The sequence below is a fragment of the Rothia aerolata genome, from assembly GCF_014635585.1.
In the GTDB taxonomy this organism is placed as follows: Bacteria; Actinomycetota; Actinomycetes; order Actinomycetales; family Micrococcaceae; genus Rothia; species Rothia aerolata.
Genome location: NZ_BMDC01000005.1, coordinates 1 through 57,671, shown reverse-complemented (window position 1 = coordinate 57,671; position 57,671 = coordinate 1). Strand labels below are relative to the sequence as shown.

Below are 57,671 nucleotides of genomic sequence, written 5' to 3'. Positions count from 1 at the left end.
GGGCAACTACGTAACCGCGGCCTACTGGAGCGCCCGAACCGGCACCCACACCATCCATCGCGGTGGAGCAATCTCCACCTACTGGATCAACAGGGGGCACATCAACACCTACGGTTTGCCAGTAACCGACGAGATTCGCCGGGCCGACGGTAGCTACTACGTGAAGTTCGAGAACGGAAAAACCATTAACTGGTCTGCTAGCCGAGGAATTTGGCTTTCCTAATTCTCTAACAAACCCGATATAAAAATAGCGGCGGAGCGCTTGATAGCGCCCCGCCACTATTTTTATTTAAGCCGGTTTATTTTATTTTCTTAGCGGCCTTTTCCCGGGATACTTTCTCCCAGAAATCGCGGGAGCAGACCTCATCGGTACCGTCCCAGGCAGCCAGGTTTTTAATCTCGGGCATATCGGTTGCCTTGAAGATGGGCTCCAGGCCAGCCTTGCACTGCACCTCGTAGTTTTTCAGCACTTTCATCACCTTGGGCATGAGCAGGCCCACAGCGCCCAGGTTCAGCACCACCATGGCAGCGTTGAGAATATCTGCCAGGTTCCACACCAGGGAGAGGGAGGTAATTGAACCGAAGATGATGAAAACCAGCACCAGCACGCGGTAGACAGTCAGCGCAACCTTGTTCTCGGTCATAAAGCGCATGTTGGACTCGCCGTAGTAGTAGTTACCAATCACCGAGGAGAAAGCGAAGAGAATAATCGCTACGGTGAGGAAGTGCACCGCCCAGTCACCCAGCTGAAGCGCCAGGGCATCCTGGGTCAGCGAGGCACCCTTGTCGCGGTCGCCGTAGGCGGGGTCAGAGAGCAGCACGATGAAAGCGGTAATCGAGCAGACCAGCCAGGTATCAAAGTAAACGCCCAGAGCCTGCACAAAACCCTGCTTGGCGGGGTGGGAGATGGTAGCGGTAGCACCGGCGTTGGGCGCGGTACCGATACCCGCCTCGTTGGAGAGCACACCGCGGCGCATACCCCAGGTAATAGCGCCCATAATGCCGCCCACGGCAAACTCGCGAATACCCAGAGCACCCTCAAAAATCATGGCGATCACATGGGGAACATCGCCCAGGTTCAGCACCACTACCAGCAGGCCCAGCACCAGGTAGAGCACCGCCATCACGGGCACCAGAATCTCGGTCACCGAGGAAATAGCGCGCACGCCACCAAAGATGATGGCGGCGGCAACGAGCATAATCACCAGGCCCAGAATCAGGCGGAAGCCCATACCCTCGCCGTCGGCGACGTCCACGCTGAAGGAGTTAGCGGCAGCCTCAACTACCGCGTTGGTCTGCACCGCCACGAAAACAAAGGCGTAGGTGACGATAATCAGCAGGGCGAAGAGCACGCCCATCCAGTGAGCCCTCAGACCGTGCTTCATGTAATAGGCGGGGCCACCAATGTAGGAATCCCTGCCCTTCTGCTTATAGAGCTGGCCCAGCAGAGACTCGGCGAAAGCCGATGCCGCGCCAATACCGGCAATCACCCACATCCAAAAGACGGCGCCGGGGCCACCCATGGTAATCGCGATAGCCACGCCGGCAATGTTGCCGGTACCCACGCGGGACGCCGCCGAAACGGTAAACGCGCGGAAAGAAGAAATGCCCTTGCGGCCGTCTGCCTCGGTGCCCGAGGGCTCGCCGACGGCGCGGAACATCTCTTTAATGGAGCGGAACTGTACACCGCGGGTCAAGAAAGTAATTGCGAGGCCTGCTGCCACCAGAAAGATGCAGAAAATATCCCAGATACTACCGGCAAGATTACCGACAGCCTCTGAGGCACCCGCAGTGGCGTCATTGATGCTGTTAATGACGCTGAGAAAAGCATCCATTCAATGCTCCTTTACCAAAAAAGAGCACAGAAATACCGCTCGAACCGTATCAACTGCGATTCATCGGTGATTTCTGTGCTGGGCCCCGCCGACAGGGGCGGGCAGATCAAGAGTGTGTGGGTTGCTTTTGTGCAACACAAATCAGAATAAGCCTAAACCCTGGCGAAGGTGCTTAAGGTAAATGACACGCGAAGGTGGGGAGCGAAAAAGGAGGACGGCGCTGGGCGGAGCGACGGGCGGGCCGGCGGCGCGCCGTCCTTTCCTTTACTTAGCCCGCACCGAGGCACCGCCGATTCCCGAGCCGTCGTCCGAGTAGACATCGGGAATGCCGTCCTGGTTTTCGTCCAGGTTTTCCTTGAGGTAGATGTTCTTGTAGTGCTTATTGCGGATAGAGAGCAAAACACCACCGATGACAGCCGCGGTCACGGAGCCCACCAGAATAGCGATCTTGGCGTCTTCGGTGTGGGGGGAGCCATCGGGGAAGGAGAGCTCGGCGACCAGTAGCGAGACGGTAAAACCAATACCGCCGGTCACGGCCATGCAGATAACATCAACCCACTTAATATCGGGGTCTAGATTGGCTTTGCGGAAGCGGGTGACCAACCAGGTGGTGAGGGTAATACCCACGGTCTTGCCGACTACCAGGCCCAGGATAATGCCGATAGCCACCGAGTCGGTGAGCGCGGTGCCCAGGCCCGAGAAGCCGCCCACGTTCACGCCGGCGGAGAAGAAGGCGAAGAGGGGTACGCAGACCAAAGAGGAAAGCGGGCGCAGGCGATGTTCCAGTACCTCGGCCAGGCCGGCATCTGCGCCGGCTGCCTTGGATTTCTTGTTGTAGATCACCGGCACGCAGAAGCCCAGTACCACGCCGGAGATTGTGGCGTGAATACCGGATTCGAGGAAGAGCGCCCAGGTGATAATGCCCAGGGGCAGAAGAATAACCCAGGCTCCCCACTTGTTGAGATGGAAGAACTTTTCACCCTTGTGGGCAATCACCGCGTAGAGAACAATCGGAATAATTGCCAGACCCAGGTAGAGGGGCTTGAAGTCGCTGGTGTAGAAGATCGCGATGATGAAGATTGCAATGAGATCATCAACCACCGCCAGGGTCAGCAAGAAGGTACGCAGGGCAGAGGGCAGGTAGCGGCCCACCGCGGTAATCACGGCCACCGCAAAGGCAATGTCGGTAGCGGTGGGAATCGCCCAGCCGCCCACGGCGGTCTCGTGACCGGCATTGATAGCAAAGAAGATAATGGCGGGCGCTGCCACACCGCCAAAGGCTGCGGCAATGGGTACAATGGCGCGGCCCGGATCCCGCAGGTCACCGATAACGAACTCTTTCTTCAGCTCCAAACCGGTGAGGAAGAAGAAGACCACCAGCAGGCCGTCAGCAGCCCAGTGATTGACCGCCATCACCAGGTGGTGGAAGCCGGGAATGTCAAAGCCCAGCTCGGTATCGCGCACACCAAAGTAGGTATCTGACAGTGGGGAGTTCGAGAGAATAATAGCCAGCGCAGTGGCAGCTAGCAGTATGAAGCCACCCAGAGATTCTTTGCGCAGAATCTCGGAAATGCGGGAGTACTCAGAATAGGTACCGCGGGAAAAGGCGGTGTTATTCTGGCTAGCCTTCTTCTGGGGGTCGGTGCCGTTAGGCACGGGCTTAGTCTCAGTCATACTCGCGCGCGTGACCTTTCAGGTTGGAATAGTGTACTGAACCCGCGGCGGTCACGTGGCTACGTCTCTAGGAGCTCTTGCGTTGTGAAGCAGGGGCGCTGTCGAACGCGGCCGTCGGAGGCTTTCTTTCCACTGTACTGAAAATCAGCGGTCTGAGCATGTAGGCTGATTATTCTTTTTTATATAGTGGACGGCGCTGGGCGGCTGGGCGACGATGTGTTAAGGCCCGCCCGTTGCGCCGTCCTTCCGCCTAGTTTGCCCGCACCGAGGCACCGCCGATTCCCGAGCCGTCGTCCGAGTAGACATCGGGAATGCCGTCCTGGTTTTCGTCCAGGCTTTCCTTCTCGCCGAGCTTCTTGTAGTAGCGGTTGCGGGAGCCCAGAATAATGGAGCCGAGCACCGCCGCCAGTACCGAGGCGGAGAGAATAGCAATCTTGGAGTAGTCGTTGTAGTCGGAGCCCACGCCGAAGGAGAGTTCGGCAATCAGCAGGGAGACAGTGAAGCCGATACCGGCCAGGGCAGACAGGCCCAGCACGTCAATCCACTTGATGTCGGAGTCAAGGTTGGCACCGCGGAAGCGGGTGACCAGCCATGTGGAGCCGAAGATACCGATCATCTTGCCACCCACCAGCGCAACGATAATGCCCAGGGCGATGGGCTGGGAGACCGCTTCGGTGAAGCCCGACCAGCCGCCAATTGCCACGCCTGCTGAGAAGAAGGCGAACACGGGCACGCAGAAGCCCGCGGAGAAGGGGCGAACCATGTGTTCCATGTGCTCGGCCAGGCCGTGGTGGGCACCCGCCTGCTCGGTGCGCTTGTTGTGCTTGACAGGAATCATGAAAGCCAGCACCACACCGGCGATGGTGGCGTGAATACCCGAGTTCAGGAAGAGCGCCCAGACGATGAAGCCGATGGGTAGCAGAATCAGCCAGGAGGCCAGGGGCTTCAGGTGGAAGGTGGTCTCGCCCTTACGCGCGATAAAGGCGTAAATCAGAATGGGGACGATGGAGATCAGCAGGTAGGAGATCTTCAGTTCGGTGGTGTAGAAGAGGGCGATGATAACAATCGCGATGAGGTCATCGACCACCGCCAGGGTCAGCAGGAAGATGCGCAGCGCTGAGGGCAGGTGGGTGCCGATCACCGCGAGGACGGCGACCGCGAAGGCAATGTCGGTTGCGGCGGGGATTGCCCAGCCGCCGAGTGCTTCGGCGCTACCGTTGAGGTTGATGAGGGTGTAGATGATGGCGGGAACCGCTACACCGCCGGCTGCTGCAACCACGGGCACCAGGGCCTTGGAGGGGTTACGCAGATCGCCCACTACGAATTCTTTTTTAAGCTCTAGGCCGGCCATGAAGAAGAAGACCGCCAGTAGGCCGTCTGCTGCCCAGTGGGCCAGGGAGAGATCCAGGTGGAAGTCTCCGATGTCTTTACCCAGGTGGGTATCACGCAGGTTGAAATAGAAGTCAGCTGCGGGGCTATTGGCCAGAATGAGAGCCAGAACAGTGGCACCCAGCAGTACAAAGCCGCCCACTGATTCCTTGCGCAGAATCTCGGAGATGCGCTGAGATTCCTTGTAGGTGCCCCGCGAGAGCGTGGCGTTGGTGTTCTCTGAAGACATGGTTCTCCCGGTCAGAACGTCGAGTACTTTCTTCTGCGGCGAGTTTTTCGCGGCAGGCCGACCAGACTTCCCGGCACACCAGAGACGTGCGTGCGGAACTTCCCGCGCTCGTCAAGAAAGCAACCCTACCATAAGCAAGGCTTAGTATCTAGGGGTGGTGTCGCGTAAGTGCGACGCAAGATTAACGCCGTATGTCACAGAGATTCTTACCTCATCGGCTAAAAAGTACATCCCAATCTCAGATAAGCCGTATTAGACTGGTATCAAGGCAGAAACTATTTACACGTCAAGTGAACCGGAGGTAAACCGTGGCAGAAGAAGGTCAGGAAAAGGCAGTATCTCACGATGAGGTTCCCTGGCTGAGCGAAGAGGAGAGAGAGGGCTGGCTCTTCCTCTCGTCGATTATGTTTAACCTGCCCGGTCAGCTGGAGAATCAGCTCCAGCGCGACTCTGATATGAGTTTTGTGGAGTACATGGTGCTGGCTATGCTCTCTGAGTCTGCCGAGCATGCGCTGACCATGACGGAGCTGGCGCGCCAGACCAACACCCTGTTGCCCCGACTCTCCCGGGTGGTTACTCGCCTTGAGAAAGACAACCTGGTCGAGCGTTCTATCTGGGAGAAGGATCGCCGCGTGTCGGTTTGTCATCTTCTGCCGGCCGGACTGGAAAAGGTGCGCGCCGCTGCTCCGGGGCATGTCTGCGAGGTGCGCCGTCAAATCTTCGACCGCCTGAATCTTCGCCACGTACGCCAGCTGGCCAAGATTGGTGAGGCAATTCTGGGTGCGAAGCCCTCAGACATTATCAACCTCTCCAACGTGACCGTGCTCGATAATGTAGAGCCGAAGACCGCCCAGGCCGAGAAGACAGCTGACTAGGGGTATGAATTCCCTTAGGGGAAGAAATAAGGTTTGGTGGGGGTGCGCCCGTTACCTGGGGCTAGGCATGATGCCTATGCTTTCAGGGCTCATGGGCTAGATGAGCTTCTGCATTCTTCGACGCTTGCTAATAAAGGTTATGTGGGCCTGGGGCTAGCTACCCCGTTACCTGGTTTGATGTTGACTGTGTACCGCTCTTAAAAGGTAACGGGTTGTACGCTGGTGGTGCAACGGTTCTTCCTGGTGCAGCTTGAGAATATTTGTGAAGATTTATCCTCTAGGTTGCCGCCCTTGGTGGGGCCGTTGTCTAGTTGGTGGGGTTGGGGTGTGTGCCTACTTTTGAACAATCCTCAGTACATACCAATGTAAAGTTCATAGGTTGCATTTTCCATTCACATTGCATTCCTGGATCCTCCGGTTATTTGGTGATAAGACGTAGAAAGCGATTACAGGAGTGGGCTAGTTTCGCCTAGTAAAATTGAAGTTAAAGGGCGTAACAATTTAGTTATTGCTTCACAAGACTGAGTTTTTACTGTGTTGAACCTGAGATTATTCTAAATAAGGGTAGTCTTAAGAAGCGTTGTATTCCACAACACTTCAATAAGAAAGAAACCACTATGCTCACACGCAGAGCTACCCTCGCCGCAGCACTGCTAGCGGCGCTAGGACTCACACTTTCCGCGCCCCCATCCACCGCGTTAACCACCTATAGCGATATCAAACCAGGAACCCTGTTCTACACAGAAATGACCTGGGCCATCAACAAAACACTGCTACCGGGATACCCTGATGGCACCTTCCGCCCGGATGCTATCATCGACAGACAAACTTTTGCCCAATACTTTGTTGATACCTCACCGACCACAGAGTTCTACAAAGAAATCTGTTGGTTACGCGATATGAAAATCGCTACAGGCTGGAACGATGGCACTTACAAGCCACTTGAACCCATTGAACGCTACGCCGTGTGCGCCTTCCTCTACCGATACCACCAGATTTTTGGATTTTAGATATGAACCACAAAACAACCACAGCAGTCACCGCGCTCCTGACCCTAGGGCTGATCTGTAGCCCACTGTCCACCTCACCGGCCTTGGCTACAGAGCTACCTGTCTCGACCCAAGCCAAAGAAAATAACCTCACCGGGCACCGCGCACCTCAGCAACCAACCTGAGCATCCCACTAGGCGCAGGAATCACCGGCTCCCTGGATGTAGGCACCGGTAACTTAAATACCAGCATGAATGTAGATGGCATTGCCTTCACCCACAACTCGCTCACCCCGCTAACCACCGGCACCGGTACTCGTAATAACTGGCGTATCGCAGCACTAGGCGCTGGTAACCTTTTCACTGAAAACGCTAATATCGTCTTCGTAAATTCCAGCGGTGAACGTGTCGTCTTCACACCGAATGCGACCACACCAGGTATGTACACCGCGCCAGCTGGTAAACGCTACAGCCTGAAGAAAGTAACCGACGGTTACCAGCTACTGACCTGGGACGCGGCATCAACTACCTACTTCAGCTTGGACGGTTACCCGCAGAAGGTAGTTGATCGTAACGGCAACGAAACCAGTCTCACCAATGCCGATGGCCTGCCATCGCAGCAAACTGGTTGGCAAGGTCCAGCTGCGGCACGCAATGCTTTCATGATTCCAGGAACTACCCCAGATAGTGTTGGTCTTATCACCGATACGATTGGCTCTGGTGCCACTAAAGATAAGTTACGACTTTCCTGGAAGCTGGATAGCGCTAACGGTAAGTATGTTTCTTTAACTAATCCACGTGGTTTGAAAACCACTATTGAATATGATGCTGCCGGTCGCATTTCTAAGGTTTCCACTGCAGGCGGCGGCTACACTAAAATCAGTTATGACTCCAAGAACCGCGTGGTGAAGATCGCAATCCCCGGTACTGCCGAGGCACCGACCACTGAGGCGATTACTCGTTTTGATTACACTGATGGCACCAAGACATTGGTGGCTGGTGCTAACACTAATGCTGGGGTAGCGGTAGCAACGGGTGCGCATATTACCTATAACCTCAACCCTAGTGATAAGAGGGTTTCCTCTATTGTGGATGCTGATGGCCGCACTCAGTCAGCAACTTACACTCCGCAGCTTAATATTGGCTCTTATACTTCTGGTATAGGCGCAACAGCTGGTACCGAGACCTACAGCTACGGGGCTAATAACAGTAATTCACTCACTTCTGCTATCGGTCCTAACGGTGAGAAGAGCAGTTTTGATTACGCGAATAAAACTGATAATACAAAGTACTCACCCTCATCATCTACCGATGCTCGCGGGAACAAAAGTACCTATACCTATGCAGCATCTGGTGCCTTAGCTAAATCAACGAACGCACTGGCCGCAACCGCTGAAGTAGGGTACAACCCCAATGGTACCCCAGCTTACGCGACAGCTCCTGGCAACGTGGGCAACTCTACCAAGTACGAGTACACCGCTGATGGGTTGCTGAGTAAGGTAATTCCAGCCAAGGGTGGCTCACTGACCGCTGAGTCCTATACTTATGATGACTTGGGGCGATTGACTTCTAAGACTACGGGCCGTGGTGGTGTTATCAAATACACCTATGAAGGCAATACTTCTTTGGTCACTAAGGTTGCCTCTTACCCTAAGGGCTCTACTGCGGCTGATGCTGTGCAGGATACGACGTATGATGCTTTGGGACGAGTGACTTCGGTGGCTAGCCGTTCTAAGGGCGTTTCTACTCAGAGAACTACTTTCACTTACAGCACTCGTGGTGAGGTAATCTCTCAATCTGTTTGGCAGGCTGCTGTTGGCAGTGAGGCTGCGCAGACGACTAAGATTGATTATAAGTATGACCGTGAGGGCAAGCTGATTGCTAAAACCTTGGACGGTTTGACGAATAATTACAACTACACCGCAGGTGGCACACTCGATAGCGTGGACTACACGGAATCAGGTGTGAAAAAGACGATTAAGTTCGCCACCGATGATCGTGGACGTCGCACGGATACCTGGTATGGGGCTGATGCTAATACTGGTGCGCAGAATTGGGAAGTGTGGAAGCATTCTGATTATGATCGCTCCGGTAATTTGATTGGCGAGAAAATCCAAAAAGCTAAAGAAGCACCTGTGACACCGCAGAATCCTGATGGCGCGGTAACCCTATCTGAGAAGAAGTATTGTTATGTGCCTGGTGTTGATCCTCGTTCATGCCCGATGGATGCAACGAATGCTGTGGACAAGATTCAAGCGATGTATACCGCTAACCCTACCGCCGGTAATGGGTTCGTCACATCCTATACTTATGATAAAGCGGGGCATTTGCTGACGGTGAATACTCCCGGTAGCCCGGAGGGTAAGTATGAGTACACCTATGATGTGCGTGGTAATAAAATCAAGACCGTACAAACCAAGGGCGATGGCCAGGTCATTACTGATGGTGATACTTTCAATGCGCAGAATCAGGTGACCAGTGATAACTGGAAATATGACGCTGATGGCAACCTGATTTCTTCTGATCAGACTAATCTGACCTATAACACGGTAAATCAAAATGTGGGCTCAGCTTTGAAAGATGGGTCGAATACTACGACGAATACTTTTGCTGGGATGAGCCAGAAGCAGTTGATTGCTCAGCAGTCCTCGAAAGAGGGAACCTTTGTATATACCCACGGTTTGAATGATCGTTATGGTAATCCGATGGTGGAGAAGATCCGCCATGAGGGTGCTACTGCTTTTGTAGAGCACGATCCGGTGACGGGCAATCCGTTGTTCTTACGTGATACGGATAAGAAGAGTGTGCATATGTATATTTCTGATCCGGTGGATTCTGATATTCGTTTGGTGAAAGATGACGGTACAACCTCGACATATAAAGAGTTTGATCCTTATGGCGCTCGTGATGAGAAGACAACGGTTGTTTCTCGTGATGTGTTTGATCCGTTCCGTTATCGTTTTGGCATGGTGGATCGTCGTGGTACGGGGCGTTATCTCTTTGGTGTTCGTTTCTATGATCCTAATCAGGGTGTATGGACGCAGCAGGATTCGTTGGATGCTCCGTTTGATCCGGTGAATGCTAATCGTTATGCATATGCCGGTGCCGATCCAGTGAATAATTTTGACCCGGTAGGTCGAGATGCATTTGAAGTATCTTTAGAAGGATGCTTTGGATTCTGTGTTTCATTTGGAACCACTTTTAATGAGGATCATGCTGATTTAAATATTGGAGCGGGAGCTGGCTTCGAAGCTGATGCCAATCTTAAATTTGGTATCACCGATGAATCCTTTGATGGTACTAGAGAGGACACTAAAATTGAGCAGGGCGTAGGGTGCTCAGCTGCCTATGGGCTCGGTGGATACGTTGAGGGAAGCATGGATGACGCAGGTGGTAGCTCAGCATCAATAGGTGGTGTAGCGGGAATAGGTGCCGGGTGCAGTATTGGTGCTGGACTTAGCATACCAATCATGGGTTAATTTTAGGAATGATAAAGAATTATGGGACAAGCTGTACTTATAATAGGACTATTATTTATAGTGATTGGTCTGTCGGTTACTATTTATAGAATAAAAAATTACAAAAACAGAATTGGTAATCCTAACATCTACACTTTACCGGGAGTGCCTCCAGGGACATTTTCCGATAAGCTATTCTACATAGGAACTGCAGTTCTATTTTCGTTAGTCGGGGTATTCTTCGTGGTTGAATCTTTCTTAGGATTTGGTGGCAAGTAGATGAATTCTAAAAATATTAAGTATCTGGTACCTTTATGGTTGGTGGCTATCGCGTCAATAGTTATAGGATTTTTATTCGGTGATAATAGGGCTATTTTAATATCTAGCGTAGTAGTTTTCGGGGTGGTCTTTTTATTGTCATTTCTGCTGATTATAAAGCTGAATAAAGATTTTTATGGGAAAAATAAGTAAATTTTTCTAGAGCGAGTGGGCCGTCCTTATATAGGGGGCTCCATTCCCTCTTGTAGTACGCATGTTGGGAGGACGGTTGTTTCTCGTGATGTGTTTGATTCCTTCCGTTTCATCCAGCGAATATTAATCGATGTGTGTATGCGTATACAGATGCTAATCGGTGAATAATTATGAATTTATTAGATATTTTTGTAGAGGATGCTAGGGTGTGCCGAATATTGGAATCACAGGTTTATTTAACGAAATGTAATGAGGATTATTCATAAGGGGGCACATCCCAACCTCACCAGCGGCAAAAATAAGAGGATTAAATCACTGCAAATAACCTCAAGCCATACTGGAAAGACCGTTGCCGCACCAGCGTACAACCGGGCTCACCCCATGCGATTCGCCACGCTACTGACAGTCTTGACCAACCACCTCACCTGGGTCAAACCAGCTGAGAAACCCCGCAGGCTTACCCTGGCTCAAGCCCTGAAAGTCACCCTGCTCAGCTACCGACAAAACATCACCTAAGAAACCCTAGCCCACCTTGCTGGGGTCTCTCAGCCCACCATTTCCCGGATCATTAGCACCACGAGCAAGGCCTTGAAAAGACCCTCAAGTCCCTGGAGCAGCCCTTGAAAAAGAGCCTGGAAGCACCCGGGCCCCTGGTCATTGACGGAACGCTTGTACCCACCTGGAGCTGGAGTTCACTAGGAAAGCAAATTTCTTAGGCAAGCACAGGCGTACTGGCCTTACCTACCAGGTCATCTGCACCCTTGATGGAAAGCTTTCGGCCATCACTGGACCGCTTCCTGGGGCTAGGCATGATGCTCATGTCTTCCGTGCTCACGGTCTTGACCGTTTGCTAGACTCTTCGACTCTGGCTGATAAAGGATATGCGGGCTTAGGGCTGGCTGCCCCGACCCTGCGTAAGCCTGGGCAACGACTGGGGTGTGAGCAGAAGAAGAATAATCGGGTGCTGAATCGGTTGAGGTCGGTGGTTGAGCGGGGCATTGCTCAGATCAAGACTTGGCGTATTCTGCTTACTGGGTTCAGGCGACTTTTGAGCTTGTATAAGAGAGTGTTTTCTGTGGGGCGGGGGCTGATTTTTTTTGGGTGGTTGGGGCACCTTATGAATAAACCTCAACGTGATTAAGCACGGTGGGCCAGGCCAGCCGGTGAATGTCTCTCTCCTCGTTGAGAGCACACTGTTTCGTATTACCTGCCAAAACGCAGTGGGGGAGACCCCGCATCGCAAAGAATACCTGAGCATGGGCTATGGGCTGGCGGGTCTTCGAGAGAGGTGTGAGCTCTTAGGCGGCACTTTCTCTTCTGGCCGGGTGGAGGATAAGTGGCAGGTGGACATTACTCTTCCCATTGGCGCATAACCCCTTTTCCACAGGATTTATCCACAGCGTGGAAAACTTACACGGCTGTGATTACAGCGGTGTGAGCCTTAAGAAAAAACCGGGCAGGTTGGGTATTTTCTACGGAATTTTGTCGGTTTGTAGTGTTTTCTTGCTGGACGGCGCTCGATTCCTGCGCCACGCAGGGTAGGTTTCTGTGGGTGTGGGTGGGTTTTTCCACACCTGTGGATAAGTCTGTGAACAATTTCCACTTAAAACTGTGGAATGGGCTCTCTTTTGCGGGAGACTGTGGATTCCACACCCGGTTTTCCCCTTAAAGCGGGGGTTTTAAGGCCTTTTTCCACAGGCTTTATCCACAGTGTGGATTACTTACACAGCTGTGATTTTCGAAGACTTTTCGAGGGTGTTCGAATGCTTTTCGGCTTATATTTACCGAGATTTCAGGTCTGTGAGCCAAGAGATGGGATCTATGTTCGAATATTCCACAGAGTTTTCCACTCCTGTGGAAAACTCTGTGCACTTAACCCACAGGTGGCTAGCCGTCGGCCACCGCCGAGGCGATTTCAGAGATGTCTGCCGGGGTGGTGCGGCAGCAGCCGCCCACCAGCACCGCCCCTTTCTCAATCCAGTCGGGCACCAAAGCCCCGAAGCTCTGAGACTGCGGTGCAGCAGACCAGGTTTTAGTATCTGCATGATAAATTTCGCCGGAGTTGGGGTAGACCAGCAGGGGTTTATCCACAAGGCCTCCCAAAACAGCTAGCGCCGGAGCCACGTTTTCCAAGGCAGTGCAGTTCAGCCCCACCGCCTTCACCTGCTGGCTGGCGTTGATTGCATCGGCCAGAGCCACTAAAGAAGTGCCGTCTCGTAGGTGTTCTGAATCTTCCAGAGACAGCGAAAGCCAGGCTTCAGACTCCGGGAATTCATCGGCAAGCAAGCCCAGCAGGGCCAGCACCTCGGGGCCAGAGGGCATGGTCTCTAGGGCTAGAAAGTCAGCGCCAGCCTCAAGCATCAGGGCTAGACGCTGGCGGTGGAAATCCCGAAACTCAGCATCGGTGAGTCGGTAGGCACCGGTGTACTCTGACCCGTCTGCCAGGTAGGCACCGTAGGGCCCCACCGATCCGGCAACCAGCCGCGGAGCGCCGTCCTGCACAGAAGCAGCAAAATTATTACGCACCTCAACAGCAATGTGAACCGCCCTCTTAATAAGGTCCGCACTTTGGGCGGCGGTAAGGCCCCGCGCTTCAAAAGCGGCTATATTTGCCTGGTACGTGTTGGTGGTTGCCACGTGGGCACCGGCCTCAAAATAGGAGCGGTGAACAGCAGCAATCGCCTCGGGCTGATTGAGCAATGCCGCCGCAGACCAGAGCTCTTGAGCCGTATCCACGCCAAGTTTCTCAAGTTCTGTGGCCATCGCGCCGTCAATAATCGGGTGCTCCACTGCCTCAAGTAGCCCGCTGAGCGACTGCACCATAACAACCTCTTTCTCGTACCAAATCGTTGAAATTACCATAGCCCACCGGTTGACCGGCGAAAAGAAAGAATCCAATGAAAGAGACAGGGCAGGGTATCGGGGCGGCGCCCGAGACCGGCGAAAAAACGCAGCACCTCGAACGCAAGATGAGCAGCCGCCACATGCTCATGCTCTCCCTGGGCGGGGTTATCGGCACCGGCCTGTTTCTAAGTTCTGGCTACACCATCAACCAGGCGGGCCCCTTCGGAACCGTGCTTGCCTACGCGGTGGGCGCACTCATCGTCTACCTGGTGATGATGTGCCTGGCAGAGCTCTCGGTGGCTATGCCCTGGACAGGCTCCTTCCACGTCTACGCCACCAAGTTTCTGGGGCCGGGCACCGGCTTTACCGTGGCGGTGCTCTACTGGCTCACCTGGACTATCGCGCTGGGCTCAGAGTTCACGGCCTCGGGAATTATCATGCAGCAGTGGTTTCCCAACACCCCTGTGTGGATCTGGAGCGCCGCCTTTATCGTGCTGATTTTCCTGCTCAACGCGGTCTCGGTGAAGGTCTTTGCCGAAACCGAATCCTGGCTGGCCCTCATTAAGGTAGCGGCGATTATTGTTTTCATTATTTTGGGTGCCCTGGCCATGTTCGGCGCTATTCCCCTGGGCGGCTCCGGTTCTACAGAGCCAGCGCCCGGCTTCACCCACCTTTTTGAAGATGGCCTCTTTCCCAACGGCTTCGGCGCCGTCTTTACCGTGATGCTGGCGGTGAACTTTGCCTTCTCGGGTACCGAACTCATTGGTATTGCCGCCGGTGAAGCGGGGGACCCTGAAAAGACCGTTCCCCGGGCAATCCACGGCACCCTCTGGCGCCTGGTGATTTTCTTTATTGGGGCGATTATCGTGATGGCCTCTTTGATTCCTTACAAAGAAGCCGGCGTAGATGCCTCTCCCTTTGTGATTGTCTTTGAGAAAATCGGCATTCCCTATGCCGCAGACATCATGAATTTCGTTATTCTCACCGCCATTTTATCGGCGGCTAACTCCGGCCTTTATGCCTCAACCCGCATGTTGTGATCTCTCGCCAACGAGGGCATGATTCCCGCCCGCATTGCCCGGGTCAATAAGTCGGGAGTGCCTTTCCTGGCCATGTGCATCTGTATGGTGGGCGGGCTTTTTGCCCTGCTCTCCAGCGTAATTGCCGCCGAGACCGTCTACATGGTGCTGGTTTCTATTTCCGGTCTTGCTGTGGTGCTGGTGTGGGTTTCTATTGCCGCTAGCCACATCGTCTTCCGCCGCCGCTACCTCGCCGCCGGAAACCGGCTTGAGGATCTCGCCTATCGCGCCCCCGGCTACCCCTGGCTTTCCTGGGCAGCGCTCATCATGTCGGCGCTTTCCTGCCTGCTCATTGTTTTCGACCCCACCCAGCGCCCCGCCCTCTTCTACACCGTGCCCTTTGTGGGCCTCTGCTACCTGGTCTACTACCTGGTGCTGGCGAAGAAGAGGACGACGCCGCGGAGCTAGTCGGCTTGGCTAGCGGGAGGACTTGACCGCCTGCGAGACCGTATCAATGTGGCCCCGGTTGGGCTCAACGGTGTGCTGGGCGTAGTCGGGGTGCTTCTTGAGCCAGGTTTTGATGTAGGGGCACAGGGCCACGATGGTGAAGCCCTCTGCGATAGAGGCGTCCAGCGCTTCTTTGACCAGCACGGATGCTAGGCCGTGCCCGCCAAACTCATCTTTGACCACGGTGTGGGGGAAGATACGCTGGGCCTCGCCGTCCTCGTCATAAGGGAAAAAGAGGGTGAAGCCTGCCGGCTCGCCCGAGTCATCGGCAAAGAGCAGGTAGGCCGAGTGACCCTCGGCTTCACCTACGCGTACTTCCGGTGCATCAACGGTGGGTGACATTGTATTTTCCTTTCTGGGAATACTTTTAGCCGCGCAATCTCAGGCGGGCATTGGGAAGCTGGGGAGCGGGAATGGGCGTGGGCTGGTTGGGCGGAAACTCGCCGAACTGCGGGTAGGCGGTGTCGTCGTCCTGATAAGACTCACCCAGCAGCTCGGTCGGCAGAACCTCGCCCACGGTCTCGCCGGTGGGAGCGGGGGAGTTTTCGTCAGCGGGGTCAAAGCCCATCTCCTGCATGTAACGCTTGCGCCAGAGCTCGACTTCCTCGTGGGTGCGGCCCACGAAGTTCCACCACATCACGATTTGCTCGCCCAGGGGTTCGCCACCGATGAGGACGGCGGTCACCGGCTCGCTGCCGGCGGTTAGGGTGAGTGCGCTGCGGCCGGTGGGGGCAACGCCAATGGCATTTTCGGGAACCTCAACCCCGTCGAGGGAGATAGAACCCGTCACCTGAATAATGCCGTGCTCGTGGTCCTCGGGCACGGGAATTTCCAGGGTGGCGCCGGCGTCAAGGCGGAACTCTGCGCCGGTGAGCGGAATGTGGGTCTCCACCGGGGAGGTAGAACCGAGCAGGGAGCCGAGGAAGACGCGGGCGGTGTAGCCCTCGCCCTCAATCAGCGGCGGCAGGTAGGAATCCAGGCGGGGTTCACCGAAGCGGTGCTCATCGGGCAGGGCGTACCAGAGCTGAAGACCGTGTAGCACCTCGGTGGTGTCAGAAGAATATTCCGAATGGGTAATACCTTTGCCGGCATTCATCAGGTTCACCCAGCCCGGGCGCACGGTAGCCCAGTTACCGGCAGAATCAATGTGGTCAATGTTTCCCTCAAACAGCCAGGAGACGGTGGCCAGGCCGGTGTGGGGGTGGCGGGCAACCTTCATGCCACCACTGTCGGAAACCCGGTCGGGGCCGTAAGCATCGAGAAAGCACCAGGCGCCAACGAGCGAGCGTGCCTTCTGGGGAAGAGACCGATGCACGGTCATGGCGCGGGGGCCGCCCAGGGGAACCTCGCGCGGTTCCAGAATTTCAACCGGGCCCTTCTCGGTGGAGTGAACGGTTACTCCGTTGGAAAGTCCGTTAGACGAGGGATTAGACCGCTCGGTATCGCGGGGGTCGGTGTTGCTCATAGTCTGCTCCTAGGATTAGTCGTGCTTGACCGGGTGGTTGGACATGATGGAAATACGGTTGGTCACGTTCATAACAATGGCGAGCCACTGCACAGCGCCGTACTGCTCGTCGGTAAGGGCGCCGTGGGTGAAGAGCTGGGCAAAATCGCGCTCGTCTTTGGCGGGTAGCTCGGTCACGGTCTCCGCAAGATAGAGCGCCGCCTTCTCCTGATCGGTATAGACATCGGTTTCTTCCCAGGCTGCCAGCAGGGCCTGGCGCTGGGCGTTAACTCCTGCCCGGGTTGCCCGCTTGGAATGAACGTTGAGGCAGTAGGAGCAACCATTAATCTGCGAGACACGAAGAAAGACCAGCTCAATCAGCTGGTCGCTGAGGCCTGCTGCCTGGGCTGATGCCTTGGCGGCAGTCGAGAGGGCCCCCACGGCCTTCCAGGCGGAGGGGTCGCTCTTATCCAGATAAAAGTGCAGGGGGTCTTGGCGCTGGGAGTCTGTCATGGTCTCAATCTATACCTTCATCGGCTACTCTAGGGGTGTCTGCAAAGTATTTCATGCGTCAACTATTTTGGGAGGGCTTATTCCGGTGTTTTCCCTTAGCTGAACAGCCGGTAAAAGTTCTTAGCATGATACAGACAACACTATTTATAGTGCGTATACTGAGGTTTTGGAAGTTATTTATATAGATAGAAAGGTGACTCCTCATGGCAGAGAAGTATGTTCTCCCCGATCTCCCGTACGATTACGCAGCACTTGAGCCCCACATCTCGGCTCGCATTATGGAGCTGCACCACGATAAGCACCATGCAACCTATGTAGCAGGCGCTAACACCGCTCTGGAGAAGCTCGAAGAAGCACGCGCCAAGGGCGATTTCGCTAACGTAGGCAAGCTGTCTAAGGATCTTGCATTCAACCTGGGTGGCCACACCAACCACTCGGTTTTCTGGAAGAACCTGTCTCCCGAGGGCGGCGACAAGCCCACCGGTGAGCTGGCAGCAGCAATTGACGAGTTCTTCGGTTCCTTCGACGGTTTCCGTGACCACTTCACCAACGTTGCTACCACCATTCAGGGCTCCGGCTGGGCAATTCTGGCTTGGGACACCGTGGGTAAGCGCCTGGTGATCGAGCAGCTCTACGATCAGCAGGGCAACATCTCCGTTGGCCTGATTCCCGTTCTGCAGCTGGATATGTGGGAGCACGCCTTCTACCTGGACTACCAGAACGTCAAGGGCGACTACGTTAAGGCTTTCTGGAACATCGTCAACTGGGCAGATGTTGCTGAGCGCTTTGACCGCGCTGTTTCCCAGACCAAGGGCCTGATTATCCCCGAGGCATAAGCCCCCGGTATAAGACCCTCAGAGGTTTGAGAGAAGCCGCCGTTCCCCGTGTGGGAGCGGCGGCTTTTTGGTTATGAAGCGGCGACTTGATGAAACAAGGCAGTTGTGTAGTCTGCCTTAATCGCCGAAAGGCCATTTTTAGACCGTTTTTCTCCGATTTTCGGTATATAAATGGCTTCTCGGGAAAGCTCGGTGACGATAAGGTACAAGTTTCTTCTTACCGCGCCCCTAGGGTACAAGCAAAGTCCCCAGGTACAAGTATTGTCTTGTACTTAGGGACCAGGCTTGTACCTTGAGGAACCCAGCGGGAATCTACGTGTACCAAAAGCCTGATTCAGCTTAAAACCCGAATACTATACCGCAGATATTGTATTTTGGGTGGCGGAGGGTTGAGGTTAGCTTGTGAGGCTTGCTCAAGACCAGCTTTAGCGGCGGTATAAGTATCTGAAAAATAATAAAACTATGCATAGAAGGCTGAATAACCAGGCATAGTGATTGCTGTAGTAGCGATCTATACACCAGGCCCACCAATAAATCTCTCCCGAAGAGTTCCGGGCGAATAAACAACAAAAGGCAACCCAGAGGATTGCTCTACCACCCCGGTAGGCTAGTCGGAATTTGTTGCCTCTCTCTGCCAGTAGCCCTGCTAGTCCAAAGTAAGCAGCTATAGTCACGAAAAAGGAAAATAAGAGTAAAGTCCACTGGGGCGCTACATCTAGTTGCCCGCTAAGGGAACAGCAAAGTGCAAGGGCAGGGCCTGCCATATACCTAACCTGCACAGGCTCAATCGTCCAGGCGAAAGCTACCCAACCGTACGATCCGGCAAGCGCGCAACAAATCGCTAAGATTTTGGGCAGGTAATATCCAAGAGCATACCCGCACAGGGAATGTAGAGCGATTGCTGCATAGTATCCAGCTAATGTTATTGGAAGATAACTTCCGTAGCTATGACCAGCTTTTACCAGAAGAAAGAGAACCGCATAGGTGTGAACTACCCATGCTCCTAGAATACTGGGCCATGTTCGCAAGAGTACTCACCTAAAAACAGAACGAGTAGCTAGGTTAATAACTCCAAACCTTCTTCTCTCCGAGCTTGCTTCTAATGCGCTACACAGGGAAGCTAGCGGGGCAGAGATAAAAAGTAACAGAGCTGCTGCTTCTGACCCCCAGATACCTCCTTATGCCTTTAAGCCAACCTGAATAGGCCACATGCTCCTTAACCGTTAGGCCAGAGACCGGTTCAAACCGTTGCGGTAGCCATGCGATGTGTTGCCTATACTTAGCTATTTCCTTGCTGGATATGGCGGAGTGTTCATTTTCCGAATCGACTAACCTAATAGACCCCTGATTGGGGTTGTGGATGGTTGCCAGTAGAGATAAGAGTGTAGTTTTTCCGGCACCGTTGGGACCCAAGAGAACAGTAGCTCCCGGGCGAAAAGTTGTATTTAAATCTTTGATGAGATGGGGACGGCGAGGGTAGGCGAAACTCATACCCTCCACTTTTAATTCGTAAGCGGTCATTTCGTTTAATAGGTTTGTACTACACTGCGGGCATTGAGAGAGGGGAATCATCTTTGATTCCTTTGAATGGTTCTAGTGAGTGGTTCTTCTCTCAGAAGTGTCGCGAGTAGGGCAACTTGATATGGTAGGAATTACTATACTCTCGAGCTGGGTTTTGCGACCAGCAAGGTACTTCCGCGACCAGCTATGTCTGGCCGTAGAGGAGCTTTGTGGGTTGGTGCCCTCTTCCTCCAACCATGGCTGTTGCTGTAGGCTCCCCCTGAGGAGTTAAAATCTAACTTTACGTTATTTAGGAACCAATTTAACTAAAATGAAACTTATTAAAAATTCTGCTTTTGTTCTTATGATATTGATTGGCATTGTTGCCTTCTTTGTAAGAACACCATTTTTTGAGAATAATCCAGAAATTCTATGGTTTAATCCAATCTATACTGGGTTGAGTTTCGGGATTGTTGCGATAGGTGTGTTTGGGCTTTCCCGCAAAAAAGGTAAATAATTTGGCATTTTTGCTTCTTTGGGTATCTTTATGAGCAATCCTTTGGCAACCCTTGATAAGGGTTGTATGCGGGACTGGGTCTGGCCACCCCTACTAAGCGGGAAGTGCCGTTCTCGGTCTCTACTCCAACTAGGGGCCGAATATGCGATTCATGCCACCTGCCCTGCCTCCACCAACTCAAATATGCATACACTAGAATGTATAAGTATTCTTTCAAAACGTGGAGCCCCAAGGAGACCCGGCGTGGCAACTGTCCTACAGCGGCTTAAAAGCCGCAAGCCCATTCACGAACATATCGGTCACGGTAACCCGCATGACCGCCCCGGTCTGGTGCGCAACATCGGTCTGCCCCAGCTGGTCTCCCTCGGCGTGGGTGCCACCATCGGTACCGGTATCTTCTTCATTCTCTCCGATACCGTTCCCATGGCGGGCCCGGCAGCTATCGTCTCCTTCATCATCGCGGGCGTGGTCGCTGGCCTCACCGCCCTCTGCTACGCCGAAATGGCGGGCGCGGTACCGGTAGCTGGTTCTTCCTACTCCTACGCCTACGCCACCCTGGGTGAGGGCGTGGCCGTGCTCATCGGCGCCTGCATGGTGCTCGAATACGGCGTTTCCGTGGCAGCGGTTGCGGTGGGATGGTCCCAGTACATCAATGAGCTCTTGAACAACCTCTTTGGTTTCACCCTGCCCGAAGCCCTCTCCTACGCCCCCGAGGAGGGCGGTGTCATCAACCTGCCCGCCGTCGTCCTTATTCTCGCCTGCGGCTTTCTGCTGACCCGCGGCGCTCGCGAGTCCACCACCGCCAACGCCGTGATGGTGGCTATCAAGCTGATTGTGCTGGCCCTCTTTGTGGCTATCGGTATTCAGGGCTGGAACACCGATCACTTTGCCGGTTTCTGGAACGCCGGTGCCAGCGGAATTCTCGGCGCAGCGGGCGTGGTCTTCTTTACCTTCGTGGGTCTGGACGCCGTGACCACCGCCGGCGCAGAAGCCAAGAACCCCGGCCGCAACATGCCCCTGGCAATCATTCTTTCGCTGGTTATCGTGACTACCTTCTACGTTGCCGTAGCCACCGTGGCCATCGCCGCGCAGCCCGTTGATCAGTTTGACGGCCAGGAGGCAGGACTGGCGGCTATCCTCACCGCTGTCACCGGCTCAACCATCTTCTCTACCGCCCTGGCGGCGGGCGCCATTATCTCCATCATCTCGGTGGTGCTGGTGGTGCTCTACGGCCAGACCCGCATTCTCTACTCCATGTCCCACGACGGCATTATTCCTCCCGTCTTTGCCAAGGTCGATAGCAAGTCCAAGACCCCGGTGGCCAACACCTGGATTGTCTCGGTTGCTGTGGCTATTCTGGCGGGCGTTATTCCCATTAACTTCCTGGCAGAGATGACCTCGGTGGGCACCCTGCTGGCCTTCTTCGTGGTCTCCATCGGTGTGATGGTTCTGCGCCGAACCCACCCTGATCTGCCCCGCACTTTCAAGGTGCCTTTCTACCCCGTGGTGCCCATTCTCTCGGCGCTGGGCTGCCTGGTGGTTATTAGCCAGCTACAGGCAATTACCCTGCTTGTCTGCGCGCTGTGGATTGTTGTTGCCTACCTCTACTACTTCGCCTACGGCTATAAGCACTCCAAGCTCGGCCACGCGATCGAAGCCGGCGAAGTTCAGGCTTAGGAGAACCCATGAAAATCGCCCCCTTTGGCGTGGAGCTGTGGCTCAACGAGTTTGAAGACCGCGCCCGTCTCAACCTCGCTGAAACCTCCATCTCGGCCCTGTCTACCCGCGAACTGCTGGAGCTCGTGGGGGCGGGGGAGAGCGCCGTCGACGAACTCCTCGACACCCGCCTCAGCTACGGGGCGATTCCCGGCTCTGAGAGGGTAAGGACGGCGATTGCCTCCACCTACCGCACGGTTAGCCCCGAGCGGGTGGTGCTGGCCCACGGAACCATTGGTGCCAACCACCTGGCCCACCTGGTGCTCACCGGCACTGAAGACCACGTGATTTCTTTCAGCCCCTCCTACGATCAGCACGCGGCCATTGCCGAGTCTATTGGGGCTGAGACCACCGTGCTACCCCTGCTGCCGGAGAACCGCTACCTGCCCGATTTGCAGCAGCTGCGCAGCGCCGTCAAGCCCTCTACCAAGCTCATCTGCCTCACCAACCCCAACAACCCCACCGGCACGCTGATTCCCACCGAGATGCTGGCGGAAATCGTGGAGGTTGCCCGGTCGGTAGACGCTTTCATTCTCTGTGATGAAGTCTACCGCGGGGTTGAAGCAGAGGGCGTGGAGCCGGCAGAGTCTATCGCCGATCTCTACGAGAGGGGCATAGCCACCGGCGGAGTTTCCAAGGCATACTCCCTACCCGGTCTACGCGTGGGCTGGGCCGTGGTGCCCGAGGGCCTGCAGGCCGCTTTTGGCGACCAGCGCGACTACTCGATTATCTCGGTGGGGGCCCTCGACGACCTGCTGGCGGCTCTGGCCCTTGAAAACAAAGAGGCTCTGCTCAACCGTTCCCGCTCCATCATCAACCGCAACCGTGCGATCGTGGAGCAGTGGTTGGAGGGGGAGTCCCGCGCCTCCTGGATTGCCCCGGACGCCGGCTCGGCGGCTCTTCTACGCCTGGAAGCTCCCGTGGACTCCCGCACCTTCGCTGTGGGTATTCTCGAAACCCACGGGGTGCTTTTGACGCCAGGCTCCGCTTTCGGCGTGGAGGGCCACTACCGCCTGGGCTACACCTGTGACGAAGAGACCTTGCGGGAGGGCCTGCGACTCATCAGCGACTACCTGGATAGGCTGTAGGAGATCTCCAAGGGGTATCGCTCCGGTCAACTGGCATCGGGATGTAGCGAAACAAGTGCGAGCGCGCGAGCACATAAGAGTGAGCGGAATCGCGAAGCGTACGTTTAAGGGAGGTTAACCGGAGCGATACCCCTTGTGCTTTCCCTACCCGCAGCCCCTACCCAGGCCGGCCCGTCGTCGCCGTCGCCGAAGCGTAGTCGGCCTCGCTCATGCCGTTCTCGTCGTAGTAGTTCTTGTCCAGAGCCCCCCTGAGATCATCCAGCTGGGTGCTCACAGAATCGAGGGTCACAATAGAACCAACCCACTGGGCCGGTGCTTGGGTTGCCTCAGAGAGCTGGTTGTAGAGCGTCGACGCCTCCTTATAAACCCGCTCCCGGTCAGCCTCTTCACCGAGCTCCCCGGCAGATTTGACCTTTTGCTGCGCTTGGGCAATCTGATAGGGAATGGTGCAGTCAATCGACGGGTCGTAGAGGCCCACTTTCTTCTCGGCGGCGCTCTGCTGGGCCTGAGAAATTTCCGAGTAGAACTCGTCCTTGGCGGTGGCATAGGTGGTGGTGGCCATGCCCGCCCCCACCACATCGGCGTTAATCAGCTCGTCGCCAAGATACACCGCCGCGTCCAGGGCGCCGGTGCTACCAATCTGGGCATCGTCAAATTGCAGGGTAATTTCGGTGCCCTCGGGTAGCTTTTTCTTGAGGTAGTCGGCAGATTCCTGCACCAGACAGGCACCCGACATCTCATTATTATTCTCCGTGGGCGCAGCAACATTGACCATACGTACCTGCTCGGTGGCGCCGTCCACGTCCACCGTCAGCGAGTTCGCTGACTGAACCGAAACCACCTTTGCCGCCTGGCCGTCCTGATATTCGGTCTTGGACGGCGCCGGGGCGGCCTGCTCGGTGGACGACGCGCCGCACCCCGCCAGCGCCAGAAGACCCAGTGCCCCCAGGGCCAGCGAACGATAAACTCTCACGCCTGCCATAATCTAGTGCTGGGCAGCCTCGTGCTGGGCGGCGCGGTACATGCCCAGCGGGCCCTGGTCAGCAAAGGCCAAAGAATGGTCGTAGCGGTAGAGGCGCGGCGGGCGGTGGCGGGTACCCTCTACGCGCTTGCCGGTATCAATAATCGACTTAGACGCGGCAATCTGGCGGCGGAAATTCGCCGGATCAAGCTCGCGACCCAAAATAGCCTCGTAGACCTCCCGCAGTTGCGCCAGAGTGAACTGCTCACCCAGGAAAGAGTGGGCAATACGGGAATGCTCCACCTTGCGCTGCAGGCGGTACTTTGCGTACTCAACAATCTCATTGTGGTCAAAAGCCAGAACGGGCAGCTCGTCTACCGGGAACCAACGGATGTTCTCGTGCACGCGGGTGCGGCTCACCTCGGTTGCCGGAATCGAAGCCCAGTAGACCACCGATACCGTGCGGTCATTCTCCCCACCCTCGGTAGGAACAGGTAGCGGACCAGAACCATCACGATGAATCTTGTGGTCAGGGGTGCGCATCACCTCACCAAACGCATACAGCTGCTCCAGATAACCGGGAACCAGACCGGTTGCCCGCTTCAGCGTAGAACCGGCAGCCTGCTCCAAAGACAAATCAGCAGCCAGCGGGCCACCCGGCAGAGCCCACTGACCCTTATAGGGCTCCCGCAAACGACGCACCAGCGGCAACCACAAAGAATGGCGCGACTCGCCCTCTTTCTTACGCAGTGCAAGAATCACGGTAGACACCGCAAGAGTCACAGCACCACTATGGTTCTCTTCCTGTGGTTCCACTGGATTCTGGGGCTCCTGGCTAGGGGTCACCATCAAATAAAACTCCTGCAACTAGTTCCGGTCAAAAAAAATTAAAGCAGCTCTCCCATTCTAGTGAAAAAAGACGCCCCGCGGGGAGGTTTTGCGCAAACCCCCGCCACTCCCGCCCGCCATAAAAATAAGGACGCCACCCCTTCCGCTTCTCGAGCACTCTGTAGCTCTCTTCGCGGTGGGGCGGCATCCTTTACTCGGGCTCGCTCCGAGTTGATGTGCGCTTCGCGCTAATCAACCTGGAGCTCGCCCATCCGATCCCAGTCCTGGCCCTCAATGGTGCGGGAAATAATCTTAGGGGTTGCCGTCAGCCAGGGCCTCATAGCCTCCAGGCCCTTCGCAAAGTGCTCGGAATTCACGTGAGCCGCGGCGGCGTCGTCCTCAAACGCCTCAACCAGCACAACCTCGTTGGGGTCCTCAACGCTCAGCGACCACTCGAACCACTTGTTGCCGGGCTCCGCGCGGGTAGCCTCGGTGAACTCGCGGGTGGCAACCAGGAACTCATCGCGCTTGCCGTCTTTGACCTGGTACTTCACAACAATAAAAATCATGTAATTCTTCTTTCTCTAAAAAGTTTATTCGAAAGCCCTACTGGCCTTATGCGCAGGCGGACCCGCTAACTGGCTGGGGCTGGCGTGAATCGCGTGCGAGCGTCCGCGCGAGCCGCGAGAGGGTCAGTTAGCGGGCGCCTGCGCATGAGGCAGGGAAACCGAATAAAACTTATGCCAGCTTCTCAATGATAGCGGCGTTGAAAGCCTCGAGGTCGTTGGGGTTGCGGCTGGTAATCAGGGAACCATCTACCACAACCTCTTCATCAACCCAGTTGGCGCCGGCATTCTTAAGGTCGGGAACCACCGAGGTGAAAGAAGTCAGCTTGCGGCCCTCGGCCACGCCGGCGTCAATGAGCAGCCAGGGGGCGTGGCAGATAGCGGCAACGGGCTTCTCAGCTGCCAGGAACTCGCGAACGAGGGCGCGGGCGTCCTCATCAAGACGCATAGCATCTGCGTTGAGGGTGCCGCCGGGCAGCAGGAGGGCATCGTAATCGTCGGCCTTGGCCTCTGCCACCTTCAGGTCGGGGGTGAAGAAATCCTTCTTCTCCCAGTCGCTCTCCATGCCCTGGAACTCCTTGCCGTCGGGGGAGGCCAAGGTTACCTCAGCGCCGGCCTTTTCCAGAGCCTCGCGGGGCGAGGTGAACTCAATCTGCTCCACGCCCTGGCTTGCTAGCGCGAGAACCTTCTTACCGGTCAGATCAGTCATTGTCTTTCCTTTCTGCCAATGGGCAGTGTGCTGATTATTTCTACCTTCCCTATCATTTCAGCACAGGTGGGTTTATGAAAAGGGCACTGCGTCAGGTTCACTGAGCGCGGAGAGGCGCCTTGCTGGCTCCCTCCCCCCTGCCGAGTGGCCATTTTTAGACCGTTTTTGGCTGATTTTCGGTATAAAAATGGCCACTCGGGAAAACTTGGTGGGGACAAGGTACAAGTTTCTTCTTGCCGGGCTATCTAGGGTACAAGCGTGGTCCCCGGGTACAAGTATTGTCTTGTACCCGGGGACCACACTTGTACCTTAGAAGATTTGCCGGTGTTTACATGTACCGAGAGCCTGTAGCTATAGTTGCAGAGTCTTTGAGAGGAACTGTCACCGTTCTGCCGATAACAAGTAACGTTAGGTTTGTTGCACCATTTCAGGTGTTATTACCAGCTCATGAAAGTGGACTGGGCAAAGAATCTAAGGCACGGGCGGAACAGATTCGCACGGTGTCAGTGAATCGTTTGGGCGACTACCTGGGTACTTTGAGCTCTCGAACCATGTGGCAGATTGACTACGCGCTGAAGCTGCACCTTGCTCTCTAGATTTAGACTGGTTCTATGGCACCCACCCTTGAACACACTTACGCCACAGCCTTCGGGGAGCTCGCCTTCGCGGCAGAACCTGATATCCCCGCTGGCTCTAAAGTCACCTGGGTCAACGAGCCCCTGGCCCGTGAACTCGGCCTCGACGCCGACTTCCTCAAAACCCCGGCGGGTCTACAGTGGCTTACCGGCCAAGCGGGCCCCGAATCAAACACCTACGCCCTTGCCTATTCGGGCTTTCAATTTGGCCAGCTCTCCCCGGTGCTCGGGGATGGCCGAGCTCATTTAGTCGGCGAGCTGGCTGGTAAAGACCTGCACCTCAAGGGTAGCGGCACCACCATGTTCTCCAGACCCGGCTCAGACGGCAAGGCGCCCCTTTCGGCTGTCTGGCGGGAGGCGGTCATCGGTGAATCCCTGCACGCTCTGGGTCTGCCGACCAGTCGCGCGCTCGCGGTGATTGAGACAGGTGAAACCGTGCGGCGTCGTTCGCCCCTGCCGGAGCCCGCCGGTATTTTGGTGCGGGTGGCGGCATCGCATATCAGGGTGGGGACCTTTCAGTTCGCCGCCATGCAGTGCGAGCCAAAAACTCGGTCTGACCTGGTGGAATACGCGCTCAACCGCCACTATCCCGAGGTGAAAAATGCAGAGAACCCCGCCTTGGAGTTTCTGCAGGCGGTGGTAAAAAGTCAGGCGGAACTCGTGGCTGCCTGGAGCGGTCTGGGCTTTGTGCACGGGGTACTCAACACCGATAACGTGGCGATTTCGGGTGAGGCAATCGACTTTGGTCCCTGCGCTTTTATCGATGCTTTCTCGCGGGATGCTGTCTATTCGTCTATTGACCGGCAGGGCCGCTACCGGTTCAAGAACCAGCCGGCGGTAACTCGCTGGAACCTCACCCGTTTTGCCGAGGTGCTGCTGGACCTTATCGACGAAGACCCGAATCGCGCGATTGACCGCGCAACTTTTGTGCTTGAAGGGTTTGAAGATTTTTATCAGGACGCCGCCGCCCGGGTTTTTGCGCGCAAATTCGGCTTGGACGTGCAGGGTGCCCCTGCGGATATTCTCGCTGAGGTATATGCCCTAGTAGAGAAAACCTTTGACCTGCTTGAGGTGGACTCGCTGGACTTCACGGGGTTCTTCAGGGTGCTGGCAGAGAACGAAGAAGGGATTGAGCTGCCTGAGGCGCTCGGGCAGATGAGTTCTCATTCCGGTCTGCTGAAAGAGTGGTGGGCTGAGCTGTTGCGCTTGCGGGCCGAGACCGGAACTTCCGAACAGGCTGCGCGGGAGCTTATGGAGCAAGCCAACCCCGTCTATATTCCCCGCAATCTTGCCCTCGACGCCGCCCTTCGCGCCGTGGAAGCCGGCGACCAAGAACCCCTAGAGCGGCTCCTCTCGGCGATTCGAGAACCCTATAAACATAAGCCCGGTTGTGAAGACCTAGAATCTGCCCCCGAGCAGTCCCGTTTCTTTAGAAGTTTCTGCGGAACCTAAACTTCTTGGTGCAGGTGCTATCCCCTCAGCTTTTTCACCGCTGCCAGCAGGATTTCTCGATCGTTTTCTGCCTGCCCCTCGGTACCCATAAACGCCGCGTTGTAGTACATGCCGTCTGCCAGAAGAACAATAGCGCGAGCCGTGGCGGAGTCCCCCACCTCTTGCTCGATCAGCCGGGTTACGGCGTCCTGCGACTCCTTTAGCGCTGCGGACGCCGCCCGGTTAGACTCCTGCGCCAGGCGGGAAACTGCCACGATGGAGCGGTCAAAGTCGGAATCCTCGTAAAAGGAAACGTTGATGTAGTAGGTGCTAGCACCCTCTGCTGAGTTTTGCATGAGCTCTAAATCCTGCTGGGCAAGAGCGGTGAAGCGCTCAACCACCCCCGCCGCCATAGCCTCTTTGGAAGGGAAGTGGTAGAGCAAACCGCCCTTGGAGACCCCGGCGGCGCGTGCCACGGAGTCCATGGTGGCTGCTTTTTCTCCCTCGTTGATGAGGATTGACTCGTAGGCCTGAAGAATTTTCTCTTTCGCGCTCATGGTCACAAATCTAATGCATTGCCACTTGACCGTCCAGTTGGTACAGTAACCTGAGGTAAACCGTCTAGTTGGTACAGTTAAGAAACGGGGGAGAACATGCCGCTGACAGCACCCATACCGGTGGTCAATCCCAACCCTGATCCGGTTCGCTATACCGGCCAGGCAAAAACCACACCCCGCCAACGCTGGAGCGCGCTGGCGGTCTTGATGCTCCCCGTGCTTCTGGTCTCCATCGATAACACGGTGCTTTCTTTCGCGATTCCTAAAATTGCGCAGGCGCTAGAACCCACCGGCCTTCAGCAACTCTGGATTATCGACGCCTACTCGCTGGTTCTGGCGGGGCTGCTAGTGCCCATGGGCTCTATCGGCGACCGCATTGGCCGCAAAAAACTGCTGATAATCGGCTCCACCGGCTTTGCCGCCGTTTCAGCGCTGGCCGCCTTCGCGCCGTCCGCTGAATGGCTGATCGTCGCGCGCGCTGGCCTGGGCTTTTTCGGCGCTATGCTCATGCCCTCCACCCTCTCCCTAATTCGCAATATATTCCTCAACCCCAATGAACGCCGCACCGCGCTGGCGATTTGGGCGGCGGGTTTCGGCTCCGGTGCGGCGCTTGGCCCCGTGGTGGGCGGCTTTATCTTGGAGCACTTCAGCTGGGGCGCGGTTTTTATGATGGCGGTTCCCGTGCTGATTCCTTTTCTGCTGCTGGCGCCCTTTCTGATTCCTGAATCTAAAGACCCTAGTCCCGGCCCCGTTGACCCGGTTTCAATTGGCCTGGTGATGGTTGCAATGACCTCGCTGACCTTTGCAATCAAGCACGTGGCTAAAGAGGGCCTCGATGTCGCTTTCTTTATTTCTGCTCTGCTGGGGCTGGTGCTGGGCTACTTCTTTGTGCGCCGTCAGCTGGGCAGGGAGACCCCTATGCTGGACGTTCGCCTCTTCACCAATAAGGTCTTTACCGGCGCAATTTCAGCAAACCTGCTTGCCATGATGTCCATGGTCGGTTTCATTTATTTTGTCTCCCAGCACCTGCAGCTGGTCTCGGGTATGAGCGCTATGGAGGCTGGGCTCTTCTTGGTTCCGGGCACCCTGGTGACCATGGTGGCCGGTCTGCTGGTGGTGCGCCTGGTACCTAAGATTCATCCCGCCTACCTGGTGGCAGGCGGCATGTTGCTGAATGCTCTTGCCTACGGCTTGGTTGTGGTGCTCGGCGGAGAATCTAACGCGGTACTCATGGTTGCCTTCCTGATTTTGGGATTGGGCGTAGGCATGTCGGAGACTCTCTCCAACGACCTCATGCTCTCTTCTGTGAAGCCCGAAAAAGCGGGGGCAGCCTCGGCGATTTCTGAAACCTCCTATGAGACCGGGGCCGTGATGGGCACCGCCGTTCTGGGTGGTATTCTCACCGCTGCCTACAGCGCCTCCATTGCTTTGCCTACTGGGCTCAGCGAAGCCCAGGCTTACTCGGCAAGCGAGACCCTGGGCGGGGCCACCCGGGTGGCTGAGGAAGTGGGCGGCTCCCTGGGTGCTTCTCTGCTGGACGCCGCCGCCCACGCTTTCGATTCGGGCGTTGTGATCACCGCAGCCATTAGCGCTGTGCTGATGCTTGCAACAGCTGGCATGGCATTTTTGATGCTCCGCGGGGCTGACCCCCATGCGGAGCCCGCTGAACACTAGTTTCCCCGCGGGTTTTCCCTGGGGTTAGCGCCGTTTCCCTGGCAATTTTCCACAGGGAAACGGCACTAACCCCAGGGAGAACTTATGCCGCCCGGAATCTCATCTTTAGACCCGCTACCGGCCGCACCAAGGTGGTCAGCAAGAAGCCGGTAATCATGGTCAGTACGATTGTGCCGCCCACCGGCAGATTAAAGGCCCAGGAGAAGTAGAGCCCCAGGGTAGAAGACAGGCAGCCAAAAAGAGGGGCAAAAACCATCATGGGTCCTAGCCGGGAGCAGGCCAGGCGTGCCGCAGACGGCGGAATCACAATCAGAGCCAGCACCAGCACGTTGCCCAGGGTTTTGAGTGAAATAACCACCGAGACGGTCACCAGAACGTAGAGGGCAATATCAATCCAGAGCACCGGCAGCCCGGCGGCCCGGGCGCTTTCCCGGTCGAGGGAAACGGTGACAATATGCCGGTGAAAAAGTCCCAGTACCCCCAGAATCCCCAGTGCCACGCAGGCGGAAATCAGCACGTCTCCACCGGAGATTCCCACAATGGAGCCAAAGAGAAAGTCCTGCACTGACCCCGAGTAACCGGGGGAAAGGGAAATCACCACGATACCCAGGGCAAAGGCACCAGCAAAAAATATGCCGATCACGGAATCTTCGCGGAGTTTCTGGTTCTGCGAGAAGATAGCCACCAAAATTGCGGTAAGAACACCGGCAACCAGCCCGCCCACCAGCAGGTTGCTTCCCAGCACAAAGGCAACGGCTAGGCCCGGAAAGACAGAATGCGCCACGGCGTCGCCAATAAAGACCATGCCCCGCATGACCACGTGGCAGCCCACCACCCCGGTGACAATCGAAGAGATCACCACCGCCGCCAGCGCTCGCGGAAGAAAGCTCAGATTGGGGTTGAAGAGGTCAGCGATAAAATCCAGCGGGGTAATCATGCGGATACCTCGCAGCTAGCTAGGTTCGCAGGTGCAGCCAGGTCAGCCCCCAGAAGCCAGCGGTGCAGGGCCTCCACCGAGAAGTGATCTGCCGGGGCATCAAGGTCAACCCCGCCCCGCAGGCCGATAATGCGCGAACAGGAGGTTGCCGCTGAGTACATATCGTGCGTGGACATCAGTATGGTCATACCCTCAGCCACCAGCGACCGATAGAGTTCGATGAGCATCGTTTGGGTGGGGGCGTCTACGCCGGTAAAAGGTTCGTCGAGCAGTAGTAAGGACGGCGCGGTGGAAAGGGCCCGGGCCAGCAAGACGCGCTGCCTCTGCCCACCCGAGAGCTCGGCAATTGGTCGGTTGCGCAGGTCGGTGAGTCCCACCCGTTCTAGGGCCGTGAAAACCTGTTTCCAGTCTTCTTTCCCGGCTCTGCGCCACATGCCCATGAGGTGGGTGCGCCCTGTCATCACGGTCTCAGCAATGGTGATGGGAAAATCCCAGGCGAAGAGGTGTTTCTGGGGCACGTAGCCGATTCCAGACCGCACTGTTTTGGGAGGTTTTCCCGCGATGGTAACCTCACCGCTCAGGGGTTTGATAAGGCCGAGCACGGTGCGAAAGAGGGTGGTTTTACCCGCCCCGTTGGCACCGATTAGTCCGGCGAATTCTCCGGCTTCAAGGGTGAAATTTACTCCGCTGAGTACACTGCGGCCGGGGTAGCCAGCATCGACCGCCTGTAGCTTGAGGAGGGGGGAGGGCTGACTCACTTCAGCTCGCTTTCAGCCTGGGAGCGAGCCGATCGGCCGCGGCGAAGCAGCAGGAAGCCCAGGGCGGCCAGCACCAGAAGAGCCAGAGCAATCAAAACTGCAAGAGTAGTAGCCGAAAGCCCGCCTTCAGAAGCCGCAGCGTCCGCATCGGAAGCTGCCGCGGCGTCGTCCTCAGCACCCGCCGAACCGGCAGAATCTACCGGCCCCTTCGCCGCTGCCTGCTCAAAAACCTGGTCGGCAGAGACAGAATCGCCCACGGCAAACTGGAGACGTTCGGTATCGGTAACGTGGCTGCCATCGGCGAGGTCAGCGTGAACCGTTACGGTGAGAAAGTAGGCGCCCGGCTCGGTGAAAACCCAGTTGGCGTGGGTGTGGGTGTTGGGCTCTACGAAAATATCCTGCTTTTCAGACTTATCAGAAGACCAGAGCACCTCAGGCTCCGAGAAGTTGCCGTTTTCCAGGTAGAGACTGAACTGGCCGGGGCCTTCTACCTTATCCAGGGTGAAGGTTACCCCCTGGTCGAGCCGGGAGAGAACCTCTGGATCCTGGGTGTTCCAACCGGGCCAGACCACACCTTCGGCTTCGGTCTGGGGAATAACGTAGACTTCTTCGCCGGCATCGGCGGAGACAAAGTTGTAGCGGGGGTCATCGGGCTTGGGTAGCAGGGCGCTATCTCCGCCCTTGAGCACCACGTCTTCAGGCAGGCGCCACACGGGTTCGGTTCCGTGGTCATCATGGAACATGAGCTCCCACTTGCCGTCAACAAAGGTGGGGCCCATATCCACGTGGCCGTGAGAGATTTCGGTGTGGCCGGTTTCTACGGGTTCGCTGGCGGAGAGGCTCTGTTCCAGTGCCTTTTCTTCGGCCGGGGCATTTTCCTCTGCCCGTGCGGCGGGCAGGCCCAGGGCCAGTAGCGCAGAGGCTCCCGCGCAAACGAGTGTGCGTGTTATTTTCACTGATTTTCCTATCGTGAACAGGTGGTGATGGTCTGCGCGTTGGCGCGCATCATATCGGCGTAGTGGGGTGCTTGAGCGTCGAGAGAATCTGAGTAGAGCTCACAGACCCGGGTGTTGGTCTCTTTCCCTACCTGCTCAAGAACCGGGGCAACCTGTAGGGAACCGTGCTCCAGGTAGAGGGCGGGTACGTGCAGATCTTCTACGGTCTGGCGCAGGCGGTGCCTTTGCTGAATGCTGGGTTCCGACCCCGGTGCCGGTGAAACGAAGCCCGCAACCTTCAGCCCGTAGGTGGTGGCGAGATAGCGGTAGCCGTCATGGGTGGTCACCAGGTTTTTCGCCCCCTGAGGGAGTGAACCGTAGGTCTCGGCTAGCTCGCGGTCAAGATTCTCGAGTTCCTCTATCAGGTTGGCAGCGTTTTTCTTATAAACGTTAGCCCCGGCCGGGTCTTGGGCCACCAGGGTGTCTCGAATGAGCTGTACCGCGGCAATGGCGTTGGGCACCGAGTGCCACAGATGGGGGTCGATCTCCCCGTGCACGTGCTTGCCCACGACGGCCTGGGCCAGCAGGTAGACCTGGTCGCCTCCCGAACCCAGGAATCTGTACTGGGAGCCAGCGGGAATCTCCTGCAGGGTGTTGGAGGGCACCGCAATCACTGTGTGGGCCGGGTCGTACTCCTTCACCTCGCCGTCGGTATCGGTGCGAATCACCAGTTTGCCGGTTTCCACCTGCGCGGTGAGGTCGGCGTGGCCGGCATCGAGTATCGCGGTGTCGGCTCCCAGCCGGGCGGCGGCGCTGCTGGGGTCTTCACCCACGACAAAGTGGACGGCGCTGCCCGGCACATCCGCGTAGCCTTCCGGGGCATCGGCGGAGACGGTGAGCCGGTACTCGCCCGGGGCGGTAAAGCCCCAGGAAAGGTGGGTGTGGGCAGCTAGGGGGAGGTCGGTGGAACCGGCTTCTTCCGTTGAGGCAACCACCTCTACCGCACCAAAGGTCTGGGTGATGAAAGCTGCCATGCGGCCCGGGCCCTCAGCTGATTCAGCATGGAAGGTCACGGTATCGGTGGAATCGCTTGTGGCGTGGGGTGCCTCTACGCGCAGCCCCAGCCAGATGGAGTCTAAGGAAGAATCCTCAACCATGGGCTCGAGTTTGCCCCCGTAGCTCTCAATGTTTTCGGCGATTGCTACCTGCCGGGCATCGCTGGGAAGGTTGGATTCCACGGCTTTTAGCAGCTTGTTTGGCTCCAGCAACATGCCGTTGGTGAAGGCTACATCGGCATATGCCACGTCGCGAATATTCCGCAGGGAGGGCTCGTAGGAGTGAGGGTCCGCTCCCTGCGGAATGAGCGAGGTGACCTGAGCTCTGTCTCCGGCAACGCTCCGAACAAGGTCTGCAATCACAGCGGTTGTGGCAACCACCTGCGGCTTCTCTGCACCTGCCCCCAGGGCTTTCAAACTACCGGTGGGGGCGGAGCAGGAGGTGCAGAGAAGCAGGCAGAGGGTAGCCAGAATTCCGAGCGATTTACGCATTCTTGCGCAGTCGGGCCACCAGCAGGGCAGCTGCACCGGCCAGGGTGAGCAGGGCGCCACCGACTACCAGGGCTAAGACGTGCGATGAGCCGGTGTAGGCGAGCTCTCCTCGGGCAGAGGCCTGCTGGGCATTCTTGAGCTCTTCGCCGGAAAGGTTGCAGTCAGCACCTGAGGCAGTCTTGCCCACAATCTTCACCTTGGATCCATCGGGCTTGGTAACAATACCGCTGGCCTCATCGACGGTGCCCCGCTGCTTCTCGGCCTTGGAATCATTGCCCTGCTGACCCCCCTGAGAGCCTGCCTCTCCCGAGCCGCGGTTCTCGGAACCTGCCGCTGCATCGGAAGCCGAGCCGGCGGCGTCCTTGGCGTCGCCCACCTCAAAGTGCAGGGTGCCCTGGGCGGTCTTGGTGGAGCCGTTCTTCAGCTTGACCGACCACTCTACGGTGGCGGTATAGTGGCCCGCCTTGGTAAAGACCCAGTTACCGTGCTGGTGGGTGTTGATGGGCACCTCGAAGGAGCTGCCGGGGCCGTCAAAAACGGTGGTTCCCTTACCGCCAAAGTTGCCCGAGAGGAAGACCGACATCTTGCCCGGTCCGTTCACTGACTTGAGGCTCAGGGTCACGGGTCCGCTGGCCTGCTTAATCAGCTCGGGGTTCTGGGTGTTCCAGCCTAGCCAGGGCACTCCCGCCTGCTGGGTGGCGCCGATCAGGTAGACCTCGCTACCGGCGGGCGCTATATTTTCCATGCCACCGGGCAGCTTGGTCTTTGCGGCATCACCGAGTACAAAGGTGAAGTCCTGCGGGGCGCCCCAGCGGGCGGGCTGGGTGCGGTCGTCTTTAATCTGAGCCGAGAGGTTACCGCCTGCCAGTACCGCACCGAAGTCAAAGTGGCCGTCGGTTGCCCGGTTCTGGCCGGAATTTACTGCGGTCTGAATGGTGAAAGCTGGTCGATCTGCTTTCAGCACGGCGGGGCGGAACTCAGCCTTGTCACTGTTCGAGGCGGTGTTTGCGCCGGCTTTTGCCCGGTCAGAGTTGTCTTGAGCGGGAGCGGCCTCAACCACCTCTTCCACCGCCATGCACTGCTCGAGCGGGGCTGCGGGCTGGTTACCGGTTGACTGAGCAGCCGAAGAGCTACCCGAGGAGGTTACGCCTGAACCAGCGCTACCTGCGGCGGGGGCTCCTTCTTCAGGAGTCGTTTCGGCAGGAGCTTGCGCTGCGGGAGCCTCGGCTTCAGGGGCTACCTCTACTGCGGGGGGCGGGGGAGGTGGCCTTGGGCTGTGCCGGCTGGGAAACCTTGGGGGCTGCACTCTGTGGGGTGGACGCCGCCGGGGCGGGTGGGCGCGGGGCCTCAGGTGCAGGAGCACTCGGCTGGCTGGTGGTGGGCTGGTCGGCAGGGGGCTGCTCAGCAGGAGCTGCCGGAGCCTCAGAGGTAACAGGGGCAGCGGGTGCCACAGAGGCAGGAGGGGCGGTTTCAGCAGGAGCCGAAGGCTCTACCGGGGCGGCAGGAGTAGTTGCCGCGGGGCTGGGAGTCTCGACGGCGCCGTCCTGCGGCTTCTCGCCCACCCCAAATACGTAGGTCTGCTGGTCAGAGACGGGCGTGCCGTCTACCAGGGTGCCCGAAACCCTAAAGGTGAGCTTGTAGATGCCCTTCTGGGTAAAAGCCCAGTTGGCGTGCACGTGGGAGTTCACCGGCTGCTGGTAGGACTTAAAATTTTCGTCGCTTGACCAAATGCGTACCGGTCCGTCTTGCCCGAGCTGGGGCGACTGGAAGATTTCAACCGATCCGCCCTGGGGAGTCTCTGCCCCCACCAGTTCCATGGTCAGCGAGTCGCCGGCAACCTCGCCGGGGGAAATATCCTGGGTATTCCAGCCGGGCCAGAGCACTCCCTGAATCTGGTTCTGGGGAGCAAACCATACCTGCTGACCCTCGGCGGCAATGAACTCGTAGCCCGCGGGAACCCTCATGCGGGTGGCGGGATTATCGGGCAGGTAAAAGGCAATGTCATCGGCATTGAGCTTGGTGTGGCCGGTTTCGGGAAGGTCGGCGTAGGAGAAAAGATCCAGCTGCTTGTTGGTGATATCTGCTGAAATTGCGTCGGTATGTACGCTTTCAATAATGTGGGTGGCACTGGCCGCGTGGGCGGGAAGGGAGCCGGCGGTCAGGCCCAGAGTCAGCACACCTGCGGCAATAAAACGGTAGGTAGATTTAGTTTTCATGTGCGAACTTTCTAGTTCTTTAGAGGAATGTGTGAGTGCGTGGCGAGGTGCGCCAACAGCAGTACAATATCCTTAATGATAATCATTATCAATTATGCTATGGTTCTGCTTGTTCACACTCAGCCCTCCTCCGCATCTCGCGCGGGGCACCTCAGCTAGAAAGACAGCTATGCACACACAAAGCAAGCAGCACTTCGCAGACCCCAGCACCTCAGCGCGCCGCCCGCGGCGTCGTCCCTCATCTCAATCCCATCTTCTTCTCACCCGCGCCTCGGCGGTTGCCAGCCTGGCGCTCGCCCTAGCTCTGGGCTGTATTACCCCGGCTGTAGCGGGCCCGGACGACGGCAAATACGTGGCCACCCAGGGCCACGTTGATGCCCCCAAGGCCTTCTGGGAAAACGGGAACTTTGCCCTCAAGAGCGAGGCCAACCTGCACGGCAACGGCCCCGAAGATGTGCCCCTGGAACAGACCGTCAACTGGGTGGGCAAGGGCTGGTCTGGTGAAGGCGAAGGGCTCAACCAGTACATCTTCACCACGGACGGCCACCCGGCGCTTGAGTGGCTGGGCGAGCCCGGCCGCGACTACTACATGGCTCCGCAGCTTCCCCGCTACAACCAGGATCCCATCTGGGCGGGCCTGGGTGCTGACAGCGCAATTCCGGTAGAAGAATTCCGCGATGGAACCTTTGCTACCGACATTCTTTCCGTCAATGGCCCCGGCACCATGGATCTCTTCCGCTTTACCGACTGGGGCACCAAGGCAGATGCCCGGCGCATGCTCAGTTCCACCTCTTTAGGGCTGCACTCCTACCTGCTCCACCAGGGCACCCACAGCCACAATTACACCCTGTTCTCCAAGCCCGGCCGCTATGAGGTTACCTATCGTACGGTGGCAAGAAGCGCCGATGGTAGCCGCGCAATTGCCTCCGAACCCACCACCCTGGTGTGGCAGGTGGGCGGGCAGAAGCCTGTCTCTGGCGAGGGAGTAGTCACCTCGGTTTCAACCCAGGACCGCTACAATGCGGCTCCCACGGGCGATCTTTCTTCCGCTGACTACCAGCTCTCTCTGGCTCCCCACACCGGCCGGGAAAACGCCGGCGACGAGAAGCTCACCGACATTTCCTTCTCCTCCGGCTCGGCCAAGTCTGGCACCCTGACCCTCTTTATCAACGGCTACTTCTTGACCGACCTTGAGGTCAAAGACGGCAAGGCTGTATGGCCTGAAATGCTGGGCTCTGAGAACTCGCAGATTCAGGCGGTTTTCACCCCCGCTGAGGGTGAGGACGACGCCGCCCGCTGGATTTCCGCGCCCCTTGAGTTTATGCCGGGTGAGGCAGCCTCGGTCTCATCATCTTCCGGCAATGGAGACTGGCCGGTGGAGATTCCCGATGCCCGCAATACTGTTTTGCCGACCTCCTTCTACACCCCCACCTCTGGTGACTACACGGTGACCGTTGAACCCACCGGTGACCCCAATATCTCTAAGCTGCGGGTGGAGTTTAAAGACAAGAACTTCCGCGGTTTCATCGGCGGTGGCCTTTTCAGCGAGGGAGAGGAGGTCTACCCGACTCTCGCCTTTAAGTCTGTGGTGACAGACGGTGTAGCCGAGCAGTACTTTGAAGCAAGCAAGTATATGAACGGCACCTTCCCCCGGGTTGACGTGATTCCCCACCCCGATATGAATGCAGCCACCTCTTCTGTGAAGCTCGAAAATCCGTTTGAAAACACCACCCCGCAGAGCGGTAGCGGTTCCTTTGAGGTGCTTGAAAACGCTGAGGAACCCGCCCCTGTAGGCACGGAGGAACCGACTGCTGAACCCTCAGAAGAGCCTGCGCCTGGACCGAGTTCTGAGCCCGTCCCCGAGCCGACTGCTCCCGGTGAGCCCACCGAGATGCCTGCGGAAGAAGCTCCCTCGGAAGAAGCCACGGAGTCTCCTGCTGAACCCTCTGATACTTCTTCCTCAGAGGTGGTTGCTGAACTGCCCTCCGAGAACCCCACCGCGGCCCCGGCTGACCCTGCGGGCGAAACTGCCCCGGACGCCGTCCTGCCTGAAGAAGCGGCAGAACCGGTAGAAAACACAGAAGCCGAACCGGCTTTATCTGCCCCCGCGGACTTGGGACAGGGTGCCTCGGCGATTTCACCGGACCTTTTCAACCCGGCCCTGCGGCAGGCAAACGCTGAGTCCGCTGGAGACCAGGCTCTCTCGCCCCAGGGTGGGGCCGAAAACCAGGTGGCTGGCCCTGAGCTATCGCAGGCTCCGGCATCCCTGGCCCAGACTGGCTTTGGAGCCGCTTCGGTTACGGTCACCGGCCTGGTACTTCTGACGGTGGGCGTGGCTCTGACGGCACGACGCCGTCGAAAGAGCTAGCGCTCTATTTGCTCTCGCCCAACCAGGTCACTGGTGCAGAAAAGCGGTTTTCGGCGCCAAATTCGTAGCCGAAAACCGCTTTTCTGCACCGCTGACTTTCGGGTTCGGTCTCATTCGGCGGGCCCCGTTTTGCGCCCGTTCAGCAAGCAATAGCAAGATAGAGGGAAAACACGAAGGAGACACCGGTGCCCGTACCCAATCCCGAAAACACCCAGCGCTTTGTTTTGGCGTTTGCCTGCCCCTGCGATAGCGGCCTGACCCACGCTATCGTGAGTACCCTCATGAAGTTTGAGGGCGTCTACATTTACGATCTCAAGCAGTTTGATGACCTCTATACCGAGCGCTTCTTCATTCGCGTGGATTTTTCGGTCAACCGCACCGATTCCCGGGTGCTTACCGAAATGCGTGCCGCTTTCGCCCAGGTTGCCCAAAATCTTTCCGGCGATTTTTCCATCAATCCCAAGGATGCCAAGACCCGCACCCTGATTATGGTCTCCAAGTCAGACCACTGCCTCAATGACCTTCTCTACCGCTCCCGCATTGGTGCCCTGCCCATTGAGATTGTGGGCGTGGTGTCGAATCACCCCGATAATAAGGAGCTGGTGGAGTGGCACGGCATTGACTACCACCATATTCCGGTTACGAAAGAGACCAAGGACGACGCCGAGCGGCAGCTTCTCGCACTGGTGGATAAGCTGGACGTCGAGCTGGTGGTTTTGGCGCGTTACATGCAGATTCTCTCCGACGAGCTTTCCCGCAAGCTGGAGGGCAGGGTCATTAATATCCACCACTCCTTCCTGCCAGCTTTCAAGGGGGCGAAGCCCTACCACCAGGCTTACGCCCGCGGTGTGAAGACCATTGGCGCCACCGCCCACTATGTTAACGAGGAGCTGGATGAGGGCCCCATCATTTCCCAGCAGCTGATCCACGTGGATCACGCCTATGGCCCCGAAGACCTGGTGGCGGCCGGCCGTGATTCTGAGTGCAAGGCCCTGGCCGAGGCGGTGCGGCTGCACTGTGAGTCGCGGGTCTTCCTCAACGGCACCCGCACGGTGGTGCTGAAGTAGCGCTAACGACAATAAGTCGCGGTCAGTCAACCTCCCTTAAACGCCAGACCCGATGCCAGTTGACTGACCGCGACTTATTGTCTCTGTCCAAGCTTGGAAGCGCCGTCCTTCTTCCTGCGTTTGCCCTTACTGGGCTTTCACAAAGCTAGACCCAGATTTTCACTCGCTCCTCCGGGGCCAGGTAGAGGGCGTCGTCCTCGGAGATGTCGAAGGCGGAGTACCACTCATCCACGTTGCGCACCACGCCGTTGACTCGGAACTCGTCGGGGGAGTGGGGGTCTACCGAGAGCATCATCTGGGCGTGCTGGGGGCGGGACTTGGTGCGCCAGCCAGCTGCCCAGGCGAGGAAGATGCGCTGGGCTGCGGTGAGCCCGTCAATCACCGGTGCCGATTCCAGATCAAGCCCCTGTTCTTCCAGGGCAATCTTGTAGGCGCGCAGGGCAATAGAGAGGCCGCCCAAGTCGCCGATGTTCTCGCCCAGGGTCAACTCCCCGTTGACCTTGTAGTTCTCAGGGTCCAGACCAGCGGGGGTGTAGGCGGAGTACTGCTTGACCAGGTTGGCGGTGCGGGCGGAGAACTCAGCGCGGTCTTCGTCGGTCCACCAGTTGTTCAGCGCGCCGGTGCCGTCGTACTTAGAGCCCTGATCATCAAAGCCGTGGCCGATTTCGTGGCCGATCACCGAACCGATACCGCCGTAGTTGGCGGCATCGTCGGCGTCCGGGTCAAAGTAGGGGGCCTGCAGAATCGCCGCGGGGAACACGATCTCGTTGGCGGGAGGCATGTAGTAGGCGTTCACGGTCTGCGGGCTCATGAGCCACTCGTGCTCATCAACCGGCTTGCCAATGCGGCCCAGCATAAAGTTGTGCTCAAAGAGCGAGCAGCGGCGCAGGTTCTCCAGCAGGTCGCCCTCCACCAGTTCCAGAGCAGAGTAGTCCCGCCAGCGGTCGGGGTAGCCAATCTTGGTGACGAACTTTGAGAGCTTCTCCAGGGCGCGCTCGCGGGTGGCGTCGGTCATCCAGTCGAGCTCGGTGATGGAGCGGCGGTAGGCTTCAAGCAGGTTCTCCACCAGCGCCATCATCTTTGCCTTGTGCTCGGGCGGGAAATGCACGGCAACGTATTCCTTACCCAGCTCTTCGCCCAGGTTCGACTCAATCACCGAGACCCCGCGCTTCCAGCGCTCGCGCAGCTCTTCGGTGCCCGAGAGGGTCTTGCCGTAGAAGTCGAAGTTGGCCTGTACCAGCTCGTCGTGCAGGTAGGGTGCCCGCGCCCGAATGGTGGCCCAGGCCAGGTAGAGCTTCCAGTCTTCCAGGGAGCCGTTTTTCCAAATCTTTGCCGCCGCCTCAAAGTAGGAGGGCTGGCCCACCACCACGGTTGCGAAGTCTTCCACCGAGGAGCCCAGCGCGGTAATCCAGGCGCTAAAGTCGAAGCCGGGGAAGGATTCGTTTAAGGACGACGCCGCGTAGGGGTTGTAGCGCTTGTCAGCATCGCGCAGGGTCACCTTGTCCCAGTGGTGGCTGGCGAGTTCGGTTTCAAAGGCCATGATGCGCTGGGCGGCCTCATCTGCCGAAACACCGAAGGGCTCTGCCAGGTTGGTCATCTCGAACATGCGGGCAATGTGCTTGGTGTAGGCCGCCCGGATTTCTTCGTACTTGTCTTCGCGGTAGTAGCTTTCATCGGGCAGACCAAGACCAGACTGCGACAGGTAGACCACGTAAACCTCGGGGTTCTTAGCATCAATGCTGGTGTACCAACCGAAGGGGGTTGAGACCCCGGAGCGGTCTGCCTCTGCCACCAGTTGTAGCAGGGCCTCACGGTCAGCCGCCGCAGCAATGGGCTGCACCTCGGCAAGCAGCGGGGCGGCGGCGTCCTTATTAATCTTCTCGGTGTCCATAAAGGCGTTGTAGAGGGCACCAATGCGCGAGCCGGGCTGCTCGGCGGAGATTTTCTCGATAATCTCGCGGACGTTCTTCTCTGCCTCATCGCGCAGGGTGTACATGCCGCCGTCCTTGGAGCGGTCGGCGGGAATCTCGTGGGTATCCAGCCACTTACCGTTGATAAAGCGATAGAAGTCGTCGCCGGGTTTGACTGAATCGTCTTTGTACTGAAGGTCAATTCCAGATGGTTTGTTAGTCATGCCACTATCTTAGGGTTTCTGCGGGTCAGCGGGGTATGAGGGCGGCCAGATTCAGCGACCGGTGAAGCGACTGAGCTCGGCAGGCATTATTTGCGCCCTTTTGCCGGGGCGTGCCTCTGGGTTTTAGCTTCGAACCGATAGGCTAGAGATAAGACCCCTTATTGTTATCGAGGTGAATGAGAATGGCGAAGAAGCCCACCCTTCCTAAAGCTCTCAAAAAGGCAGAGAAAAAGGCCCAGAAGCGCTTTGTTGAGGCTTTTGAAAAGAACTACAGCAAGCACAAAGACACCGACCGCGCCTACAGCAAGGCCTACAAGAAGCTCGAGAAGAAGTACGAGCTGGTCAAGGGCCGCTGGGTGCGCATTGAAGAGGCTGACTCTAAGAAGAAGAATAAGAAGGACGACGCCGCTCAGGTAAGTGCCTCCGGCAAGAAGTCTGAGGGCAAGAAGGCCTCTGAGAAAAAGGCAGAGTCTAAGAAAGACAAAGAAAAGGCTAAGAAGAAAGATTCAGCGAAGAAGAAAGACTCTAAGAAGGCAGAGGCTAAGGCACCTGCTAAGAAGAAAGAGTCTAAGAAGTCTGATTCTAAGAAGAGTGCAGAGAAGTCCAAGAAGAAGCCTTCCAAAAAGAAGACCGTCAACGCCCCTAAGGTTGACCCGATTCTTGACGCAGAGCTTGTGGAACCAGAGGACCTTGAGGCTTTCTCGGGCTCCGGGGAAGACTACCTGGAGATTGCCAGCGAGATTGACGAGCTGGTAGAGGCTGGAGAGTACGAGGGGCTTGACCCCGAAGACACCGAGGATCCCGAGCTTGCCCAGGATCTAGCAGAGGAGACCTTCGCCGAAGAGGACCTCACCGAGGTTATCGACGATGAGCCGCTGACCGCCGTCAACCTCACCGATACTTCCCTGCAGGGAGCCGAACTGGCGGAGGAAGCCGCGCAGGCGACGTCCCAGGAGCTAGCGAGCATGACCCGCGCCCAGCTCTACAAGCGGGCGCAGGAGCTGAAAATTCCGGGCCGGTCGGGCATGAACAAGGAGCAACTGATTATAGCTCTGGCCAAATAAGCCCTCCCCACTCCCCGCGAGGGGTCACATATCGTTCAAAAAAGTGCCCACAAGAGGCAAAAAGTGAATGATATGTGACCCCTCGCGGTCTTAAGTACTGTGAGTAAAAACCCGCCTCCCCGCTATTACGCGTCGAATGAAATACCTATAAAGTTGTCAGCTGTACATACAGTTGATTTTTCAAGGATTTCCTAATGAGTAATGCAGTTCCGCCCCATACCGGGCCAATCCCGGTCACCGGCACCGTACCGGTTCAGCCCGCTAACCAGAAACTTGACCGTGCAGATTTTCTGCTGCTGGCGGTCATGGTGGTTTCTGCCTTTGTGCTGATTCTGAATGAGACCCTGCTGGGTGTAGCGCTGCCCAGCCTGATTGAAGATTTTGGTATCACCGCCAGCACCGCGCAGTGGTCATCCACCGGCTTTATGCTGACCATGGCCGTGGTAACCCCGGCATCGGGCTTTATCATCTCGCGTTTTAGCATTCGCTCGGTGTTTACCGGAGCTATGGCGCTCTTCTCCCTGGGCGCCCTGCTTGCCGGTCTTGCCCCCGCCTTCTCTTTCCTGCTGGCGGGCCGTATTCTTCAGGCTATGGGAACCGGCATTATTATGCCCCTGCTCATGACCACCATGATGCGCCTTGTGCCCGCCGCTAAAATCGGCCGGGCTATGGGACTGATCGGCATGGTTATCTCGGCTGCACCCGCGTTGGGTCCCACTGTGTCCGGCCTGATTCTGGGCATGGCAACCTGGCACTGGCTCTTCCTCTCGGTACTGCCCATTGGCGTGATCGCCCTGGTCGTGGGCTTCAAGCTAGCCCCCAGAGAACTGCCCGAGGGCGGAGCTGACCAGAAACTCGATATTCTCTCCATGATTCTCTCCACCCTGGGCTTCGGTGGCCTGGTGATGGGCCTATCTCAGCTGGGTGCAGGCCACGGTGGCGCGGGCGAGGCAGCCGCGGCGGCGTCGTCCTCTGCGGACAACGGCTTCACCCTGAACCCCTGGATTCTGATCGTGGTCTCCGCGCTGATTCTGGTGGTTTTTGTCTGGCGCCAGCTACAGCTGCAGAAGGGTGCCTCCCCCTTCATGGACCTGCGGGTTTTCACCTACTACGGCTTTGTGCTGACCGTGCTGATGACCTCCACCGCTATGGGCGTGCTGCTCGGTTCTTCGGTTCTGCTCCCGCTCTACACCACCGGCGTGCTGGGCATGAGCGCCCTGCAGACCGGCCTGATGCTCCTACCCGGTGGCGCACTTTCCGCCCTGCTTTCGCCGGTAGTGGGTAACCTCTCCGATAAGTTTGGCGCTCGCGCCCTGGTGCTGCCCGGCGCGTTCGTCTTCTCCGGCGCCGTCTGGCTGATGACCTTCTTCGACGAGAACACTTCTGCCGCCTACATCGTCTTTACCTATATTCTGCTGAGCGCCTCCGTTCCCTTTATCTCCACCCCCATGATGGGTCTGGGACTCGGCGCTCTGCCCCAGCGGCTGACCCCCTACGGCTCCTCTGCAATGACGACGGTGCAGCAGGTTGCCTCCGCCGCGGCCACCGCGATTTTTGTGGCGCTGATGGGTATTGGTGCCACAGCCCACGGCGGTAGCGGTGTTGAGGCTCAGGCAGCCGGTGTGCACCTGGCGCTGATGGTGGGCGCTTTCCTTTCGCTGGTGGCCATTGTGGTTGGCTTTATCTTGCCGCGGGGTAAGAAGCTGGTATCCCACTAGGGGCTGAGCCTCTTCCCATCGAGCCACCATTAAGTGACTGAGCCACCAGGAAATTCCTGGTGGCTCAGTCACTTAAGAGTGGCGTGGCACCCTAAACCGCCCTGGCCTGGAATTCCTTGGTCAGCAGGGTTTTCTTTCGAGCCTTTAGGCCCAAATCAGAGTAGGGGATGGTGAAGTCCTGGTACTGCCGGGGCAGTTCCGGGGCGGAGCTGTTGTACTTCTTGAGATAGGGGGAGTAGGTTCGCGAGGTTACTACTCCTCCATAGTTATCGAAGTGCATCAGTCGCAGGAAAGACTGACCTCCTTCTGGCAAATCTTGCGGGTCAAAGAGAACATTAACCACCGTACGGTCGCCAAAGTAGTCCCTGGTGACCATCGCGCCGTGGTGGTGGCCGGAAAGCACCATGCGAACGTTGTTATTGACAGCGATCACCTCGTCTTTGATCCGCTGCGGGGTTTCAGCGAGCCTTCCCGCGGGGTCAATGTACTGGTGGAGCGCCACAATGGCGGTGCGTTCGGGGTAGTCTGCCAGCACCCGGTTCATCCAGGCAATTTCTTCGTCTTCGGCGCCCCAGCCCATAAAGAGCATCAAAAAGTCGTGGCCGCCAGCGCTGACGAGATCAAAGTGGCCGCGGTTGTTTTTGTGGTCTCCGCCGAACCAGGGCTTGGTCTGAAAACGGTGCAGGCCAAAGTACCTGCTGTATTCGGAGTAGTCCATTGCCTTCTGGGCATCGAGAACATCGTGGTTACCGGCGAGGACGCCGTAGGGGTAGTTTTCCTGATCGAGAACGCTGTAGGCGGTATCAGCGTTGGCAAACTGATGGGGCTCATAGTACTCATCCACAATGTCCCCGGTGTGAAAGAGATACTGGATGTTCATACTGGTGCGGTTGCGCAGCAGGTAGTCGTGGATATCGCGCTGGCGCTGGGGAAATTCTTCGCTGTAGAACTGGGTATCGGTTTCCCAGACCAGGGTGAAGTCGTAGGTGGCGCGGTCGGTGTCGGCTGGGTTTTCCGGGGTTACGGGGGTGAACCGCTGCGATAGGTTGTTGCCGGCCCAGCCCGCTGAGTGCTGTACCGTCACCAGTATCTTGCCGTTCTCCACCCGGTTCGTAGCGGTGAGGAGCAGGTTGAAGCTGGCGTTGCCCTGGGCATCGGCAAAGGTGTGGGTGATCTCTTCGTAACCGTTGAGGCTGGGCGAGAAAACCATCAGGCGTAGGCGCGCTCCGGGGTTGGTGCTGCCCTGCCATTCAAACTGAACTTCTGTGGCCTGGGGTGCTACCTCTACCTCGAACTGGTGGAAGGGAAATCGGATCCAGCTTTCGGTTTCTTCCCTCAGCGCTACCGGCAGGCTCTCTCGTTCTACCGCCCTGGAATCGCTGACCAGGCCCGCGGTTTGTTTGATGCTGCGTGGTTCAGCTGCCCGGGCGGGGGCGAGAGAGGTCGTTGCTACGGCGAGAGTTCCCGCGGCAGTTGTTGTAAGGACGGCGCGGCGGGAGATTTTCTTGCTGGCTGAGGTGGGGGCTGTGGTTGGGGTGTGCATGATATGGCTCCTAGTGGGAGTGGTTCTTAGTCCTCTAGTTATATCAGGGGATTCTGAATCGGAAGAAAAATAGACCTTGCCGTGAGATGGCTAGGGAAACAATGAAGCAATTTTGCTTCTCACCGAGGTGTTCAATACCCCCAGGAGTATTTGCATATATACCCCTGGGGGTATTACGCTGGGAGTGTTGAACAAGAGAATGGAGCAAAACCATGTGTCGTCCCACTACCTGCAAGGTCTGCCAGAAAACTACCTGGACGGGCTGTGGCCAGCACATTGACTCGGTACGCAAGAGCGTTCCCGCCGGTCAGTGGTGCAATGGTCAGCACACAGAGGTCGAGCGCGCCGCGGCGTCGTCCCAGGGCGGATTTCTCTCCAAGCTCTTCGGCCGCTAAGAGGTCTAAAGTTAAGGTATGCAGCTAGACAAAAATGAACTTGAGAGCGTGGTTCGCCGCCTCAAGCGTGCCCAGGGGCAAATCGGTGGAATTATCAAGATGATTGAAGAGGGCCGCGAGTGTCAAGACATCGTGACCCAGCTGGCCGCCGTCTCGAAGGCCCTAGATCGGGCGGGTTTCGCGGTAATTGCTACGGGACTGCGCGAGTGCGTTATTAATGGGGACGACGGCGAGCAGGAGCTCAACATCGCCCAGATGGAAAAGATGTTCCTCTCCCTGGCCTAGTTGTTTTTGCCTGCCGCCGTCGAACTGCCGGAAACTGACCAAGCCACCAGTAAATTACTGGTGGCTTGGTCACTTTCTGGTGGCTTAGCCCAAACTAATTAGGCTGCACGGTCATAGCTGGTAGACCAGGATGACCATGAAGACCAGCTCTCGATAATCCAGCCGTCTTCAGAGTCCCAGACCCAGTCCCAGCCGTCCTTGGTGTCAACGACAGGCTCCTCGGCAGGCTTCTCGTCTGCGGGATCCTCAGTTGCAGGTTCTTCTGCGGGCAGGGTTGAGGGATCCTCGGCTACCGGCTCCTCGTTGGGCTCGGTTACATCGGGCTCGGTCTCTACGGGCTCCGCGTCGTCGGCGTCGTAGGAGATACCGGTGGTGCTCTCAATCCAATCTGCGCTCTGGGAGAGCAGGGCATAGTTGGACTGAGCGTTGATGTTGGCACCGGGGTCAGCTTCATCGCCGGTGGAGCAAACCGCAACCACCTTGCCGTCGATCACCAGCGGGCCACCCGAGTCGCCGTGGTTGGAGGCGCCGTTGATACCGCGCAGGTGCACGGCGTCTCCCCAGTAGGCATCGTAGCTGTCGCCAATAACCTTAACCGATGCGGTACGCAGGGTGGTGGTGGGCTGGCTCCAGGCGCCGTTGCCATAGCCGAAGATATCGCCCCGGTCACCCACGGTGGGCTCGTAGGAGAAGTCGAGTTCGGGGTAGCTATCCAGCGGTGCCTTTTCTTCGAGGTGAATCAGGGCAATGTCGCCGGACGGCGCGTTGTAGAGCTTGTCGGCGTAGACGGGCTCACCGCGGTTGAGCTGGTCGTTGGACTGGTAGACCTGCATGTTGTAGGAGCCATCGGTGCAGTGCTTGGCGGTGAGAACCCACTCGTCGTTGAGCTGCTCACCGGTGCAACCGAAGGTTCCGCGCTGGTCGTAGCTGTTGAAGGAGAGCTGTACGATCCAGTCTTCGCTTGCCTTGGTGCCCCCGATGACAAGGCGGTTGTCGGCGGTGTCTGCGTGGGCACCGGTGACTGCGGCTCCGAGAAGGGTCAGGGATGCTGCAGTGACTTTAAGTCCGCGCGAAAATTTCATGTGTTTCCATTCGTGTTAAGGTGCATAAAAATACACCTGGAGTGTGGTTTTTATAGTGGACAGGCGGAACACAAAGGGGGAAATGAAGAAAATTTTTGCTACCGATTCTGGCTGGCTTGCCAGTTTGGGCGGGCAAAATTTTTCTTCCGCCGCACTGTCCACATTGTGGTTTGTCTCGAGACGCCTGCCATTCTAGCTAGTCAGAAAAGGGTTTGTCAGCAAGGTTCAAAGAAAATTTTTATTTTCTAAGGTGAGTTTCCATTTTCTGCGACGCTCGGTGTGGAATCTGTAGAAGTACTCGCCTTCAAAATCTCCCAGGACTGTGCGGGTGAAAAGCTGTGAATATTTTTCCAGGTCTAATGAATAAGCATGCTTATTTTGGGACTTGGCCTGCCCATCGGAATTACCTTCTGTGACTGTCTGGTTCGACTCTCAAATAGCCCTGCGCAATATTTCGGTCATATAACCTTCACTCCGAGCTTGTCTGTAAGAAACCTACAAATTTTTCACAGAGGGTCATTTAGATAAGCCCCCTTGCTTGTTTGTTGTGAGGCTCCATAGACTGAAACCGTTATCTATCAAGAGCGGCTAAGAGAACTGGCTCGTTGACGCCGCAGCAACCTCGCCGTGCCCCTCGTGGGCAGGGGCTAAGGTGCTTCCGCCAGTATCGATAGAACGAAAGGAGTGCCGTATGGCACCGCCTCCTTCTTTATCCTACGAGTTATATCCACCCAGGTCAGAAGCTAGTTGTGAGTCTCTTTTCAAGACTCTAGACCAGCTGTGTGCTACCCGGCCCGACTATGTTTCGGTGACCTATTCGGGGAGCAATGACCGCAAGCAAAATACGCTGGCGCTACTGGACCATCTGGTTCACGAGACCCCGCTGACCCCGGTCGCCCACCTCACCTGTGTGGGGCATACCGTGGCTGAGCTTGAAACTGCCGTTCGGCTGATTCTCGGTCTGGGAGTCAGGGGCTTTCTCGCCCTGCGCGGCGACTTACCGGGCTCATCCGGCCACGCGGCGTCGTCCTCGCAAGACCTTCCGCTGGAACTGCCCTTTGCCCGCTACCTGGTGGAGCTCATCCGCCGGATTGAGAGCGAAGATTTCAGCCATTTAGCGGCGGGAAAGGTCTCGGTGGGCGTGGCAGCCTACCCCTATAAACACCCGGAATCTACCTCCCTCTTGCAGGACATTGAGATTCTGCTTTCCAAGCAGAGGGCAGGGGCCGACTACGCCATTACGCAGGTTTATTTTGACAATGCCCAGTATGCCGGCCTGCTCGATTCGGCAGAAACGGCCGGGGTGAGTCTGCCGATTATTCCGGGCATTATGCCGGTGACCTCGCTGAGGCGTCTCATCAAGCTCTGCGAGATGTCGGGGGTGCCCATACCGCTCAAACTAGCGGGCGCCTTAGAAAACGCAGATACCCGACTGGAACGCCACCAGATTGGCGTGGAATTTGCCTACCAGCAGTGCCGGGCAGCCCTAGATTCCGGCGCCAGCGGCCTGCACTTTTACACCTTCAACGAGCACACCGCGGTACTCGACGTGCTCGAAAAACTCGATATTGCCCCCTACACTTCCCGCTTTCCCCACAGACTGGGCGAGCTCTCATTTTCCTAGGAGATTTTTTATGACTACCCCTTTCCCCACCGCAACCATTCTTGGCTACCCCCGCATTGGCGCCCACCGCGAAACCAAAAAGGCACTTGAAGCTTTCTGGAAGGGCTCTGCCAACCGTGAAGACCTCGATTCTGCCCTGGCGCAGGTGCAGAAGGCTAACCTGACTCGCCTGCAGGAGCTGGGGTTGAAAGAAGATTACGCAATCCCCGCCTCTTTCTCCCACTACGATCAGGTGCTTGATGCGGTACGTCTTTTCACTGCGGTGCCCTCCCGCTTTGCCTCCTCTCTGGGTGCTGAAGGTCTTCTGAGCCTCGAGGGCTACTTTGACCTGGCACGCGGTACCGCTGAACAGCCGGCGCTCGAGCTGACCAAGTGGTTTGACACCAACTACCACTACCTGGTGCCCGAGCTTTCTGAGACCACCGAGTTTAGGCTCAACACCGCCGGCCTTTTTGCTCAGCTCGATATTGCCGATGAGGCGGGGGTGAAGTTGCGCCCGCAGGTGGTGGGTCCGCTGACCTTCCTGCTACTGGCTAAAGCTGCCGACGACGCCGCCGAGGGCTTCACCCCGATTTCCCGCCTCGCTGACCTGCTTGAAGAGTACGAGTCGCTCCTGGCAGCCCTTGCCGAGCGCGGTTTCGCCTGGCTTCAGCTCGATGAGCCTGCCCTGGTCACAGATGCGGCGTTGGCGGCCTCTGGCCTGGATGAAGCCGGCCTGGCGGAACTGGTGGCAAGCACCTACCGGCGCCTTTCTGCGGTGGAGAAGCGCCCCGCCCTGCTGGTGACTTCCCCCTACGGAGATTTGGGGGCGAACCTGCCCGCGCTGGCAGAATCGGGAATCGAGGCCCTGCACGTTGACGCGGTGAGCGCTCACTACGGTAGCCGCCTGGCTGAAATCTTCGACGGCGCGCACGAGAGCCGCCCGGCGCTTGTTCTCGGCGCGGTCAACGGCCGCAATATCTGGCGGGCAGATTTGGCGGCGGCTCTTAAAGCGCTGGACGGCGCGGGGCAGGTTGCCGCAATTGCCACCTCCACCTCGCTCCAGCACGTGCCGCACACCCTCACCGGCGAAGATCACCTCCACGAGGGGCTGCGCAACTGGCTTGCCTTTGCCGATGAAAAGGTAGCCGAAGTACTCACCCTGGCGGAGACACTGAGAAACGGGGCTGCTTCAATTTCGGCAGAAGTCGAGGCGGCAACCGTTGCCCTGGCCGAGCGGGAGCGGGCGCGCGGCGTCCATGTGCCCGAAATCCGCGATCGCGTGGCGGCTGCCACCGCGCAGGACGCCGCTTTCGAGCGGGCGTCTGCGCAGGTGCGGCAGGCGGCGCAGAAGTCCCTGAACCTACCCGAACTACCCACCACAACCATCGGCTCCTTCCCGCAGACTCCCGAGATTCGCAAGCAGCGAGCCGCATATCGGGCAGGGGCAATCTCTCAGGCAGAGTTCGAAGAATTCTTGAGGGCCGAAATTGCCTCGGTGATTCGTCTCCAGGAGGAAATCGGGCTGGATGTACTGGTGCACGGCGAAGCAGAGCGCAATGACATGGTGCAGTATTTTGCCGAGAACTTTGACGGCTTTGATACGACCGTCAACGGCTGGGTGCAGTCCTACGGCTCTCGTTGCACCAGGCCCTCAATTCTGTGGGGCGATGTGAAACGCAGCGGTGAAGGTCTGGCGGGAGAGGCCTTTACCGTACCGTGGATTTCTTACGCGGCGTCTCTGACCGAGAAGCATGTGAAGGGTATGCTGACCGGCCCGGTGACCATTCTGGCATGGTCTTTTGTGCGCGATGACATTCCCCGGGCTGACACCGCCTACCAGGTGGCGCTTGCCCTGGCCGATGAAATTGCTGATTTGGAAGCGGCCGGAATCCGGATTATCCAGGTGGATGAGCCTGCCCTGCGCGAGCTACTACCCCTGCGAGCTGCTGACCAGGCGGCTTACCTGGACTGGTCGGTGGGCTCCTTCAGGCTGGCTACCTCGCAGGTTGCTGACTCCACCCAGATTCACACCCACCTCTGCTACTCGGAGTTCAACGAGATTTTTGCCTCTATTGACGGCCTCAACGCCGATGTAACCTCGATTGAAGCGGCCCGCTCCCGTCTGGAACTGCTCGCTGATCTGCCCAGTTCTTTCGACCGCGATTTGGGCCCCGGCGTGTGGGATATTCATTCGCCCCGGGTTCCCTCGGTTGATGAGATTTCAGAGCTCATTGCTGCAGCCCGCGAGGGAGTGCGGCAGGGGCACCTGTGGATTAACCCCGACTGCGGTCTGAAAACCCGAGGCTATGCAGAAACCCGGGCCTCCCTGGAGAATCTGGTGGCGGCAACTGAACTGGCAAGAAGCGCCCAGACCACCGGGGTGGGCGTATAGTCTGGTCTGAGACCCAGTAATCAACCGGCAAAGGAGAAGGCCGTGAGTGAAGAAAAAATTGAGTACCGTCGCATGGGTGATTCCGGTCTGATGGTTTCTGCCGTGGGCTTGGGCTGTAACAACCTGGGCAGGGCAAAAACCGTGACCGAAACCCAGCAGGGGGTCAACGACGTCATCACCGCGGCCTTCGAGGCTGGTATTAACCTCTTTGACGTAGCCGATATCTACGGTAAAGAACCGGGAACCTCAGAAACCATGTTCGGCAAGGCGCTCAAAAACCTTGGCTCATCGGCGCGAGATGACATCGTGGTGGTTTCCAAGTTCGGAATGGATATGAAGGGGGCTAACGGCCGCGACTTTGGCGCTCGCGGATCCCGCGCCTACATTATGCGTGCGGTGGAGGCTTCGCTGAAACGGCTGGGGACCGACCACATTGATCTCTACTTCTACCACACCCCAGACGGCGTGACCCCGGTGGAAGAAACCCTGGCCGCGCTGGATACCCTGATTGAGCAGGGCAAGGTGCGCTACATCGGCCACTCTAACCACGCCGGTTATCAGATTGCCGAGGCGGAATATGTGGCCCGTCAGCTGGGAACCCAGCGCTTTATTGCTGCTGAGAACCACTACAACCTGCTGGACCGCCGGGCGGAGCTGGAAGTTATGCCCGCCGCCCGCAAGTTTGGCCTGGGCGTGCTGCCCTACTTCCCGCTGGCAAACGGTTTGCTGACCGGCAAGTACAGGCGAAATGCTCAGGCGCCGGAGGGCTCGCGCCTCTCCCATTCCCGTACGGAATACCTGGAGAATGCTAACTGGGATCAGCTGGAGGCTTTCTCTGATTTCTGTGCCCAGCGCGGCATTACCGAGGTGCAGGCGGCCTTTAGCTGGTTGGCTGCCCAAGAGCCGGTTGCCTCGGTGATTGCAGGAGCCACCACCATTGAGCAGGTCAAGGCTAATGCTCAGGCGGCCTCGGTAAAGTTCTCGGCAGAGGATTTGGAACAGCTGGATCAGATTTTCCCCGCCCCCGAGAAGATTGCCCTTTTCTAACCTTGGTTTCACCAGGGAAAACTTCTCTTTAAACAGAAAACGCGCCTCCTTGCCAAGGTACGACCAACTCGGCAAGATTAGGCGCGTTTTCATATCCCATGAAACACAAAATTACTTCACGGCTGAAGTAATCTCGCTGAATCAATACTATAACCCTCCCCAGCCAAAACGCAATAATTCTTTCCTGGGAAAGTTCTGAGTGCGGATTCTTCTTCAAAAAGTTTGTCCTGACATATCGCTGTAAACACGAAAGAGCGCGATAGCATGGTCACGTTAACGTAGTGGCTCCCTCCGGCAACAGCGAGGTTGTCTCTTTCGAGGAGTGTGAATGAGCGGGTCTCAGGCAGCAGGCAGTAGTGGGAAAGCGCAGAAAGGTAGGCTGACCCTCTATACCTGGATTATCACCCTGGGCGGTTTTCTCTTTGGCTATGACACCGGAATTATCAACGGTGCCCTGCCCTTTTTGCAGAGTGATTTCCGCCTTTCTGCCCTAGCAGAGGGAACCGTTACCGGCGCGCTCACGTTGGGCGCTGCCTTGGGCGCAGTAACCGTGGGGCAGTTGGTTGATCGCTTCGGCCGCCGCCGCGTGCTTTTTGTTCTCGCCCTCCTCTTTAGCGTGGGATCAGCGGGTATTGCTTTCTCCACCTCTCTGGGAATGCTCATTTCTTTCCGCGCGGTGGTGGGCCTGGCGGTCGGCGCGGTCTCCGCCGTCGTCCCCCTCTACCTTGCTGAATTGGCACCGGCTCATGCACGCGGAGCAATCGTAACTCGCAACCAGTTCATGATCGTTACCGGTCAGCTGCTTTCCTACGCTACGAATGCTTGGTTGGGCAATGTTTACCTTGAGAATGAATCTATCTGGCGCTGGATGTTCGCCCTCTCCATCCTTCCTGCTTTAGCCCTCTTCTTGGGAATGTTTGCGGTGCCGGAGTCACCACGTTGGCTTTTGCTTTTGGGGCGACAGGACGACGCGCTGGTGGCCCTGCAGCGACTGGAGGGTTCCGCCGGGGTTCAGAGGCTGGGTGAAATAAGCGCCTCTGTATCAGCTGATACCACCGTGAGAACCTCCACCCTGGCTGATTTTTTCAGGTCGAAAAAACTTCTGGTGCTGCTGCTCGTGGGAGCCGGAATTGGCATCACTCAGCAGATTACCGGTGTTAACGCTCTGATGTACTACGGCACTCAGGTGCTGCGTGAGTCAGGTTTTGATACCGATGCCGCCCTGACCGCCAATATCGCTAACGGCCTTATCTCCGTGGTGGGAGCGGCGCTGGGTCTGTGGATTGTCGGTAGGCTTCCGCGCCGGTTGGCCCTAACCATTGGCCTGGGCGGAACCACCGGCTCTCTAGTGGCTTTGGCGTTGATCTCCGGGCTGGCGGAGGGCCCCTCTCGGGCCTGGCTCGTACTCTTGATTTCGGTAATTTTCCTGGTCTTTCAGCAGGGTTTAGTCTCCCCGGTTACCTGGGTTCTCATGTCTGAGATTTTCCCTGCCTCTGCTCGCGGGGCGGGCATGGGGACGGTGACTTTCGCATCCTGGCTGGGTAACTTCGCTGTTTCCTTCACATTCCCGCAGGTGGTAGCGGGAATAGGGCTGGCACCGACCTTTGGAATCTTTGCGGGCCTGGGGGTCTTGGCAATTCTCTTTACCCGAATCTTCGTTCCCGAGACTGCCGGGCGTGAGCTGGGCTAGCTGTCTGCCTTTCCGAGACCACCCGCCCCAGCGGCGTCCTGCCCCTCGACCCCGAACAAAACGGCTCCGCATCACAGCCGGCGGGCAGGGGCCCGCGAGGTAGGCTTGTATTCCATGGTGAATGCTATTGGTTTTGATCGTGAGAAGTATATTGAGATGCAGTCGGCGCATATTCAGCAGCGCCGCGAGCAGCTGGGCGGCAAGCTCTACCTAGAGATGGGCGGCAAGCTCTTTGACGACATGCATGCTTCCCGCGTGCTCCCCGGTTTCACTCCGGATAACAAGATTGCGATGCTGGAGAAAATCCGCGATGAGGTGGAGATTCTCATCTGCATCAACGCGAAGGATCTCGAACGCAACAAGGTGCGGGCCGATCTGGGGATTTCCTATGAGGACGACGTGCTGCGTCTGGTTGACGTGTTCCGGGAACGCGGTTTCTTGGTAGAGCACATTGTGCTGACCCAGATGGACGATGAAGACCGCAAGGCGGTTGCCTTCAAGGAACGTCTGGAACGTTTGGGTCTGAAAGTTGCCCGCCACCGTGTGATTCCGGGTTACCCGGCCAATACTGACCTGATTGTTTCTGAAGAGGGTCTGGGCAAGAACGAGTTTGCCGAGACTACCCGCGATCTGGTGGTCGTCACCGCGCCCGGCCCTGGCTCGGGCAAGCTGGCGACCTCCCTCTCGCAGGTATACCACGAGAACAAGCGCGGGGTGAAGGCTGGTTACGCGAAGTTTGAGACCTTCCCCATCTGGAATCTGCCCCTGGAACACCCGGTGAACCTGGCCTATGAGGCGGCAACTGTTGACCTCAATGACGCCAACGTGATTGACCACTTTCACCTCTCTGCCCACGGTGAGACCACCGTCAACTACAACCGCGACGTCGAGGCTTTCCCCCTGCTGAAGGTTCTGCTGGAGAAGGTCACTGGCACCACCCCCTACCAGTCGCCCACCGATATGGGTGTGAATATGGCGGGTAACTGCATTACCGATGACGCCGTGTGTCGGGCTGCCAGCGAGCAGGAGATTATCCGCCGCTACTTTAAGGCTCTGGTTGATGAGGCCCGCGGTGGTCTGGATTCCACCCAGTCAGATCGGGCCGCCGTGGTGATGGCCAAGGCAGATGTTCGAGCCACCGACCGCCGTGTGGTGGTTCCTGCCCGAGAGCGTGAAGAAGCAAACGGTCTGCCCGGCGCTGCGATTGAACTGCACGACGGCACCATTATCTCTGCCAAGACCTCTGACCTGGTGGGGTGCTCCGCCGCTGTTCTGCTCAAGGCCCTGCGTTATCTGGCGGGCCTGGATGAGAACCAGCATCTTCTCTCTGATGAGGCAATTGAGCCTATCCAGCGTTTGAAGACCCAGCATCTGGGTAGCTCCAATCCGCGCCTGCACACTGATGAGGTACTGATTGCCCTGTCGGTTTCTGCCTCCACCGATGAGAACGCAGCCCGTGCCCTGGAACAACTAAAGAACCTGCGCGGCTGCGACGTTCACACCACTACCATTCTGGGATCCGTGGATGAGGGTATCTTCCGAAGCCTAGGCGTGCTAGTGACCTCTGATCCGAAGTTCCAGAACAAGTCCCTCTACCAGAAGCGGTAAACATGCGGCCCCCTGCGGTACTCATTAGGGGTAGTGGGAGGGCGTTTAAAGGATCGGGAAAAGTGCAAGGCCTGTTTGAGTGCATCTAGGTTTTCATCCTTTGTTGCTCGGTAGGTCTGTATTCCCTGCCCATTCCAGTCAGTACATCTAGGTTCTCCTTCTATTTCCTGTGGTGGCCCTGTCTTCCGTGTTAGTACCCTTTGGTGCACCTGTATTCCTTACCTATTCCGTTCGGTACACATGGATTCCAGGGGTTTGCCCTTTGGTACACATTCCTAGCGCCAGTACACATCTATATGTGTACTGGCGCGCTCCATGTGTACCGAAGGGTTTTCTTGTGGACTATCCGTGGGGATTCGGGTGTACCGAGAAGCTAGCCAGTGGGGGTATTGAGACCTTTGAACGCACAGCCTGTGGCTTAGAGCTGGCTTTTCTGGTGTAAAGAGCGGTGGTTTGAGGGAGTTTTAAAGTTTTTTGAGAAAAATTTTCTTCCCCTTAACCCGGCCCTGACCTGGTGGTTTATCGGTTGCTTATGACCTGGGTCAACACCCAAGGCTGGGTTTGTGATGCAGGTCTATAGAATCCGAGTTGCGAAGGGTCTTGTGCCTGCGTATAGTAGTACAGGTCGCCGCGACGAGGGCAAGGATGAATTGCCTAGTCAGAGCGGGATTTCATAAGTTTATAGAGTGGTTTTCTTCAATTTATAGAACCGGGTAATTCCGGTTGTGATTGTGAGGGGAACATGGTGAGGAGCAGCATGGGTGACCGGGTTGCTTCCGAAACTGATACTCTGGTAAGCTTGATGAGTTGCCCAATTGAGGTTGGGTCGACATTCCAAGATTGACTGACCTGATCAATACGAACAAGGATTCTTCTTGTTTGGTTGGCTGGTGTGGTTTGTTGTTTGAGAACTCAATAGTGTGCTTTGTTCAATAAGGAACACGCCAACCATGTGGTTGGTGTGTTGACTAGGACTGATACCAAATATTTATTTGTTTATGTTTTGAAAACATTT

The 57,671-nt window shown here is 57.2% G+C and carries 45 protein-coding genes, 1 pseudogene and 1 riboswitch (1 of these 47 running past the window's edge); of the genes and pseudogenes, 24 read left to right on the top strand and 22 right to left on the bottom strand.

All coding sequences use genetic code 11. The features are described 5' to 3' along the window. Nucleotides 1-223: the final stretch of a GH25 family lysozyme gene (locus tag IEV00_RS10930; protein ID WP_188360406.1), read on the top strand. 1,565 nt of this gene lie to the left of the window's left edge; 223 of the gene's 1,788 nt are visible here — the last part of the coding sequence; the start codon falls outside the window, past its left edge; its stop codon occupies nucleotides 221-223. A gap of 76 nt (nucleotides 224-299) precedes the next feature. Here the strand turns inward: IEV00_RS10930 and IEV00_RS10925 are convergent, their stop codons facing one another. The 3 genes from IEV00_RS10925 to nhaA (IEV00_RS10915) all read right to left on the bottom strand — a co-directional run bounded on the left by IEV00_RS10925 (nucleotide 300) and on the right by nhaA (IEV00_RS10915) (nucleotide 5,127). Continuing rightward, entirely contained in the window at nucleotides 300-1,835 is a 1,536-nt protein-coding gene (locus IEV00_RS10925; protein ID WP_188360405.1) for an alanine/glycine:cation symporter family protein, read from the bottom strand. A gap of 264 nt (nucleotides 1,836-2,099) precedes the next feature. Continuing rightward, nucleotides 2,100-3,509, bottom strand: a complete 1,410-nt coding sequence (nhaA, locus tag IEV00_RS10920; RefSeq protein WP_188360404.1) for a Na+/H+ antiporter NhaA — start codon at nucleotides 3,507-3,509, stop codon at nucleotides 2,100-2,102. Between the two features lie 250 nt (nucleotides 3,510-3,759). Further along, a complete protein-coding gene (nhaA, locus tag IEV00_RS10915; protein ID WP_188360403.1) occupies nucleotides 3,760-5,127 on the bottom strand; it encodes a Na+/H+ antiporter NhaA in 1,368 nt (455 codons plus the stop codon). 308 nt (nucleotides 5,128-5,435) lie between these two features. Here nhaA (IEV00_RS10915) and IEV00_RS10910 point away from each other — a divergent pair, with 308 nt between their 5' ends. The 4 genes from IEV00_RS10910 to IEV00_RS11285 all read left to right on the top strand — a co-directional run bounded on the left by IEV00_RS10910 (nucleotide 5,436) and on the right by IEV00_RS11285 (nucleotide 12,060). Beyond that, complete coding sequence (locus IEV00_RS10910) at nucleotides 5,436-6,002, top strand: MarR family winged helix-turn-helix transcriptional regulator (RefSeq protein ID WP_229723204.1); 567 nt, start codon at nucleotides 5,436-5,438, stop codon at nucleotides 6,000-6,002. Nucleotides 6,003-6,619: 617 nt separating this feature from the next. Further along, complete coding sequence (locus tag IEV00_RS10905; protein WP_188360402.1) at nucleotides 6,620-7,012, top strand: S-layer homology domain-containing protein; 393 nt, start codon at nucleotides 6,620-6,622, stop codon at nucleotides 7,010-7,012. Between the two features lie 229 nt (nucleotides 7,013-7,241). Continuing rightward, on the top strand, nucleotides 7,242-10,469 hold the full coding sequence (locus tag IEV00_RS10900) for an RHS repeat-associated core domain-containing protein (RefSeq protein WP_188360401.1): 3,228 nt from the start codon (nucleotides 7,242-7,244) through the stop codon (nucleotides 10,467-10,469). A 1,129-nt stretch (nucleotides 10,470-11,598) separates the two neighbouring features. Continuing rightward, complete coding sequence (locus IEV00_RS11285; protein ID WP_188360435.1) at nucleotides 11,599-12,060, top strand: transposase family protein; 462 nt, start codon at nucleotides 11,599-11,601, stop codon at nucleotides 12,058-12,060. Between the two features lie 746 nt (nucleotides 12,061-12,806). On the opposite strand, the gene mmuM is transcribed toward IEV00_RS11285, so the two are convergent. Beyond that, nucleotides 12,807-13,742 (bottom strand): homocysteine S-methyltransferase, encoded by a 936-nt coding sequence (gene mmuM, locus IEV00_RS10890; RefSeq protein WP_188360400.1) that lies wholly within the window; start codon nucleotides 13,740-13,742, stop codon nucleotides 12,807-12,809. A gap of 74 nt (nucleotides 13,743-13,816) precedes the next feature. On the opposite strand from mmuM, the pseudogene IEV00_RS10885 reads away from it, so the two are divergent. Next, nucleotides 13,817-15,250, top strand: a pseudogene (locus IEV00_RS10885) (amino acid permease). Nucleotides 15,251-15,259: 9 nt separating this feature from the next. Here IEV00_RS10885 and IEV00_RS10880 read toward each other — a convergent pair. The 3 genes from IEV00_RS10880 to IEV00_RS10870 are packed head-to-tail and all read right to left on the bottom strand — an operon-like array spanning nucleotide 15,260 to nucleotide 17,246. Next, entirely contained in the window at nucleotides 15,260-15,631 is a 372-nt protein-coding gene (locus tag IEV00_RS10880) for a GNAT family N-acetyltransferase (protein ID WP_188360399.1), read from the bottom strand. A 25-nt stretch (nucleotides 15,632-15,656) separates the two neighbouring features. Continuing rightward, the gene (locus IEV00_RS10875) at nucleotides 15,657-16,754 is read right to left on the bottom strand and encodes a pirin family protein (RefSeq protein ID WP_188360398.1); all 1,098 of its coding nucleotides are present in this window, start codon (nucleotides 16,752-16,754) and stop codon (nucleotides 15,657-15,659) included. 15 nt (nucleotides 16,755-16,769) lie between these two features. Beyond that, the gene (locus tag IEV00_RS10870) at nucleotides 16,770-17,246 is read right to left on the bottom strand and encodes a carboxymuconolactone decarboxylase family protein (protein ID WP_188360397.1); all 477 of its coding nucleotides are present in this window, start codon (nucleotides 17,244-17,246) and stop codon (nucleotides 16,770-16,772) included. Between the two features lie 203 nt (nucleotides 17,247-17,449). Here IEV00_RS10870 and IEV00_RS10865 point away from each other — a divergent pair, with 203 nt between their 5' ends. Beyond that, entirely contained in the window at nucleotides 17,450-18,082 is a 633-nt protein-coding gene (locus tag IEV00_RS10865; protein ID WP_188360396.1) for a superoxide dismutase, read from the top strand. Between the two features lie 1,107 nt (nucleotides 18,083-19,189). Here the strand turns inward: IEV00_RS10865 and IEV00_RS11280 are convergent. Next, nucleotides 19,190-19,573, bottom strand: a complete 384-nt coding sequence (locus tag IEV00_RS11280; RefSeq protein ID WP_373868245.1) for an ATP-binding cassette domain-containing protein — start codon at nucleotides 19,571-19,573, stop codon at nucleotides 19,190-19,192. A 340-nt stretch (nucleotides 19,574-19,913) separates the two neighbouring features. Here IEV00_RS11280 and IEV00_RS10855 point away from each other — a divergent pair, with 340 nt between their 5' ends. From IEV00_RS10855 to IEV00_RS10845, 3 genes are all read left to right on the top strand, one after another. Beyond that, the gene (locus tag IEV00_RS10855) at nucleotides 19,914-20,099 is read left to right on the top strand and encodes a hypothetical protein (protein WP_188360394.1); all 186 of its coding nucleotides are present in this window, start codon (nucleotides 19,914-19,916) and stop codon (nucleotides 20,097-20,099) included. A 243-nt stretch (nucleotides 20,100-20,342) separates the two neighbouring features. Next, nucleotides 20,343-21,776, top strand: a complete 1,434-nt coding sequence (locus IEV00_RS10850) for an APC family permease (protein WP_229723203.1) — start codon at nucleotides 20,343-20,345, stop codon at nucleotides 21,774-21,776. Between the two features lie 8 nt (nucleotides 21,777-21,784). Next, a complete protein-coding gene (locus IEV00_RS10845) occupies nucleotides 21,785-22,903 on the top strand; it encodes an aminotransferase class I/II-fold pyridoxal phosphate-dependent enzyme (RefSeq protein WP_188360392.1) in 1,119 nt (372 codons plus the stop codon). Nucleotides 22,904-23,060: 157 nt separating this feature from the next. On the opposite strand, the gene IEV00_RS10840 is transcribed toward IEV00_RS10845, so the two are convergent. From IEV00_RS10840 to IEV00_RS10825, 4 genes are all read right to left on the bottom strand, one after another. After that, the gene (locus IEV00_RS10840; protein ID WP_188360391.1) at nucleotides 23,061-23,885 is read right to left on the bottom strand and encodes a thermonuclease family protein; all 825 of its coding nucleotides are present in this window, start codon (nucleotides 23,883-23,885) and stop codon (nucleotides 23,061-23,063) included. A 3-nt stretch (nucleotides 23,886-23,888) separates the two neighbouring features. Continuing rightward, complete coding sequence (locus IEV00_RS10835) at nucleotides 23,889-24,713, bottom strand: NUDIX hydrolase (RefSeq protein ID WP_188360434.1); 825 nt, start codon at nucleotides 24,711-24,713, stop codon at nucleotides 23,889-23,891. Between the two features lie 227 nt (nucleotides 24,714-24,940). Beyond that, nucleotides 24,941-25,261: a putative quinol monooxygenase gene (locus tag IEV00_RS10830; protein ID WP_188360390.1), complete on the bottom strand. Its 321-nt coding sequence runs from the start codon at nucleotides 25,259-25,261 to the stop codon at nucleotides 24,941-24,943. A 169-nt stretch (nucleotides 25,262-25,430) separates the two neighbouring features. After that, entirely contained in the window at nucleotides 25,431-25,967 is a 537-nt protein-coding gene (locus IEV00_RS10825; protein ID WP_188360389.1) for a type 1 glutamine amidotransferase domain-containing protein, read from the bottom strand. Nucleotides 25,968-26,299: 332 nt separating this feature from the next. Here IEV00_RS10825 and IEV00_RS10820 point away from each other — a divergent pair, with 332 nt between their 5' ends. Next, nucleotides 26,300-26,563 (top strand): type II toxin-antitoxin system PemK/MazF family toxin, encoded by a 264-nt coding sequence (locus IEV00_RS10820; RefSeq protein WP_188360388.1) that lies wholly within the window; start codon nucleotides 26,300-26,302, stop codon nucleotides 26,561-26,563. A 15-nt stretch (nucleotides 26,564-26,578) separates the two neighbouring features. After that, entirely contained in the window at nucleotides 26,579-28,054 is a 1,476-nt protein-coding gene (locus tag IEV00_RS10815; RefSeq protein ID WP_188360387.1) for a protein adenylyltransferase SelO, read from the top strand. Nucleotides 28,055-28,071: 17 nt separating this feature from the next. Here IEV00_RS10815 and IEV00_RS10810 read toward each other — a convergent pair whose 3' ends face one another. Next, entirely contained in the window at nucleotides 28,072-28,590 is a 519-nt protein-coding gene (locus tag IEV00_RS10810) for a TetR/AcrR family transcriptional regulator (RefSeq protein ID WP_188360386.1), read from the bottom strand. Between the two features lie 96 nt (nucleotides 28,591-28,686). Between IEV00_RS10810 and IEV00_RS10805 the strand changes: the two genes are divergently transcribed. Further along, complete coding sequence (locus tag IEV00_RS10805) at nucleotides 28,687-30,264, top strand: MFS transporter (protein ID WP_188360385.1); 1,578 nt, start codon at nucleotides 28,687-28,689, stop codon at nucleotides 30,262-30,264. Between the two features lie 82 nt (nucleotides 30,265-30,346). Here IEV00_RS10805 and IEV00_RS10800 read toward each other — a convergent pair whose 3' ends face one another. The 6 genes from IEV00_RS10800 to IEV00_RS10775 are packed head-to-tail and all read right to left on the bottom strand — an operon-like array spanning nucleotide 30,347 to nucleotide 36,657. Continuing rightward, nucleotides 30,347-31,201 (bottom strand): anchored repeat-type ABC transporter permease subunit, encoded by an 855-nt coding sequence (locus IEV00_RS10800; RefSeq protein WP_188360384.1) that lies wholly within the window; start codon nucleotides 31,199-31,201, stop codon nucleotides 30,347-30,349. Beyond that, the gene (locus IEV00_RS10795) at nucleotides 31,198-31,959 is read right to left on the bottom strand and encodes a metal ABC transporter ATP-binding protein (protein ID WP_188360383.1); all 762 of its coding nucleotides are present in this window, start codon (nucleotides 31,957-31,959) and stop codon (nucleotides 31,198-31,200) included. The genes IEV00_RS10800 and IEV00_RS10795 overlap by 4 nt, the downstream gene beginning before the upstream one ends. Continuing rightward, nucleotides 31,956-32,915 (bottom strand): choice-of-anchor M domain-containing protein, encoded by a 960-nt coding sequence (locus IEV00_RS10790; RefSeq protein WP_229723202.1) that lies wholly within the window; start codon nucleotides 32,913-32,915, stop codon nucleotides 31,956-31,958. Before IEV00_RS10790 ends, IEV00_RS10795 begins: the two co-directional genes overlap by 4 nt. An 8-nt stretch (nucleotides 32,916-32,923) precedes the next feature. Continuing rightward, nucleotides 32,924-34,441: an anchored repeat ABC transporter, substrate-binding protein gene (locus IEV00_RS10785; protein WP_188360382.1), complete on the bottom strand. Its 1,518-nt coding sequence runs from the start codon at nucleotides 34,439-34,441 to the stop codon at nucleotides 32,924-32,926. Next, nucleotides 34,434-35,747: a TIGR03773 family transporter-associated surface protein gene (locus IEV00_RS10780; protein WP_188360381.1), complete on the bottom strand. Its 1,314-nt coding sequence runs from the start codon at nucleotides 35,745-35,747 to the stop codon at nucleotides 34,434-34,436. The genes IEV00_RS10785 and IEV00_RS10780 overlap by 8 nt, the downstream gene beginning before the upstream one ends. Continuing rightward, complete coding sequence (locus IEV00_RS10775) at nucleotides 35,671-36,657, bottom strand: choice-of-anchor M domain-containing protein (RefSeq protein WP_188360380.1); 987 nt, start codon at nucleotides 36,655-36,657, stop codon at nucleotides 35,671-35,673. The genes IEV00_RS10780 and IEV00_RS10775 overlap by 77 nt, the downstream gene beginning before the upstream one ends. 169 nt (nucleotides 36,658-36,826) lie before the next feature. On the opposite strand from IEV00_RS10775, the gene IEV00_RS10770 reads away from it, so the two are divergent. Next, entirely contained in the window at nucleotides 36,827-39,025 is a 2,199-nt protein-coding gene (locus IEV00_RS10770; RefSeq protein ID WP_188360379.1) for a choice-of-anchor M domain-containing protein, read from the top strand. Nucleotides 39,026-39,210: 185 nt separating this feature from the next. Beyond that, nucleotides 39,211-40,092, top strand: coding sequence for a formyltetrahydrofolate deformylase (gene purU / locus IEV00_RS10765; RefSeq protein ID WP_188360378.1), 882 nt, complete (start codon nucleotides 39,211-39,213; stop codon nucleotides 40,090-40,092). A 145-nt stretch (nucleotides 40,093-40,237) separates the two neighbouring features. Here purU and IEV00_RS10760 read toward each other — a convergent pair whose 3' ends face one another. Beyond that, the gene (locus tag IEV00_RS10760) at nucleotides 40,238-42,226 is read right to left on the bottom strand and encodes a M13 family metallopeptidase (protein WP_188360377.1); all 1,989 of its coding nucleotides are present in this window, start codon (nucleotides 42,224-42,226) and stop codon (nucleotides 40,238-40,240) included. 182 nt (nucleotides 42,227-42,408) lie between these two features. On the opposite strand from IEV00_RS10760, the gene IEV00_RS10755 reads away from it, so the two are divergent. Continuing rightward, on the top strand, nucleotides 42,409-43,290 hold the full coding sequence (locus tag IEV00_RS10755; protein ID WP_188360376.1) for a ChaB family protein: 882 nt from the start codon (nucleotides 42,409-42,411) through the stop codon (nucleotides 43,288-43,290). A 194-nt stretch (nucleotides 43,291-43,484) separates the two neighbouring features. After that, a complete protein-coding gene (locus tag IEV00_RS10750) occupies nucleotides 43,485-45,008 on the top strand; it encodes a DHA2 family efflux MFS transporter permease subunit (RefSeq protein WP_188360375.1) in 1,524 nt (507 codons plus the stop codon). 91 nt (nucleotides 45,009-45,099) lie between these two features. On the opposite strand, the gene IEV00_RS10745 is transcribed toward IEV00_RS10750, so the two are convergent. Next, on the bottom strand, nucleotides 45,100-46,551 hold the full coding sequence (locus IEV00_RS10745; protein WP_188360374.1) for a metallophosphoesterase: 1,452 nt from the start codon (nucleotides 46,549-46,551) through the stop codon (nucleotides 45,100-45,102). Nucleotides 46,552-46,763: 212 nt separating this feature from the next. On the opposite strand from IEV00_RS10745, the gene IEV00_RS10740 reads away from it, so the two are divergent. Both IEV00_RS10740 and IEV00_RS10735 read left to right on the top strand, forming a co-directional pair. Then, nucleotides 46,764-46,946, top strand: coding sequence for a DUF8730 family Cys-rich protein (locus IEV00_RS10740; protein WP_188360373.1), 183 nt, complete (start codon nucleotides 46,764-46,766; stop codon nucleotides 46,944-46,946). Between the two features lie 18 nt (nucleotides 46,947-46,964). Continuing rightward, nucleotides 46,965-47,231 carry a metal-sensitive transcriptional regulator gene (locus IEV00_RS10735; protein WP_188360372.1) on the top strand — a complete coding sequence of 89 codons (267 nt, stop codon included), beginning with the start codon at nucleotides 46,965-46,967 and terminating at the stop codon, nucleotides 47,229-47,231. Nucleotides 47,232-47,329: 98 nt separating this feature from the next. On the opposite strand, the gene IEV00_RS10730 is transcribed toward IEV00_RS10735, so the two are convergent. Beyond that, nucleotides 47,330-48,313, bottom strand: a complete 984-nt coding sequence (locus IEV00_RS10730; RefSeq protein WP_188360371.1) for a S1 family peptidase — start codon at nucleotides 48,311-48,313, stop codon at nucleotides 47,330-47,332. A gap of 572 nt (nucleotides 48,314-48,885) precedes the next feature. After that, nucleotides 48,886-48,990, top strand: a riboswitch (SAM riboswitch). Nucleotides 48,991-49,004: 14 nt separating this feature from the next. On the opposite strand from IEV00_RS10730, the gene IEV00_RS10725 reads away from it, so the two are divergent. From IEV00_RS10725 to IEV00_RS10705, 5 genes are all read left to right on the top strand, one after another. Next, nucleotides 49,005-49,937, top strand: coding sequence for a methylenetetrahydrofolate reductase (locus IEV00_RS10725; RefSeq protein WP_188360370.1), 933 nt, complete (start codon nucleotides 49,005-49,007; stop codon nucleotides 49,935-49,937). A gap of 10 nt (nucleotides 49,938-49,947) precedes the next feature. Beyond that, entirely contained in the window at nucleotides 49,948-52,311 is a 2,364-nt protein-coding gene (gene metE, locus IEV00_RS10720; RefSeq protein WP_188360369.1) for a 5-methyltetrahydropteroyltriglutamate--homocysteine S-methyltransferase, read from the top strand. Between the two features lie 72 nt (nucleotides 52,312-52,383). After that, nucleotides 52,384-53,358 carry an aldo/keto reductase gene (locus IEV00_RS10715; protein ID WP_188360432.1) on the top strand — a complete coding sequence of 325 codons (975 nt, stop codon included), beginning with the start codon at nucleotides 52,384-52,386 and terminating at the stop codon, nucleotides 53,356-53,358. 328 nt (nucleotides 53,359-53,686) lie between these two features. Next, nucleotides 53,687-55,048 (top strand): sugar porter family MFS transporter, encoded by a 1,362-nt coding sequence (locus tag IEV00_RS10710; protein ID WP_188360368.1) that lies wholly within the window; start codon nucleotides 53,687-53,689, stop codon nucleotides 55,046-55,048. Nucleotides 55,049-55,162: 114 nt separating this feature from the next. Then, nucleotides 55,163-56,656, top strand: a complete 1,494-nt coding sequence (locus tag IEV00_RS10705; RefSeq protein ID WP_188360367.1) for a DUF1846 domain-containing protein — start codon at nucleotides 55,163-55,165, stop codon at nucleotides 56,654-56,656. The last annotated feature ends 1,015 nt before the right edge of the window (nucleotides 56,657-57,671 follow it).

Coding starts and splice junctions, on each gene's coding strand:
- IEV00_RS10820 (WP_188360388.1), top strand. CDS start 26,300: ATGTACCGAGAGCCTGTAGCTATAGTTGCAGAGTCTTTGAGAGGAACT.
- IEV00_RS10705 (WP_188360367.1), top strand. CDS start 55,163: ATGGTGAATGCTATTGGTTTTGATCGTGAGAAGTATATTGAGATGCAG.
- IEV00_RS10840 (WP_188360391.1), bottom strand. CDS start 23,885: ATGGCAGGCGTGAGAGTTTATCGTTCGCTGGCCCTGGGGGCACTGGGT.
- IEV00_RS10870 (WP_188360397.1), bottom strand. CDS start 17,246: ATGACAGACTCCCAGCGCCAAGACCCCCTGCACTTTTATCTGGATAAG.
- IEV00_RS10805 (WP_188360385.1), top strand. CDS start 28,687: ATGCCGCTGACAGCACCCATACCGGTGGTCAATCCCAACCCTGATCCG.
- IEV00_RS10710 (WP_188360368.1), top strand. CDS start 53,687: ATGAGCGGGTCTCAGGCAGCAGGCAGTAGTGGGAAAGCGCAGAAAGGT.
- IEV00_RS10785 (WP_188360382.1), bottom strand. CDS start 34,441: ATGCGTAAATCGCTCGGAATTCTGGCTACCCTCTGCCTGCTTCTCTGC.
- IEV00_RS10760 (WP_188360377.1), bottom strand. CDS start 42,226: ATGACTAACAAACCATCTGGAATTGACCTTCAGTACAAAGACGATTCA.
- IEV00_RS10715 (WP_188360432.1), top strand. CDS start 52,384: ATGGGTGATTCCGGTCTGATGGTTTCTGCCGTGGGCTTGGGCTGTAAC.
- mmuM (WP_188360400.1), bottom strand. CDS start 13,742: ATGGTGCAGTCGCTCAGCGGGCTACTTGAGGCAGTGGAGCACCCGATT.
- IEV00_RS10825 (WP_188360389.1), bottom strand. CDS start 25,967: ATGACTGATCTGACCGGTAAGAAGGTTCTCGCGCTAGCAAGCCAGGGC.
- IEV00_RS10735 (WP_188360372.1), top strand. CDS start 46,965: ATGCAGCTAGACAAAAATGAACTTGAGAGCGTGGTTCGCCGCCTCAAG.
- IEV00_RS10905 (WP_188360402.1), top strand. CDS start 6,620: ATGCTCACACGCAGAGCTACCCTCGCCGCAGCACTGCTAGCGGCGCTA.
- IEV00_RS10900 (WP_188360401.1), top strand. CDS start 7,242: ATGAATGTAGATGGCATTGCCTTCACCCACAACTCGCTCACCCCGCTA.
- metE (WP_188360369.1), top strand. CDS start 49,948: ATGACTACCCCTTTCCCCACCGCAACCATTCTTGGCTACCCCCGCATT.
- IEV00_RS10770 (WP_188360379.1), top strand. CDS start 36,827: ATGCACACACAAAGCAAGCAGCACTTCGCAGACCCCAGCACCTCAGCG.
- nhaA (WP_188360404.1), bottom strand. CDS start 3,509: ATGACTGAGACTAAGCCCGTGCCTAACGGCACCGACCCCCAGAAGAAG.
- IEV00_RS10800 (WP_188360384.1), bottom strand. CDS start 31,201: ATGATTACCCCGCTGGATTTTATCGCTGACCTCTTCAACCCCAATCTG.
- IEV00_RS10750 (WP_188360375.1), top strand. CDS start 43,485: ATGAGTAATGCAGTTCCGCCCCATACCGGGCCAATCCCGGTCACCGGC.
- IEV00_RS10775 (WP_188360380.1), bottom strand. CDS start 36,657: ATGAAAACTAAATCTACCTACCGTTTTATTGCCGCAGGTGTGCTGACT.
- IEV00_RS10740 (WP_188360373.1), top strand. CDS start 46,764: ATGTGTCGTCCCACTACCTGCAAGGTCTGCCAGAAAACTACCTGGACG.
- IEV00_RS10845 (WP_188360392.1), top strand. CDS start 21,785: ATGAAAATCGCCCCCTTTGGCGTGGAGCTGTGGCTCAACGAGTTTGAA.
- IEV00_RS10730 (WP_188360371.1), bottom strand. CDS start 48,313: ATGAAATTTTCGCGCGGACTTAAAGTCACTGCAGCATCCCTGACCCTT.
- IEV00_RS10880 (WP_188360399.1), bottom strand. CDS start 15,631: ATGTCACCCACCGTTGATGCACCGGAAGTACGCGTAGGTGAAGCCGAG.
- IEV00_RS10855 (WP_188360394.1), top strand. CDS start 19,914: ATGAAACTTATTAAAAATTCTGCTTTTGTTCTTATGATATTGATTGGC.
- IEV00_RS11280 (WP_373868245.1), bottom strand. CDS start 19,573: ATGAGTTTCGCCTACCCTCGCCGTCCCCATCTCATCAAAGATTTAAAT.
- IEV00_RS10865 (WP_188360396.1), top strand. CDS start 17,450: ATGGCAGAGAAGTATGTTCTCCCCGATCTCCCGTACGATTACGCAGCA.
- IEV00_RS10835 (WP_188360434.1), bottom strand. CDS start 24,713: ATGGTGACCCCTAGCCAGGAGCCCCAGAATCCAGTGGAACCACAGGAA.
- IEV00_RS10815 (WP_188360387.1), top strand. CDS start 26,579: ATGGCACCCACCCTTGAACACACTTACGCCACAGCCTTCGGGGAGCTC.
- IEV00_RS10830 (WP_188360390.1), bottom strand. CDS start 25,261: ATGATTTTTATTGTTGTGAAGTACCAGGTCAAAGACGGCAAGCGCGAT.
- IEV00_RS10745 (WP_188360374.1), bottom strand. CDS start 46,551: ATGCACACCCCAACCACAGCCCCCACCTCAGCCAGCAAGAAAATCTCC.
- IEV00_RS10925 (WP_188360405.1), bottom strand. CDS start 1,835: ATGGATGCTTTTCTCAGCGTCATTAACAGCATCAATGACGCCACTGCG.
- IEV00_RS10875 (WP_188360398.1), bottom strand. CDS start 16,754: ATGAGCAACACCGACCCCCGCGATACCGAGCGGTCTAATCCCTCGTCT.
- IEV00_RS10725 (WP_188360370.1), top strand. CDS start 49,005: ATGGCACCGCCTCCTTCTTTATCCTACGAGTTATATCCACCCAGGTCA.
- IEV00_RS10755 (WP_188360376.1), top strand. CDS start 42,409: ATGGCGAAGAAGCCCACCCTTCCTAAAGCTCTCAAAAAGGCAGAGAAA.
- IEV00_RS10810 (WP_188360386.1), bottom strand. CDS start 28,590: ATGAGCGCGAAAGAGAAAATTCTTCAGGCCTACGAGTCAATCCTCATC.
- nhaA (WP_188360403.1), bottom strand. CDS start 5,127: ATGTCTTCAGAGAACACCAACGCCACGCTCTCGCGGGGCACCTACAAG.